Annotated in this window: 53 protein-coding genes (1 of these 53 cut by a window edge); 19 read left to right on the top strand and 34 right to left on the bottom strand. The window is 62.6% G+C overall.

All coding sequences use genetic code 11. The annotated features are described in order from the left end of the window. Positions 1-11 precede the first annotated feature (11 nt). The 3 genes from IM701_RS05175 to IM701_RS05165 form a co-directional block, all read right to left on the bottom strand. The gene (locus IM701_RS05175) at positions 12-707 is read right to left on the bottom strand and encodes a Crp/Fnr family transcriptional regulator (RefSeq protein ID WP_039335157.1); all 696 of its coding nucleotides are present in this window, start codon (positions 705-707) and stop codon (positions 12-14) included. A gap of 254 nt (positions 708-961) precedes the next feature. Continuing rightward, on the bottom strand, positions 962-1450 hold the full coding sequence (locus tag IM701_RS05170; protein WP_039335159.1) for a flavin reductase family protein: 489 nt from the start codon (positions 1448-1450) through the stop codon (positions 962-964). Between the two features lie 58 nt (positions 1451-1508). After that, positions 1509-2420 carry a CmcJ/NvfI family oxidoreductase gene (locus IM701_RS05165; protein ID WP_039335161.1) on the bottom strand — a complete coding sequence of 304 codons (912 nt, stop codon included), beginning with the start codon at positions 2418-2420 and terminating at the stop codon, positions 1509-1511. 256 nt (positions 2421-2676) lie between these two features. Here IM701_RS05165 and IM701_RS05160 point away from each other — a divergent pair, with 256 nt between their 5' ends. Both IM701_RS05160 and IM701_RS05155 read left to right on the top strand, forming a co-directional pair. Then, complete coding sequence (locus IM701_RS05160) at positions 2677-4449, top strand: DEAD/DEAH box helicase (RefSeq protein WP_062343669.1); 1773 nt, start codon at positions 2677-2679, stop codon at positions 4447-4449. Positions 4450-4513: 64 nt separating this feature from the next. Beyond that, positions 4514-4786 (top strand): hypothetical protein, encoded by a 273-nt coding sequence (locus IM701_RS05155; protein ID WP_193827992.1) that lies wholly within the window; start codon positions 4514-4516, stop codon positions 4784-4786. A gap of 6 nt (positions 4787-4792) precedes the next feature. Here IM701_RS05155 and lepA read toward each other — a convergent pair whose 3' ends face one another. Further along, on the bottom strand, positions 4793-6610 hold the full coding sequence (gene lepA / locus IM701_RS05150) for a translation elongation factor 4 (RefSeq protein ID WP_039335165.1): 1818 nt from the start codon (positions 6608-6610) through the stop codon (positions 4793-4795). A 296-nt stretch (positions 6611-6906) separates the two neighbouring features. Here lepA and IM701_RS05145 point away from each other — a divergent pair, with 296 nt between their 5' ends. Further along, complete coding sequence (locus tag IM701_RS05145; protein ID WP_370584351.1) at positions 6907-8355, top strand: porin; 1449 nt, start codon at positions 6907-6909, stop codon at positions 8353-8355. A 214-nt stretch (positions 8356-8569) separates the two neighbouring features. Then, entirely contained in the window at positions 8570-8944 is a 375-nt protein-coding gene (locus IM701_RS05140) for a glycine zipper 2TM domain-containing protein (protein WP_039335167.1), read from the top strand. A 49-nt stretch (positions 8945-8993) separates the two neighbouring features. On the opposite strand, the gene IM701_RS05135 is transcribed toward IM701_RS05140, so the two are convergent. Beyond that, complete coding sequence (locus IM701_RS05135; RefSeq protein ID WP_193827991.1) at positions 8994-11042, bottom strand: S46 family peptidase; 2049 nt, start codon at positions 11040-11042, stop codon at positions 8994-8996. Between the two features lie 137 nt (positions 11043-11179). Between IM701_RS05135 and IM701_RS05130 the strand changes: the two genes are divergently transcribed. Next, positions 11180-12454, top strand: a complete 1275-nt coding sequence (locus IM701_RS05130) for a cyclopropane-fatty-acyl-phospholipid synthase family protein (RefSeq protein ID WP_193827990.1) — start codon at positions 11180-11182, stop codon at positions 12452-12454. Positions 12455-12507: 53 nt separating this feature from the next. Here the strand turns inward: IM701_RS05130 and IM701_RS05125 are convergent, their stop codons facing one another. Beyond that, on the bottom strand, positions 12508-13536 hold the full coding sequence (locus IM701_RS05125) for an acyltransferase (protein WP_193827989.1): 1029 nt from the start codon (positions 13534-13536) through the stop codon (positions 12508-12510). Between the two features lie 276 nt (positions 13537-13812). Between IM701_RS05125 and IM701_RS05120 the strand changes: the two genes are divergently transcribed. From IM701_RS05120 to IM701_RS05105, 4 genes are all read left to right on the top strand, one after another. Then, a complete protein-coding gene (locus IM701_RS05120) occupies positions 13813-15156 on the top strand; it encodes an aldehyde dehydrogenase family protein (RefSeq protein WP_193827988.1) in 1344 nt (447 codons plus the stop codon). Between the two features lie 100 nt (positions 15157-15256). After that, a complete protein-coding gene (locus IM701_RS05115) occupies positions 15257-16210 on the top strand; it encodes an MBL fold metallo-hydrolase (RefSeq protein WP_193827987.1) in 954 nt (317 codons plus the stop codon). Positions 16211-16300: 90 nt separating this feature from the next. After that, the gene (locus IM701_RS05110; RefSeq protein ID WP_193827986.1) at positions 16301-17515 is read left to right on the top strand and encodes an argininosuccinate synthase; all 1215 of its coding nucleotides are present in this window, start codon (positions 16301-16303) and stop codon (positions 17513-17515) included. 1030 nt (positions 17516-18545) lie between these two features. Then, on the top strand, positions 18546-19151 hold the full coding sequence (locus IM701_RS05105) for a hypothetical protein (protein WP_156451982.1): 606 nt from the start codon (positions 18546-18548) through the stop codon (positions 19149-19151). 41 nt (positions 19152-19192) lie between these two features. Here the strand turns inward: IM701_RS05105 and IM701_RS05100 are convergent, their stop codons facing one another. The 6 genes from IM701_RS05100 to IM701_RS05075 all read right to left on the bottom strand — a co-directional run bounded on the left by IM701_RS05100 (position 19193) and on the right by IM701_RS05075 (position 25835). Next, the gene (locus tag IM701_RS05100; protein ID WP_193827985.1) at positions 19193-19624 is read right to left on the bottom strand and encodes a CHRD domain-containing protein; all 432 of its coding nucleotides are present in this window, start codon (positions 19622-19624) and stop codon (positions 19193-19195) included. Positions 19625-19749: 125 nt separating this feature from the next. Then, on the bottom strand, positions 19750-20418 hold the full coding sequence (locus IM701_RS05095) for a TadE/TadG family type IV pilus assembly protein (RefSeq protein ID WP_193827984.1): 669 nt from the start codon (positions 20416-20418) through the stop codon (positions 19750-19752). Next, the gene (locus tag IM701_RS05090) at positions 20412-20996 is read right to left on the bottom strand and encodes a TadE/TadG family type IV pilus assembly protein (protein WP_193827983.1); all 585 of its coding nucleotides are present in this window, start codon (positions 20994-20996) and stop codon (positions 20412-20414) included. The genes IM701_RS05095 and IM701_RS05090 overlap by 7 nt, the downstream gene beginning before the upstream one ends. After that, complete coding sequence (locus tag IM701_RS05085; protein ID WP_193827982.1) at positions 20993-22942, bottom strand: TadE/TadG family type IV pilus assembly protein; 1950 nt, start codon at positions 22940-22942, stop codon at positions 20993-20995. The genes IM701_RS05090 and IM701_RS05085 overlap by 4 nt, the downstream gene beginning before the upstream one ends. A gap of 141 nt (positions 22943-23083) precedes the next feature. Beyond that, positions 23084-24301 (bottom strand): CaiB/BaiF CoA-transferase family protein, encoded by a 1218-nt coding sequence (locus IM701_RS05080; protein WP_230487806.1) that lies wholly within the window; start codon positions 24299-24301, stop codon positions 23084-23086. Further along, on the bottom strand, positions 24288-25835 hold the full coding sequence (locus IM701_RS05075) for an acetyl-CoA acetyltransferase (RefSeq protein ID WP_193827981.1): 1548 nt from the start codon (positions 25833-25835) through the stop codon (positions 24288-24290). Before IM701_RS05075 ends, IM701_RS05080 begins: the two co-directional genes overlap by 14 nt. A gap of 79 nt (positions 25836-25914) precedes the next feature. Here IM701_RS05075 and IM701_RS05070 point away from each other — a divergent pair, with 79 nt between their 5' ends. Then, positions 25915-26904, top strand: coding sequence for a LysR family transcriptional regulator (locus IM701_RS05070; protein WP_193827980.1), 990 nt, complete (start codon positions 25915-25917; stop codon positions 26902-26904). Here IM701_RS05070 and IM701_RS05065 read toward each other — a convergent pair. Next, entirely contained in the window at positions 26886-27935 is a 1050-nt protein-coding gene (locus tag IM701_RS05065) for an AraC family transcriptional regulator ligand-binding domain-containing protein (protein ID WP_052242470.1), read from the bottom strand. The genes IM701_RS05070 and IM701_RS05065 overlap by 19 nt on opposite strands. A gap of 149 nt (positions 27936-28084) precedes the next feature. Between IM701_RS05065 and IM701_RS05060 the strand changes: the two genes are divergently transcribed. From IM701_RS05060 to IM701_RS05045, 4 genes are all read left to right on the top strand, one after another. Further along, positions 28085-30508 (top strand): TonB-dependent receptor, encoded by a 2424-nt coding sequence (locus IM701_RS05060; protein ID WP_230487805.1) that lies wholly within the window; start codon positions 28085-28087, stop codon positions 30506-30508. Positions 30509-30627: 119 nt separating this feature from the next. Next, positions 30628-31365 (top strand): SDR family NAD(P)-dependent oxidoreductase, encoded by a 738-nt coding sequence (locus tag IM701_RS05055; protein ID WP_193827979.1) that lies wholly within the window; start codon positions 30628-30630, stop codon positions 31363-31365. A gap of 11 nt (positions 31366-31376) precedes the next feature. Further along, positions 31377-32603 (top strand): acyl-CoA dehydrogenase family protein, encoded by a 1227-nt coding sequence (locus IM701_RS05050; RefSeq protein WP_193827978.1) that lies wholly within the window; start codon positions 31377-31379, stop codon positions 32601-32603. A gap of 13 nt (positions 32604-32616) precedes the next feature. After that, entirely contained in the window at positions 32617-33657 is a 1041-nt protein-coding gene (locus IM701_RS05045) for an alcohol dehydrogenase family protein (RefSeq protein WP_193827977.1), read from the top strand. A gap of 10 nt (positions 33658-33667) precedes the next feature. Here the strand turns inward: IM701_RS05045 and IM701_RS05040 are convergent, their stop codons facing one another. Further along, on the bottom strand, positions 33668-34804 hold the full coding sequence (locus IM701_RS05040; RefSeq protein WP_193827976.1) for an aminotransferase class I/II-fold pyridoxal phosphate-dependent enzyme: 1137 nt from the start codon (positions 34802-34804) through the stop codon (positions 33668-33670). Between the two features lie 66 nt (positions 34805-34870). Between IM701_RS05040 and IM701_RS05035 the strand changes: the two genes are divergently transcribed. Both IM701_RS05035 and IM701_RS05030 read left to right on the top strand, forming a co-directional pair. Then, positions 34871-35251 (top strand): winged helix-turn-helix domain-containing protein, encoded by a 381-nt coding sequence (locus tag IM701_RS05035; RefSeq protein ID WP_062343667.1) that lies wholly within the window; start codon positions 34871-34873, stop codon positions 35249-35251. Further along, entirely contained in the window at positions 35248-35721 is a 474-nt protein-coding gene (locus IM701_RS05030; protein ID WP_156135792.1) for a hypothetical protein, read from the top strand. The genes IM701_RS05035 and IM701_RS05030 overlap by 4 nt, the downstream gene beginning before the upstream one ends. A 7-nt stretch (positions 35722-35728) precedes the next feature. Here the strand turns inward: IM701_RS05030 and IM701_RS05025 are convergent, their stop codons facing one another. The 17 genes from IM701_RS05025 to IM701_RS04945 all read right to left on the bottom strand — a co-directional run bounded on the left by IM701_RS05025 (position 35729) and on the right by IM701_RS04945 (position 50534). Continuing rightward, positions 35729-37015, bottom strand: a complete 1287-nt coding sequence (locus IM701_RS05025) for an amidohydrolase family protein (RefSeq protein ID WP_193827975.1) — start codon at positions 37013-37015, stop codon at positions 35729-35731. 84 nt (positions 37016-37099) lie between these two features. After that, positions 37100-37573, bottom strand: coding sequence for a hypothetical protein (locus IM701_RS05020; RefSeq protein ID WP_039335193.1), 474 nt, complete (start codon positions 37571-37573; stop codon positions 37100-37102). Positions 37574-37596: 23 nt separating this feature from the next. After that, positions 37597-37890: a hypothetical protein gene (locus IM701_RS05015; RefSeq protein WP_193827974.1), complete on the bottom strand. Its 294-nt coding sequence runs from the start codon at positions 37888-37890 to the stop codon at positions 37597-37599. Positions 37891-37960: 70 nt separating this feature from the next. Then, complete coding sequence (locus IM701_RS05010; protein WP_052242485.1) at positions 37961-38758, bottom strand: NUDIX domain-containing protein; 798 nt, start codon at positions 38756-38758, stop codon at positions 37961-37963. Positions 38759-39267: 509 nt separating this feature from the next. Then, positions 39268-40299, bottom strand: coding sequence for an IS110 family transposase (locus tag IM701_RS05005; RefSeq protein ID WP_062345709.1), 1032 nt, complete (start codon positions 40297-40299; stop codon positions 39268-39270). Positions 40300-40426: 127 nt separating this feature from the next. Further along, positions 40427-40750 (bottom strand): Grx4 family monothiol glutaredoxin, encoded by a 324-nt coding sequence (grxD, locus tag IM701_RS05000; protein WP_039335195.1) that lies wholly within the window; start codon positions 40748-40750, stop codon positions 40427-40429. 24 nt (positions 40751-40774) lie between these two features. After that, a complete protein-coding gene (locus tag IM701_RS04995; RefSeq protein ID WP_039335197.1) occupies positions 40775-41008 on the bottom strand; it encodes a BolA family protein in 234 nt (77 codons plus the stop codon). Continuing rightward, positions 41008-41331 (bottom strand): DUF1476 domain-containing protein, encoded by a 324-nt coding sequence (locus IM701_RS04990; RefSeq protein ID WP_039335200.1) that lies wholly within the window; start codon positions 41329-41331, stop codon positions 41008-41010. Before IM701_RS04990 ends, IM701_RS04995 begins: the two co-directional genes overlap by 1 nt. Before the next feature lie 104 nt (positions 41332-41435). After that, positions 41436-41984, bottom strand: a complete 549-nt coding sequence (locus tag IM701_RS04985) for a hypothetical protein (RefSeq protein ID WP_193827973.1) — start codon at positions 41982-41984, stop codon at positions 41436-41438. Between the two features lie 121 nt (positions 41985-42105). Continuing rightward, on the bottom strand, positions 42106-42699 hold the full coding sequence (locus tag IM701_RS04980; RefSeq protein WP_039335203.1) for a hypothetical protein: 594 nt from the start codon (positions 42697-42699) through the stop codon (positions 42106-42108). Positions 42700-42829: 130 nt separating this feature from the next. Beyond that, a complete protein-coding gene (locus IM701_RS04975; RefSeq protein ID WP_193827972.1) occupies positions 42830-45061 on the bottom strand; it encodes a prolyl oligopeptidase family protein in 2232 nt (743 codons plus the stop codon). A gap of 65 nt (positions 45062-45126) precedes the next feature. Further along, positions 45127-47256 (bottom strand): prolyl oligopeptidase family protein, encoded by a 2130-nt coding sequence (locus IM701_RS04970; RefSeq protein ID WP_193827971.1) that lies wholly within the window; start codon positions 47254-47256, stop codon positions 45127-45129. Positions 47257-47389: 133 nt separating this feature from the next. Then, positions 47390-47815 carry a 50S ribosomal protein L17 gene (rplQ, locus tag IM701_RS04965; protein ID WP_039335208.1) on the bottom strand — a complete coding sequence of 142 codons (426 nt, stop codon included), beginning with the start codon at positions 47813-47815 and terminating at the stop codon, positions 47390-47392. Between the two features lie 118 nt (positions 47816-47933). Continuing rightward, positions 47934-48998 carry a DNA-directed RNA polymerase subunit alpha gene (locus IM701_RS04960; RefSeq protein ID WP_039335210.1) on the bottom strand — a complete coding sequence of 355 codons (1065 nt, stop codon included), beginning with the start codon at positions 48996-48998 and terminating at the stop codon, positions 47934-47936. A 121-nt stretch (positions 48999-49119) separates the two neighbouring features. Beyond that, a complete protein-coding gene (gene rpsK / locus IM701_RS04955; protein WP_008065643.1) occupies positions 49120-49509 on the bottom strand; it encodes a 30S ribosomal protein S11 in 390 nt (129 codons plus the stop codon). A gap of 49 nt (positions 49510-49558) precedes the next feature. Further along, the gene (gene rpsM, locus IM701_RS04950; protein WP_039335281.1) at positions 49559-49927 is read right to left on the bottom strand and encodes a 30S ribosomal protein S13; all 369 of its coding nucleotides are present in this window, start codon (positions 49925-49927) and stop codon (positions 49559-49561) included. A gap of 292 nt (positions 49928-50219) precedes the next feature. After that, positions 50220-50534 (bottom strand): DapH/DapD/GlmU-related protein, encoded by a 315-nt coding sequence (locus IM701_RS04945; RefSeq protein WP_052242474.1) that lies wholly within the window; start codon positions 50532-50534, stop codon positions 50220-50222. A gap of 156 nt (positions 50535-50690) precedes the next feature. Between IM701_RS04945 and IM701_RS22170 the strand changes: the two genes are divergently transcribed. The 3 genes from IM701_RS22170 (at position 50691) to IM701_RS04930 (ending at position 52553) form a co-directional block, all read left to right on the top strand. Next, the gene (locus IM701_RS22170) at positions 50691-51236 is read left to right on the top strand and encodes a DapH/DapD/GlmU-related protein (RefSeq protein WP_052242476.1); all 546 of its coding nucleotides are present in this window, start codon (positions 50691-50693) and stop codon (positions 51234-51236) included. 79 nt (positions 51237-51315) lie between these two features. Then, entirely contained in the window at positions 51316-51723 is a 408-nt protein-coding gene (locus IM701_RS04935) for a DoxX family protein (RefSeq protein WP_193827970.1), read from the top strand. Positions 51724-51818: 95 nt separating this feature from the next. After that, positions 51819-52553: a transglutaminase family protein gene (locus IM701_RS04930; RefSeq protein ID WP_230487804.1), complete on the top strand. Its 735-nt coding sequence runs from the start codon at positions 51819-51821 to the stop codon at positions 52551-52553. A gap of 335 nt (positions 52554-52888) precedes the next feature. Here IM701_RS04930 and IM701_RS04925 read toward each other — a convergent pair whose 3' ends face one another. From IM701_RS04925 to IM701_RS04915, 3 genes are all read right to left on the bottom strand, one after another. Then, entirely contained in the window at positions 52889-54253 is a 1365-nt protein-coding gene (locus IM701_RS04925) for a PIN domain-containing protein (protein WP_193827969.1), read from the bottom strand. 146 nt (positions 54254-54399) lie between these two features. After that, complete coding sequence (locus tag IM701_RS04920; protein WP_193828348.1) at positions 54400-56487, bottom strand: bifunctional (p)ppGpp synthetase/guanosine-3',5'-bis(diphosphate) 3'-pyrophosphohydrolase; 2088 nt, start codon at positions 56485-56487, stop codon at positions 54400-54402. Positions 56488-56561: 74 nt separating this feature from the next. Further along, positions 56562-56913: the 3' portion of an N-acetyltransferase gene (locus tag IM701_RS04915; protein WP_193828347.1), read on the bottom strand. The gene runs 185 nt beyond the window's last position; the window shows 352 of its 537 coding nt (coding positions 186-537); the start codon falls outside the window, past its right edge — the gene reads right to left on this strand; its stop codon occupies positions 56562-56564.

Below are 56913 nucleotides of genomic sequence, written 5' to 3'. Positions count from 1 at the left end.
TGGAGCCGGCTTCAACCGGCCAGCGAGACCAACGCCTGCCGGTTCAGTATCTCCACCTCGCGACGCGAAGGCAGTTCGATCACGCCTTCATTCTTGAGCTTGGTGAACTGACGGCTGACCGTTTCGATCGTCAGTCCCAGAACGTCGGCAACTTGCTGGCGGGAAAACGGCAGTGAAAAACGGCGTGCAGGGCCGAAAGCGGGAGTGCATCCCGTTTCCGCCAGGCGATCGGACATTTCCAGCAGGAATGTCGCGATCTTTTCCGATGCGTTCTTGCGCCCGAGGAGCATCATCCACGAACGCGTGCGGTCGAGTTCCGCAAGAGTGCGCTCCAGCAGCTTGTGCTCAAGCTCGGGATGTTCGCGGGCGAAGCGGTCAAAATCGTTGCGCGAGAACACGCAGACACGCGCATCCGTCAGCGCGACCACGCTGGCGCTGCTGGTCTGTCCGAAGGGACGGCCGATGAAATCCGATGGATAGGCAACGCCGACGATCTGCTCGCGCCCGTCCTCCGTGCTGGTGGTCAGCTTGAGGACGCCTTCGATCACATTGGCGACGAGCAGCGAATCATCGTCTTCCCAGATCAGCGGTTCGCCCGCCGTCACCACTCTGCGTCGACCGATCTGATTGAGCGCTTCAATCTCACGGTTGTCGAGTCCGGCGCAAATGGCACGATTGCGGACGACACAGGTATCACAGGAAGACATGGCGCTTCGTTATCATTCCGAACCATTTCCGGCAATTGGCGAAAAGGATCGGTCTTCGGGCTCTCCGAAGCACGAAAAAATTGGGCGGTCCGTTTCTGCCGGGCCGCCCGAGTTGGGGAGAAATCGCCGAAGCGGGGCGGAGGCCGGTGGGGTGCATCCACCCCGCTTCGTCGAAGTCATGACTATCCGCGCGCGCCCGAGCCCGCGTTGACGGAAGTCAAAAACACCAACAATTTTTAGGATTGCTGCAGAATTCAGAGCGCGGGAAGCTGCGTCACGTCGTGATACTGGCCCCGGAAGAACAGCAGCGGTGTGCCGTCTTCGCGACGGTCCAGCGCCTCGACTGCGCCAACCACCAGAAAGTGATCGCCGATGTCCTCGACCCGCTCGACCGTGCAGTCGATCCAGGCAATCGCGTCCTCGAGAAGCGGCATGCCGGACGGCGTGTGATCGTGCGCAAGCTCGGCAAACTTGTCCTCAGCCTTCGCTGCAAAGCGCTTGCACAGCTCCAACTGGTCAGCGCCCAGCACATTCACGCAAAACCGGCCCGTCTCCGCGATCTTGGGCCATGTGCTCGATCGCTTGTCCGGGAAAAATCCCACAAGCGGCGGATCGAGCGAGATCGAACTGAACGAGCCCACGACCAGACCGTGCCGCGTTCCATCCGGCTCGACCGAAGTGATGACGCAGACACCTGTCGGCCAGGTACCGAGGACGTTACGGAAATGGCGGGGATCGATCATGCGCGCCTGCCTGTCGCCATTTCGCGCGGGCGTCAACCGTCCCTGAAGGTCTGGCGGGCTATTCGAAGTACGCGATACAGCGCACTTCGATGCTTTCCCGGATCTTCGCATCGGGCAGGCTGGTATCGTGAAACGCGGTGTGCGGGCAGCGCCAGGTGACCGAGTGATCGCTGTCCTGAAATTTGAACAGCAGCACGTCGTCTGCCTGCATGTTCGAGAAGTACCACCAGCGGTGGCGCTCGCGATGGCGGAAGATCGTCGCGGCGATCATCTGGTCCTCCCCTTCGACAGGAGCGGTCAGGGCGTCGCCGGTCGGGAATTCATCGACCACGAACAGGGTGTTCGAGGCGGTTTCCTCATCACTCACCGTGCGTCCGTCGCATACTGCCAGCGGCCAGTCCTGCGGCCCGGGCGAAAACGTCCGCCACAGCGAAAAGCAGATATAGCGCTTGTACCCCGGACCATCGGCAAACCGATCGGCATAGACCCGCGCGGCGGCGCGTTGCCCGGTAATCTCGTTATAATCGACGTGCGCTTCGCCTGCCGGTGGCTGGATTCCGCCGGAGTGCTGATAACCCTCGACCTTCTGTTTCGCCCTGGCCGACAGATCAGCCGACGTCCGGATCATCCACCCTTGAGCAGCGGTTCGGCTTGCCCCGGAAAGGCGCGTCACCAGGTTCTCGACTTCAGCCAGATAGGCGGCGTCGACCGCGGGCTTATCGTGGAAATCGGCAATGGCAGAGCGATGCTTGCCGAGCACGAAGCCATGCGTGTCGAGCGTGAAGTGATCGCGGATGGTCATCCCGTCGCGCACTTCGCAAGCGTAATCGAAATAGTCGCCGGTGTTCATCTCGGCGCCCTGCGAGACATAACGCCGCGTGACGTAGTCCCCCTCGCCCAGATACCGGATCAGCGCGGGAGCGCGGCGGACAGATTCCTCGATCGGCTCAAGCTGCGCAGTGACGTTCATCTGCCTCTCCCAAGGCCTTGTTTCTGATCCGGCCGACCTTCACATATGTTAGCCTGCCTAATCAAGTGGTGCCTTGAAAAGAAATGCAAGCCAAACGCGTAAAAGGCGTGTAGGGGCCGCCGCACAGGTATCGCCGTGCACTGTGTGGGAACGGGCTGAGGCGATTCGTGCCGGGGAAGTACCCCGGCCACCCAGCCGATATTGGCCCAACACATATGCGAATGTCGCTTCGGCGGCAGGAATGGCGATTTTGACGATGACTTTTGCACACCTCCCCAGCCCGCTCGCGCAGGCACTCGAAGCGCATGGCTATACGGCGCTTACGCCCGTCCAGGCTGCCGTTACCGAACCCGAAGCTTCGGGGCGCGACCTTGTCGTGTCGGCGCAGACGGGCTCGGGCAAGACCGTGGCTTTCGGCCTTGCCATGGCGCCGGAACTGATCGGCGACGAAAGCGCCCTCCCCTTCGCCACCGCGCCGCTGGCCCTGGTCGTGGCGCCAACCCGCGAACTCGCTCTGCAGGTCAGCCGCGAACTGCAGTGGCTCTATGCGCCGACCCACGCGCGCATCGCCACCTGCGTCGGCGGCATGGACCCTTCTCGCGAACGCCGCACGCTGCAGGGCGGAGCGCATATCGTCGTCGGCACGCCGGGCCGCCTGCGTGACCACCTCGAACGCGGCGCGCTCGACCTCTCCGCGCTCGCCTGCGTCGTGCTCGACGAAGCCGACGAGATGCTCGACATGGGCTTCCGCGAAGACCTCGAGGAACTGCTTGACGCAACGCCGGAAAACCGCCGCACGCTGCTGTTCTCGGCGACGATGCCAAAGCCGATCGAGGCATTGGCAAAGCGCTACCAGAAGAACTCGCTGCGCATCTCCACCGTTGGCGAAAATCGTGGCCATGGCGATATCGCCTACCGCGCCGTCGCCGTTGCTCCTGCCGAGATCGAAGCCGCCGTGGTCAATCTTCTGCGCTTCCACGAGGCCGAAACCGCGATGCTGTTCTGCGCCACGCGCGACAACGTCCGCCGCCTCCATGCCACGCTGGTTGAACGCGGCTTCACCGCCGTCGCCCTTTCGGGCGAGCACAGCCAGTCCGAGCGCAACAACGCGCTGCAGGCCCTTCGCGACCGCCGCGCTCGCGTTTGCGTTGCCACCGACGTGGCCGCGCGCGGCATCGACCTGCCTTCGCTGAGCCTCGTCATTCACGTCGAGATTCCGCGCGATGCCGAAACGCTGCAGCATCGTTCGGGCCGGACCGGTCGCGCGGGCAAGAAGGGCACGGCCGTGCTCATCGTGCCGTTCCCGCGCCGCCGCCGCGTCGAGATGATGCTGCGCGGGGCCAAGATCAATGCCGAGTGGGCCGAAGTGCCGACGCCGGAAGCGATCCGCGCGCAGGACCGCGAACGCCTGCTCGAGACGATCCTCGCACCAGTGGAGCCGGACGAGGCCGATCTCGATATCGCCCGCACCCTGCTCGAACAGCGCAGCGCCGAGGAGCTGGCCGCAGCGCTGGTTCGCGCGCATCGCGCCGCCCTGCCCCAGCCCGAAGAGCTGCTCTCCGGCACCGACGAAGGTCGCAAGCAGGCCGCGCACCGCCCCGGCTTTGACGATGTGGTGTGGTTCCGCATGGACGTGGGCCGTCGCCAGAACGCTGATCCGCGCTGGATCCTGCCGACGCTGTGCCGTCGCGGTCACGTCTCGCGCCAGGAGATCGGCGCGATCCGCATCGCGCCGAACGATACCTGGTTCCAGGTCCCTCGCGCCATTGCCGACCGCTTCGCCGATGCCGTGCGCCGCACCGCCGATCCCAAGGGCGAGGACGAGAACGGCATCCACATCGAAGCCGCGCCAGATGGTCCGCGCGAAATGGCGCGCGACAATCGCCGCGGCGCCAATGACGGCCCGCGCAAGTTCCAGCGCAACGACGACCGTCGCGGCGACGACCATCGCGGCCCGCGCCGCCCTCACCCGGCCGGCCAGCGTCCGCAAGGCAAGCCGCATCGCAAGGGCCCTGCGCAGCCTCGCTGATCAACCTCGTGGAACGGAATCGCCTGCTCCGGCTTGGACATGATGTTCGAGCCGGAGTTTTCACATGTCCCTGATGCCCAAGCCTGCCACCTTCCGCCTGATCGGGGCGCTGGCCCTGCCCTTTGCACTGATGCTCGGTGCGTGCGACGCGGCGGATACGCCGACACAGCCCATGGACGCCAAGGATATTCCTGAGAACCAGGGCATGGGCGGCGCCTATGACGGAAACCCGACGGGGACTCCGTCAGGCACCGGCGCGGACACGCCTGTGAACGCACCAGCCGAGGACCGCTCCTCGGCTGACGGCACAACGCCAATGCAGTCGCAACCGCAGTAAGGCGGTTTATTCCTCGCCCATCCGCAGGGCGGCGATAAAGGCTTCCTGCGGGATCGAGACGTTGCCGTACTCGCGCATGCGGGCCTTGCCCTTCTTCTGCTTTTCCAGAAGCTTCTTCTTGCGGGTGATGTCGCCGCCATAGCACTTGGCGGTAACGTCCTTGCGCATCGCCGCGATCGTCTCGCGGGCAACAACCTTGCCGCCGATGGCTGCCTGCACCGGGATCTTGAACAGGTGGCGCGGGATCAGGTCCTTGAGGCGCTCGCACATGTGGCGTCCGCGCGCCTCGGCCGCGCTGCGGTGGACAATCATCGACAGCGCATCGACTGGCTCGTTGTTGACGAGAATGCTCATCTTGACAAGATCGCCCTCGCGCAAGCCGATCTGCTCGTAGTCGAACGAGGCATAGCCACGGCTGATCGACTTGAGGCGGTCGTAGAAATCGAACACGACTTCGTTCAACGGCAGTTCGTAGGTCACCTGCGCACGCCCGCCGACATAAGTCAGCCCGGTCTGCACGCCGCGCCGGTCCTGGCACAGCTTGAGCACCGAGCCGAGGTACTCGTCCGGCGTGTAGATGGTGCCCTTGATCCACGGTTCGTCGATCTGTTCGATGCGGCTTGGATCGGGATAGTCGGCCGGATTGTGCAGCAGGATCTCGCGCGCATCATCGTTGCGGCTGGCGCGCAGCTGGATGCGGTAAACCACTGAAGGCGCAGTGGTAATCAGGTCAAGATCGTACTCGCGGCTGAGACGCTCCTGAATGATCTCGAGGTGCAGCAATCCCAGGAAGCCGCAACGGAAACCGAAGCCCAATGCTGCGCTCGATTCCATCTCGAAGCTGAACGATGCGTCGTTCAAGCGCAGCTTGGCGATGCTTTCGCGCAGCTTTTCGAACTCTGCAGCATCGACCGGGAAGATGCCGCAGAACACGACCGGCTGCACTTCCTTGAAGCCCGGCAGTGCTTCCTTGGCGCCCTGCTTTACCGTGGTGATCGTGTCACCCACGCGGGCCTGCGCCACTTCCTTGATCTGCGCGGTGATGAAACCGATTTCGCCCGGACCCAGTTCGTCGAGCGTCTCGATCTTTGGCCGCATGCAGCCGACGCGGTCGATCAGGTGTTCGGTCCCCCCGGCCATGAACTTGACCTGCAGGCCCTTCCTGATCACGCCATCGATCACGCGAACGAGGATGACGACGCCGAGGTACGGGTCGTACCACGAGTCCACCAGCATGGCCTTGAGCGGTGCGCTGCGATCGCCCTTCGGCGGGGGAATGCGCTCGACCACGGAGTCCAGCACTTCCTCGATGCCGATGCCCGACTTGGCGCTGGTCATCACGGCGTTGCTGGCGTCGAGGCCGATCACGTCCTCGATCTCGGCCTTGACCTTTTCGGGCTCGGCGGCGGGCAAGTCGATCTTGTTGATCACCGGCACGATCTCGTGATCGTGCTCGATCGACTGATAGACGTTGGCCAGCGTCTGCGCTTCCACGCCCTGCGCCGCGTCCACGACCAGCAGCGCGCCTTCACAGGCGGCAAGGCTGCGGCTGACTTCATAGGCAAAGTCGACGTGGCCCGGCGTGTCCATCAGGTTGAGCTGATAGGTCTTTCCGTCCTTGGCCTTGTAATCAAGGCGCACGGTCTGCGCCTTGATCGTGATGCCGCGCTCCTTCTCGATATCCATGTTGTCGAGCACCTGCTCAGACATCTCACGCTCGGAAAGGCCCCCGGTGTACTGGATCAGACGATCCGCCAGCGTCGACTTGCCGTGGTCGATATGGGCGATGATGGAGAAATTGCGGATCAGCGAAAGGTCGGTCATGTCGGTCTTTGAATGAAAGCGGTGCGGTGCGCACCGGAGCGCCGTTAGCAGGTGTGATCCAGCGAGTCACGATGGCCCGAGTCTGCATCGGTGAAAGCCCCGAGACGCGATTCTTTTCAGATGTGCGTCAGTTTCTCGACATCGGACACAAAGCCGAAATATTATTTTTCCATTGAAATTCATATGGATAAATCGAATTATACGAAACGGAATCTGCCATCGCGTCAACTGGCTGTCACAAACTCGTCATTTTCAGCGCCTAGCGGCTCCGGCAACACAGCGAACGGAGAAGCAAAGTGTCGGCAAGCAAGGCGTTCAAGGCGGCGTTGGCAGCAACCGTCTTCCTGTCTGCGCCGCAGATCGCGGCAGCGGCGGAAGATCAGGACGCAAAGATCGCCGATCTTCAGCGCCAGGTCGATGAACTGAAGGCCATTGTCAAGGCGATGCAGGCGGCCCAGGCGGCTCCGCAGATCGCGGCCGCGCCGGCCACCACCACGCCTCTTGCCCCGGCAGCGCCCGTACCGACCAATCCTGCTGCCACGGCGCCGACGGCCACGCCCGTTGCCTTGGCCAGCGCCGCACCGGTCGAGAAAAAGAAGAAGGCCTGGCACGAGAAGCTGATGATCCGGGGCTACACCCAGATGCGCCTCAACGAGATCGTCAGCGGGCCGAAGAACGCGCCTGCAGGAGTATCAAGGCTGCGCTCGGTGCAGGACAGCGGGATCAGCGAGAACGGGAACTTCACGCTGCGCCGTGCTCGCCTTGTCGTGCAGGGTGAAATCTCCGACCGCGTCTCGCTCTACATGCAAGGCGATATGGCGGCTGCGGTCAGCAACCAGTCGGCAAATGAATCGCGCCAGCATTTCTTCCAGATGCGCGATGCCTATGCAGACGTGTTCCTCGACAAGGCCAAGACATTGAAGGTGCGTCTCGGCCAGTCGAAGGTGCCTTATGGCTGGGAGAACCTCCAGAGCTCCTCGAACCGTGTGCCGCTGGATCGTACCGATGCGATCAACGCCCCCGTTCCCGGCGAACGCGATCTTGGCGCCGTCCTCTATTACACCCCGCCGAAGATCCAGAAGATCTGGGACGAGCTTACCCAGGATGGCCAGAAGCTGTTCGGCAATTACGGCGCCTTCGCCATTGCCGCGTACAACGGCCAGGGCATCAACAAGGTTGAACGCAACGGCGGTCTGATGACGGTCGCCATGGCGACGGTGCCGTTCCGGCTCGACGGCATCGGCCTTGATGGCCAGGTCGCGGAATTCGGCGTAACCGCAATGCGCAACCAGTTCCGACCCGAAGTCCGCACGGGCGGCGTCTCGACGATCTCCTATGACGACAACCACGTGAACTTCCACGGCATGATCTATCCCAAGCCCTTTGGCATCCAGGCCGAATGGACCTTCGGGACCGCACCGCAATGGGACCGCACGCTTGGCGCCATCCGTTCGCAGCGGGCGTCCGGCGGCTATGTCATGGCCATGTACCGCATGCCGGAAACCCCGATCGGCCAGCTCATTCCCTTTGCGCGCTGGCAGAAGTATCGCGGCGGCTGGAAGAGCGCGATCAACGCGCCACGGCTCGAAACGGACGAGTACGAGGTGGGCGTCGAGTGGCTCCCGTTGAAGGAACTGGAAGTCACGCTCAACTATGCCAACGTCTCGCGTACCGAAGCAGACGAGAGACGGACCGGGCAGGCCAAGGGCGATGTCATCCGCGCGCAGGTGCAGTGGAACTATTGATCATGTGGGCCTGAATGGTGCCGGTCGGTCCGGCACCGCGAAAATGCCTGTCCTTGGGCGTCCGCTTATCGCAGGCAAGAGGCGGATCGTCGCTTGCCGCGGTGATGCCGTGCCTGTTCATCCGACGTTGTGGATCGTGTCGCAAGGATCGCCGTTGTCGCAGCAAATCGGATCAACCGAACTGCAAGCATCGTTTCGACTACGGGAGCATCCCATGAGAAAGACCATTCTGGCCGCAACCCTGGCAGCCATCGCTCTTCCCGCCGCACCGGCGCTGGCAGATCCCCCGCACTGGGCTCCCGCCCACGGTCACCGGGCAAAGCATGACCGCATCTATGACAGCCGTGGCCGCTACCTTGAGCCGCGTCGCATCAGCAGCCGCGATACCGTGTGGCGCGGTCGTGACGGACGCTACTACTGCCGTCGCAACAACGGCACGACTGGGCTGATCATCGGCGCTGCAGGCGGCGCGCTGCTGGGCCGCACCATTGATACGCGAGGCGATCGCGCTCTGGGTACGATCCTCGGCGCAGCGGGCGGCGCACTGCTCGGGCGCGAGATCGAACGGAGTGGTGGTCGCTGCCGTTAAGCGAATTCAGCTACAAGCATCAGGGCGGCTCGCAAGGGCCGCCCTTTTGCTATTTGCGCGCCAGTTCCTTGACCAGCGCGGGCGCAGGGTAGATCACGTCCAACGCATGCTGGATCGCTGCGGTGCTGACGACGACGGTTCGGTTGACTTCACCTTGATAGCCGTAGTTGCCACCGATCGAATGGATATTACCGTCGAACGCCGCGCCGATCACGCTGCCGTCGCGGTCGATTACCGGCGATCCCGAATTGCCACCGATGATGTCGTTGGTCGTGACGAAATCGAACGGCAAGGACTTGTCGATCTTCGCCTCGTTCGCCGCAAATGCACTGGCCAGTTCGAACGGTTCGGCACCGGTCGCCCGGTCGAAGGCACCTCCGATGGTGGTGACGGGCGCAACGTCCTGCCCGCGCTCCTTCCAGCCCTCGACCTTCCCATAGCTGATGCGCAGCGTGAACGTGGCGTCGGGATAGACACTGTTGCCATAGGCCATGAACCGCGCATCGGCGAGCCGGGCTCCTGCTTCGGCCAGAGGTCCGGCATAGCGTTCGTCCACCAGCTTCTTCAGTTCCCGCTCTCGGGCGTCGATCTTGCGGGCATAGACGATCATCGGGTCGGATGACGCCTCGATAGCCGTGCGACCGCCTTCCCACAGCGCCTTGCGAACCGCCGGATCGGCCAGCGTCGTCCCGCCAACCAGTCGCTCGGCCAAAGCCTCCGGCGACTCCTTACCCAGCAACAGCCGGGTGTCAGCATCGTCGGCACCAAGATACTCGCGCGCCTTCGACAGGCTCCATGCCAGTTCCAGCTGCTCCATCCACGGATAGACCGGTGCATCGTCGAGCAGCGTCTTGGCCGTGAGTTCGAGGCTGGAATCGCGGAATTCCGGCAGGCGCTCGGCATTGGGCTTTTCCCGCTCTGCCGCGCCCTGCACCAGCTTCATGGCCTGATCCATCAATGCGGAGTGCGGCACGATGAAGCGCCACGGCACATAGATGTCGCGATAGGACTGGACTGCCTTCGCCGTGTCCGCCCAGGGATCGCCGATCCCCGGTTTGCCCTTGGTCTTCGCCTTCAGGTCCGCCTCGGCATCGCCAAGCATCTTGAGGAATGCCGGATCGTTCAACGCCTTCTGCCGCCCGATATAGACCTTGAGGCTGTTCTCGATCCCGAACAGTTCGTCAGCGCCCTCGCGCTTCTGCTGCGGGCTCTTGTCCATTGCCGCAATAAGGCGCCCGCGCAGTTCGGACAGGATGGTCGTTGTCAGCGGAAGTCCGACTTCGCGCTGGAAGGCAATCTGGTCAGTGGTGAAAAGCCTCTGCGTTGCCCCCGGGTTGCCCACCACGAACGTCGCTTCGCCTACCTTCGGCCCGCGAGAGTTCCATGAGAGATGGGCAGGAGTTGGAACCGGTTTGCCATTCTCGTAGGCCCGCAGGAACGCGGCATCGAGCGCATAGCGCGGGTAGTTGAAGTTGTCCGGATCGCCCCCGAAGAACGCCGCCTGAAACTGTGGCGCCCAGGCCAGGCGCACGTCGGAATACTTGCGATAGGTATAGAGCTTGTACTGGCCGCCGCCGAACAGCGTTACAACCTCGCATCGCGTGGTCTTGCCGTCCTTGCACCCGTCTTTCTCGATCCGTGCAACTTCGGCATCGCGCGCCTTGACTAGCGCTTCGCCGGTGGAATTGCTGATCGCCGCCTTGACCCGTGCGGTCACGTCGGAAATTGCGGTCACGACCTCGGCCTGCTGGCCGGGGCACTTGAGTTCGTCTTCACGCCGGGCGGGCACGAAGCCGTCCTTCAGAAGATCACGCTGGTCGGTCGAGTTGTCCTGCGCGCATTCGACGACGCAATGGTGGTTCGTAAGGATCAGCCCTTCGGACGAGACGAAGCTGGCCGAACAGCCGCCGGTCAGGCGCACTGCTGCTGCCTGCACGCGGGCCAGCCACTTCGCATCGGGTGCCCACCCGTAGTCCTTCTGCATCCTGGCCGTCGGGAATGCATCGAAAGTCCACATGCCCTCGTCAGCCAGAGCCTGCGCAGAATGGAATGACAACGACAGCAGCGCGGCGGAAGCGGCAAGACGGAATTTGGCCATGGCACCCGGTCCTGAAAGTTACAATTGCAATCGCATTAACCATCGCATGACATGAACGGATTTTAAAGTGACAATGTTACATGCAATCTTCGTCAATAAACCCTTGCGACAGGATCGGCTTCGCATAACCTGTGGGCATGTGGCTGCTAGACCAGATGCTCAAGAGGCTGATCCGCAAGGGTAAGCTTGTCGTAATCGATCATGATGGCAAGGAGTACGCCTACGGCGAGCCAACCGCTCCGCCCCTGAAGATCCGTTTCACGGACAAGGGCGCGGCCATGCATGTCGCCAAGGACCCGCGAGTCGGCGCGGGCGAGGCGTACATGGACGGACGCATGGTCATCGAACCGCCGCACGATGTGCGCGATTTCGTCCTGTTCGTCATGGGCAATGCCAGCAGCGCCGGCGGGATTGACCGCAAGGGCCCGGTCCGCAAGGCGCTTTCCAAGGTCGTCTCGCGCATCGACCAGATCAACCAGCGGGCGCAGGCCTCGAAGAACGTCGTTCACCACTACGACCTGACCCGCCAGTTTTACGAGCTGTTTCTCGACGAGGACCGGCAATACACCATGGCCTACTTCCGCGATCCTCAGAACACGCTGGAGCGCGCTCAGGTCGACAAGAAGGCGCTGATCGCCTCCAAGCTCCGGCTGGTGCCGGGGCAGAGTTCAGGGATGCGCGTGCTGGACATCGGCTGCGGCTGGGGCGGTCTTGCGCTCTATCTCAACCGCCACTTCGGCTGCGAAGTGCTTGGCGTAAGCCTTGCGCCCGATCAGGTGAAATTCGCGCAGGAGCGCGCCGAAGAGGCTGGCGTCGCCGACAAGGTCAAGTTCCAGCTGATCGACTATCGCGATGTGCAAGGCCAGTTCGACCGCATCACCAGCGTCGGCATGATCGAGCACGTCGGCGCACCCAACTTTGGCGAATACTTCGCGAAGACGAACGAGCTGCTCGATCCCGATGGGATCATGCTGACCCACACGATCGGCCGCAAGGGCACGCCCGGCACGACCGACAAGTGGACGCGCAAGTACATCTTCCCCGGCGGCTACATCCCGGCGATGAGCGAACTGGTCTCGGCGCTGGAGAGGACCGGCTGGGAAGTGGGCGACATCGAAGTCCTGCGCTACCACTATGCCTACACGCTCGCCGAATGGTACCGTCGCGCCACGATGCACCGGGACGAAATCGTCGCTCTATATGACGAGCGCCTGTTCCGCATGTGGCAGTTCTACCTTGCCGGTGCCGAACAGAGTTTCCGGCACGGCAGCATGGTCAACTTCCACATCCAGAGCGTGAAGCGTCGCAGCGCCCTGCCCATGACCCGCGACTACATGCAGCAGGAATGGGCGCGGCTGTCAGCTCTGGACGAGGCGCCGGAGTGGCATCTGGAGCGCAAGGCGGCGGAGTGACTTTTCGGCCCCTTACGTAGCCATGGGATAATGGCGCCGCCCGCAGGATCGGCTCACACCGATGGGGCGGTGCCTGCGCGTCCCCTCGCAACCCTTGCTCCGGCCGCAATACCAGGCTTTTCGATTGCCGCGTACGTGGCCAGTGAGCCGAGATAGGTAAGGACGATCGTGCCCACCGCGATGGCAACTTGCGCCAGCATGCCAGCAAGCCCGAAAGCGGCACAGAGATAGGCGATGCCATAGAGCGGTATCATGTGAAGCAGATAAATCGAGTACGAGATATCGCCCATGTGACTTGGAATTCGGGCACCAAGCAGCCGTGCTGGCAGGTGAAACACACTCCTGGTCGGCTGGCGCGAAGAGAAAACCACGGCAGCCCAGAGCAAAAGCGGGATGAGCTGCGCAAACCCGTCGACGGCAATGGCTCCGAGCGCGCAGAACAAACCGATGACAGCAGAGGCCCGGGACGCGCCGGGCTTGGTGGAGACGTGCGTGGCAATGCCAATCGCAAACAGGAGGATCTTCGCACCGAGGAAAGCGCCCGTAAACAGCGGGGCGAGCGCAAGAAGGCCTCCTACAATTGCGGCAGCGACCAGCCACCGCTGCCTTAACATGGCGCCAACGAGAAAGGGGGCCAAAAGGTAGAATTGCCATTCGAGCGAAATGCTCCAGGCCTGCCCCACGATCGTATAGGCCGGGTTGTCGGCAAAAGAGAGCGGGACCAGTCCCTGCAGCAGCGGTATGTGGATGAACAGGTGGGATGGCAGTGCCTTGATAGCTTGCTCCGCCAGGGCCATGCGATTGAGATTGGCATCCGTGGGCGGAAGACTGGCCCAAGCCTCGGCCTGAACCCCGAGAAGCAGTGTCGATATCGCCAGAACCGGAAGATACAGCGGGAAAAGACGAAACGCCCGCCGGACGATATACGCCGGATAGGCTTCATCCTTGCGATCAATGAGCATGGCGATCACAAAGCCGGACAGGAGAATGAAGACATCGACCGCCAGCGTGTTGCGATCGATCAGCGGCAGCTTCCATGCCAGGGCGAGAGAAACGTGCCCCGCCACCACCCACCACGCCATGATCCCGCGCAGTCCATGGAAGGACTGAATTCTGCTGGTTTCGCCACTTTTGCCCATATCGGGGAGGTGTCGCACTCGAGACGGCGTGTCAACAGAGGCTTGAACCGGGCGCCCCCCTTCTTGGGCCTGCGCAGTGCGCGTACCGTCTCGGCTCCCACTTTCACTGCGTGGAAAGAAGGTGCCCACGACATGCTTGATCTTGGCGTTCGGCGATTGCCACCCGGCGACTAACTTGTTAGCCACACTAACGAACAAATCTCAGCAGGGTGCCTTTTGATGACCGCTCCTACCGCCGCCGACCTTTCCGCCGACATCCAGCGCGTGTTCGCGCTCCAGCAAGCGCATATGTGGGAAGCCAAGGCCTCGAGCGCCGATGTGCGCAAGGAAAAGCTCGCGCGCCTTAAGGCTGCGGTCGAAGCCCATGCCGACGACATCGTGGCAGCCGTGCTGGAGGACACCCGCAAGCCGGTGGGTGAAATCCGCGTTACCGAAGTGCTCAACGTCACCGCCAACATCCAGCGCAACATCGACAATCTCGATGAGTGGATGAAGCCGACGGAAGTCCAGACCTCACTCAACCCGGCAGACCGCGCCCAGATCGCCTATGAAGCGCGGGGCGTCTGCCTCATCCTCGGGCCGTGGAACTTCCCGCTCGGTCTTGCGCTCGGGCCGGTCGCCGCTGCGATTGCGGCGGGCAACACCTGCATCGTCAAGCTTACCGACCTGTGCCCTGCCACCGCGAAGATCGCTGCGGTGATCATCAAGGAGGCCTTCGACGAGAAGGACGTCGCCCTGTTCGAAGGCGATGTTTCCGTGGCAACTGCGCTGCTGGACCTGCCCTTCCACCACATCTTCTTCACCGGAAGCCCGCGCGTCGGCAAGATCGTGATGGCGGCAGCGGCCAAGCACCTTACCAGCGTGACGCTGGAGCTTGGCGGCAAGTCTCCGGTGATCGTCGACGACAGCGCCGATATCGGCCAGATTGCGGCACAACTTGCCGCCGCCAAGCAGTTCAACGGCGGACAGGCCTGCATCAGCCCTGACTACGTGTTCGTGAAGGAAGACAAGAAGGCCGCGCTGGTCGAAGGCTTCCGCGCCAACGTCGAGAAGAACCTCTATGACGAAAGCGGCACGCTGAAGAAGGACAGTATCGCTCAGGTCGTCAACAAGGCAAACTTCGACCGGGTGAAGGCGATGTTCGACGACGCCGTTGCCAAGGGCGCAACCGTCGCCGTGGGCGGCACCTTCGACGCGGATGACCTCACCGTTCACCCAACGATGCTGACCGACGTCACCCCGCAGATGACGATCCTGCAGGACGAGATCTTTGCCCCGGTCATTCCAGTGATGACCTACGACACTCTCGACCAGGCCATCGGCTACATCGAGGCCCGCGACAAGCCGCTGGCGCTCTACGTCTACAGCAAGGACGAGGACAACATCGAGAAGGTCCTCGCCCGCACCTCTTCAGGCGGCGTCACCGTGAACGGGGTGTTCTCGCACTACCTTGAGAACAACCTGCCGTTCGGCGGCGTCAACACCAGCGGCATGGGCAGCTATCACGGCTATTTCGGCTTCAAGTGCTTCAGCCACGAACGGGCGATCTACCGGCACATGTAAAGCGCACTCTGCGTCGTTCGGCTTATTCCTGATCTCCCGGTGGCTTCCTAGCCTGTCTGAAACAGGCACGAGGGACGACATGGCGATCAGGAGAGCACTTGTGGCAATCGGGCTCTTGCTCGCGACCGTGACGACTGTTCAAGCGGGCGAAGTCCGCGTCCTGCCAATCAACGATCACCTCATCGCCTTCTATGACGGTCGTCCGGAAGAGAAAGGCGTCGATCTGTCGAAGGCGACCTGGGCGGACCATGGCGCGAACTTTGTCGGCGTCGCTACCTTTGCCGTGTTCGACGGCGCCGAGGCGCTGGTCTACGACACCTACCCGAGCATCGAGGAGGCGCAGCAGGTGCGCGCCTGGCTTGAAAAGCGCGGCGTGAAGCACTTCATCGTCGTCAACAGCCACTGGCATCTCGATCACGTCGGCGGCAATGCGCTTTATGCGGACAGCACGGTGATCGCGACGGAGAAGGCCCGGGCACAGCTGATCCGGCACAAGGCGCAGATCGAGGATGGCACCTTGCAAGGCCCGCCAGCCATATCGCCGTTGAAGGTGCCCGAAGTTGGCATCACTGAACCGACAATGGTCAGTGTCGGGCGCTATACGGTTGAACTGCGCCCGGTGAACATCCACTCATCCGACGGCCTCGTCGCGTGGCTCCCGCAGGACAGGCTCCTGTTGGCGGGGGACACGCTTGAAGATACCCTGACCTTCATTGCCGAACCGGAAAGCCTTGCGGAACAGTACCGCAACCTCGGCGCGATGAAAGAATGGGCGCCGGTGGGCATCCTGCCCAACCATGGCGATCCGGCGATCATCGCCAAAGGCGGCTATCACACCGACCTGATCGACATGACCCGCAACTACATTCGGAGCATGGCCGAACACGCGCACGACAAGGATTTTGCCAACCAGCCGATCGAGCGGTTCATCCCGGCCGAACTGAAGGCAGGCACTGTCAGCCTGTGGTGGGCCTATCGCGAGGCGCACCACGAGAACCTGCAGAAACTGGCAAGCTACTACAAGGACAGGCCCCTGCCCGCCTTTGCGCCCTGATCGTCAGGCAGCCACATCCCGGCAAACCTTGCACCCCCGCCCCCTCCCTGTTAGGCGCGCGGCGCGTATTTCACGGGAGTCGTAGCGCTCATGTCCGATATCAAGAAGGTCGTCCTCGCCTATTCCGGTGGCCTCGACACCTCCGTCATCCTCAAGTGGCTGCAGGTCACCTACAACTGCGAAGTGGTGACCTTCACCGCCGACCTCGGCCAGGGCGAGGAGCTGGAGCCTGCGCGCGCCAAGGCCAAGCTGATGGGCGTGCCCGACCATCACATCTACATCGACGATCTGCGCGAGGAATTCGTGCGCGATTTCGTCTTCCCGATGATGCGCGCCAATGCCCGTTACGAGGGCGACTATCTGCTCGGAACCTCGATCGCCCGCCCGCTGATTTCCAAGCGCCTGATCGAGATCGCGCGCGAGACCGGCGCTGATGCCGTCGCCCATGGCGCGACCGGCAAGGGCAATGACCAGGTCCGCTTCGAACTCTCGGCCTATGCGCTTGAACCCGGCATCAAGGTCATCGCACCGTGGCGCGAATGGGACCTCACCAGCCGCACCGCGCTGATCGCCTGGGCCGAGGCGCACCAGATCCCGGTGCCCAAGGACAAGCGCGGCGAGAGCCCGTTCTCGACCGACGCCAACCTCCTCCACACCTCCTCCGAGGGCAAGGTGCTGGAAGATCCGTGGGAAGAGACCCCGGACTACGTCTACTCGCGCACGGTCAATCCCGAGGACGCGCCGGACGCGCCCGAGTACATCACCATCGACTTCGAGAAGGGCGATGGCGTTGCCCTCAATGGTCAGGCGATGTCTCCCGCCACGCTGCTTGCCGCGCTCAACGACCTTGGCCGCAAGCATGGCATCGGCCGGCTGGACCTTGTCGAGAACCGCTTCGTCGGCATGAAGAGCCGCGGCATGTATGAAACGCCGGGCGGCGAGATCTATGCCCGCGCCCATCGCGGGATCGAAAGCATCACGCTCGATCGCGGTGCCGCGCACCTCAAGGACGAGCTCATGCCCAAGTACGCAGAGCTCATCTACAACGGCTTCTGGTTCTCGCCGGAGCGCGAGATGCTGCAAGCCGCGATTGACCATTCGCAGGCCCGCGTGAACGGCACCGTCCGCCTCAAGCTCTACAAGGGCAGCGCCTCGGTCGTCGGCCGCAAGTCGCCCGACAGCCTCTATTCCGAACGCCACGTGACGTTCGAGGACGATGCCGGTGCCTATGATCAGAAGGATGCGGCCGGCTTCATCAAGCTGAACGCCCTTCGCCTGCGTCTCTTGGCGCAGCAGGGACGGTAATTGCTGCGCTTCGGCGCTGCACAATAACTATCCACCGAAAGGTGCGGGGGTTGTGGATAACTCCCGCACTTTTTGCTTGCGCGACTCGGGCAACAGGCGCAGCTTTTGATTGTCGAGAGCGCACCAACCCCAAAGTTCAGGGCCCAAACCTCTGAATTTTCAGGACTAAGTGCGCAACGATACGAACACGGATAGTTTGCAGCGTAACCAACCGGCAGGCACCTTCGGGCTGATCTGCGGATGCGCGAAACTGCGGCCTTCGTGATCGGAAACGGAATGCGGAACGGCATCGTTTTCCACGGTACAGCGCGCGGGCAGGCTTCGGTCTCCATCTAGCGCGATGCGGCGAAGACAAGGATGGCGAGCAGCATTTCACCCCGGCGAACGGCGGCGTTCGTCCGGCCAGGTGAAAGCCAGGTCGGGAGCGAGCTACCAGACAAAGGGGAAACGCCCACGGACGGCTTTTTCCGGACCGCTTGAAAGAGCACCCGGAACAGTCGCGGTAAACCGGAGCGACGGAGGAGTGCCTGGCACTCGACCGGCGCGGATAGGCGGAAGGACAGATAGCGGCGCGACCTTGTGCGAAAGCACGGATCGGCAGCAGCCCAGGGGCTACGCGCCCCGGACGGCATCCAACCACACGCCCACCACGCGCAAAGCGCGCTCCGACGAGCAAAGCCACGAGGCGCATGGACGTCAGCAATGACGAGCCAGCGCGGAACGGCGGAAGCAAGACGCGACAAAACAAGCCAGAGCGGACGTAGAGTGGGGGCCGGCAGCAATGCTGGCCCCCATTTGCTGTTTGGGAAACGCTCACAACGTCCGCTCGTCCTGAGCCTGTCGAATGACGCCTCGCGCTGGATGCTTCGACAAGCTCAGCATGAGCGGACTTCTGCGGATGGTTGGCTGTCGCACTTCAGCATTTCGTGAAAAATGCTGCAGTGCTGGATACGATGCCATTGCGGACATCTATCCTGAACCATAAAGTTTGGAAATGAGTCCACCGCTTCCGACTGCTAGCCACGCAAGATTGGCGACGACGATCGAAGATTTGTATCGGGTGTTCTCTGCCGAGACTCCTTCGGCCATTGAAGGCTGTCCTTGTTGTATCAACACTCGCAGTGTCGATGTGCTACTCGCCACGCCGCTGCGGGAACTACGCGGGGATCAACTATGGCGATACATCTCAGGCGCTTATCTGACATTGGGAGGCGACCGAGATTTTCGTTACCTGATGCCTCGCATATTCGAGTTGGCGGCGCTTAGCTCTTCTGAAATTCCGGACACGGAAATCGTGCTCAGCAAGCTCGCTCGCGCGCAGTGGGACAATTGGCTGGAGGATGAGAGAGATGCGGTTCGACGCTTTATCGATGCGTGGTTTGCGGTCGCAAGCGAACAAGATCTTCTTCATGTAAGAGATGGTTGGATCGGCAACCGAACCGAGAGCCTGTTGTGCGGCTTAGCGTACGCACGACTACCGATTGCCCAGTGGCTCAATCGATTGACCGAACCTACCACCGCACCGTTATTAGACGACCTTCTTCAGCGACATCCTCAAAACCTTTCGGCGTTTTGGCGGGACGTTCCAGACGGTTTCGCGCAATTATCAGCGTTTCTTGCGGAACGGCCGGCGTGACGGCGAGAATCCACGCTAATCCCGCCGCTTAAGCGTCTGGATCACTTCACCTCAAGCTGCCCCCGCACCGCGCCCTTCGGGAAATCCGCCGTATGGACGTTGACGTAATAGGCGCCCGGCGCGGCGATGATCTTCTTCAGCAGTTCGGGTTCCATCGCGATGCAATTGTCGCTGTCTTTGCCGGTGACCTCGATCGTGGCAACCGGCTTGCCGTCGCTTCCGGCGTTGCCTTCATGGACGTGGGCCATGGTCGGTTTTTCGGTTTTCTCGACCCACAGGGTGAAGCAGAAATCACCGGTCTCGTCGTCGCCATCGGCCTTGAAGCCGCCAATGCCATCAGGGTCGCCGCCCGCCGTCTCGGCTGCGCCGCCGAGCGTGGCGACAAGCGTTACTGGCTTGGCCATGGCTGGTCCGGTCGCGCCAGTGACAAGAGCAGCCATTCCGGCAATCGCTGCAATATCCGCATGCTTCATCGAGGTCTCTCCTGTTCAGCCCGCTCGCCATCGACTCAGCATGGCTTCAGGGCACCTTCAGGAGACTACACCCTCCCACCGCTTGCGGAAATTCATTGCGCGCAAGCCGTCAGTCCACGCTCCGGTCAGCCACAAGGATACGCTCCGCCTGTGCCGGTAACCCCCGGCGCGAGGTTGCGGTTGTCGCGGATGAGAAATGCCCCCTCCTTGCGCATAACGGGATTGTCGACAAACAGATCACCCATAAGCCCCTGGTGCTGATAGTAGACTTCGACAAACATCACCGCGCTGTTGGCCGACGCGGTGATCTTGGTCGGTCCACTTCCCATTCCGGCCAGCGCCGTACCGTTCAGCCCGTTTCGCGTGCTGTCATTGCCATAAGCGGATTGCCGCGAGAGCTGTCCGTAGCAGCGCTGCCAGCGAATGTACTGCTTGCCCGTCGCTGCGTCGCGTTCAAGGCTCGAGAGAATGATCCTGCCTCGGGTTGCGAATTCAAGCCCTGCCGCCTGCTCCTGCGCGCCACGCATGACCTCGTTGATGTCGGCCTCGCTCACTGTCGGCGTGACCACGCTGTTGTCAGTCTGCCCGATGCGCGAAGCGTTGTCCGCAAGCGAGAGCGCTATCTCGCTGATCTTCATGTCGACAGAGTTCATGTAGGCCACTTCAAGCCCGTAGAGCGCAATCGACAGGATGAACGGCGTGATGATCGCAAATTCGACAACCGAAACGCCTGAGCGATCCCGGGCGAGGCCCTTGGCGCAATGGCCAAATCTGGCGGCAAATGTCTTCAGCATACGCGCGGTGTAGATCCGTAACTGCCGTCCTGCAGAGCGAAAGGCTGGTTGCGTTTCACTGCCGTTGCGGAAATCTCGCGGCGGCTCCAGTCAAGCGGCAGGAGAGGAACGGCAAAAACGGGATCGTATTGCACCCGCACCGTGTAGACGATCACATCGTTAGCGCCGCCATTGCCGGACCGCCCCAGGTCTTCGTCCCACGATCCGTTGCCGTTCTCGTCCGTATACCCCTCGCCCGGTGAGCACGCCCCATCGCCGTTCTTGTCGTCTAGCGGCTCTCCCTTGTTGGTGCGAGCAAAGTCATAATAGCTCTTGCGGGTGGAAGTCACCTGCGCACCGGGCACGATCGGGCGCATGGCGCTGACGACCTTGGCGTCGGCGACGGAAGTGTCGCCAGTCTCCAACGTGGAATCACGTGCTGCCTTCTCGACCGCGCCGTCGAGAACGCCTTTGGCGTAAACCATCTGGCCCAGGTCAAGGCAGCCCACCAGCGCCAGCAGGAACGCCGGGACCACGATTGCAAATTCGATGGTGGTAACGCCGGCGTCCTCGCCGCGCAGGGTACGAAGGTTCTTCATTGGTACACCCGCAATTCGCCCACGTTCTTCGCGATTTCCTGGAAGGCACTGTTCAGCTGTGTAGCGTTGGTGGCCAGAAACGAGCTGTTGCTCGATGCGCAATAGGTCAGATCGGAAGTGAGGCTCGAAGCAAAGGCGATCACCCACACGCGGAACCCCTTGTCCTTGGCGTTGTCGCATAGGGCGCGGAAGCGCAGCGTGTGGCGCGCAGCCTGGTTGCTCGAGCCATCGTCGGTTATCCGGCGATCATGCCATTCTATGCCATAGCTCGACTGGATCGTGGTGCTTGGCTCCATCTGCCCGTCGGTCATGAAGATGATGTGGCGCGAAACCTTGCCACCGTTGGTCGGCGCGATGTTCACGGTGTCGGCCCATGGTCCCTGCGGCGAACTCAACCGCAGCCCCCACAGCATGCCCAGATCGTGGTAGGTCGAACCGGCAGCAGCAAGGGCATCGGCATAGCTGTAGAACGCCGACTGGTTCATGGTGGACAGCAGTTGCGCCTGATGGGGGCAATAGGACGAGGCCTTGCTCCCTTGCGAGGTCTGCACGGCATCGGTGAGATATGTTGTGCCCCATACCGTCGTCGTTCGATAGTAGGCCAGTTCAGGCCACATCGGACCCCACTTGGTTTCAGGATTGCCATCCGGAACTAGATCGACGTCAAGGTCCAGCGCCGTCGAAGGCGACATGCCCGTGACGCTGGAGTAGCTGATGCTGCTCGTGGCATCGCTTTCGCGCTCCTCGATGCAGCCTCCCCAGGTGTAGCTGGCTGCTGTCCCGTTGCTGCCGTTGGGTTTGCTTACCGCCGTGAATGTCTTGTAAACGCTGGTATCGACGTTGCTGACTTGCCGGTAAGCCCAGTTCGAGAATTCCTGCCGGGTGCGCGTCTCGTAGATCGGATCCGAAGTGGCATAATTGCGCGTGATGAAGTTGCGTGTTGTATAATAGTAGAACACGCGCCAGCGGTTGCTGCTCTGTAGCTGGCAGACATATGTGGTCTTGCGCTGAGGTTGGGTGGTTGTGGTGGTGACGACCTGCTGCCCCGCCCCATTCGTCGTCGTGCTGGACGAACTTGTCGCGCTGCCGTTGTTGGCCCAGGCAACATCGGCAGGGCGCGCGTTGTTGCAGGTGGCCTGCGAATTGTAATTGGTCGAACTGTGCTGCGATGTGCTGCCGATCGTCTCGGTGGAGTAGGTCTGCTCGCTGGTATTGACCGCTGCAGACCAGCCGGTGAAGACCTGCTCGGTAATCGTGTTGAATACCGGCTCGCGCGTCTGGATCGGCCACGTGTCGGCCAGATATGCCGGGTTGAGATTGTAGATCAGGCGCCCGACGTTTACCGACGAGCTGTAGGGAACAAACGAATAGCGAATTCGCGCGTTGGAGCCTTGCGTGGCCGTGGCAACCGTATCGTAGAAGTTCTTCATTGCCACGCGCAGCGCCTGAATGCGGGTCTGGCTGGTGCCGGAAAGCGTGTTGCCCATGGAGCCGGTGGTATCGAGCACCATGGTAATGTCGCTGTTGCCCACACCCATCGTGGCGCTGCAGGCCACGCTGACAGGGATCGTGTCCACGCCGAGCAGATTCATTACTGCCGTCTGGACCGTCGTCGCAGCCGTTCCCGAGATCAGATTGCCGCCATTGGTCGACGCCGTGGTAAACGTCGTCCCGGTCGCGCCAAGCTCACCTTCCACGAAGTTGGTATTGAAGTAGGCATTCGCCTGGTTCCGGGCGGCAGCGTCATAGCCATTGGTCGTAACGGCGCGGCGGCCAGCAAGCGTGCCGGCATCACTGGCCGACTGCAACCGGTTGCGCGCCTTGTAGACGCGGTTGATATCAAGCCCGCCGCCGATCAACGCGACGATGACCGGCACGCTGGCAGCGGCGATCGGCAGCACGCTGCCGACATTGCTCGCAAAAAGCCTTTCGATGAACCTTGCCATGCCGTCCCGCTTGCCCCTGCCATTTCTGACATTGGCTAAAACGGCGCTCGACGGTTTCCAGAACCTTACCTTTATCGGGAATTCATAGGAGCTTTAGTCGGATTTAATCCGTAGTTTTATCAATAGAAACAAACAGATATCTTAACCATCTTTTGTGCCTGAAAAGGCCTGCCATCCGTAAGCTCTGATCTCTTCACTATCGGCGCCAGCCAAGGGAGGGAAAGAGACAGATTTACCATTTTCGGAAACCTCGAAGCGTACAGGCGGGGCCTGCTCGAAATAGGCGCCCTCAACCGGGTGCTCGCGTCGGCGGAAGAAGCCTGTCTCCTGAAGATGGGGATCAGTCATCACGTCTGCCAGATCGCGTACGGCTTGCGCAGGGATCTGGGCAGCATGACACCGCGCCAGTATCTCCGCAGTCGGCAAGGCCGGCGTGAAACGCGCTATCGCCTGGTACAATTCCGGCTGCGCCTTGAGCCGAAGCTGCGGCGTCGAGAGATGCTCCTGATCGAGGAAGTCCGGCTGCCCCAGCAGCGTGAAGATGCGTATCCACGCATCGTCGGTATAGGCAACGATGCTGATCCAGCCATCGGCTGTCGGGAAAGGCTGGCGATCGGGATCGACCTGCCGTGGGTATCCTGCGGGTCCATTGGGCGGATCGAATGTCAGGCCACCAAGGTGTTCAAGCAGCATGAAGCTTGAAAACACCTCGAACATCGGCACTTCAACCCGTTGTCCTTCGCCCGTCCGCTGCTTGTGCACGATGGCAGCCATTGCGGCATAGGCGGCATGCAGTCCTGCCACCTTGTCAGCGATCAGCGACGGAAGATAGCGCGGGCGCGGGTTGCCGTCGACGCGAGGCAACAGCGTGGCGGTGCCGGTGGCCGCCTGGATCACGTCATCGTAGGCCTGCAGGTCTGCATAAGGACCATCCTGGCCAAAGCCGACGCAGTGGACATAGATCAAACCGGGATTGATGGCCTTGAGCGCCTCGTAATCCAGCCCGATCCGCGCGAGCGCCTTGCCTCGCACGTTCACCACGAACACGTCTGCATCGCGCAGCAGGTCGAGCATCACGGCCCGGTCGCCCTGGTCCTTCAGGTCGAGCGCAACGGACTTCTTGCCACGGTTGAGCGCCATCCACGCCGGTGCCATGCCCGGCGTGACAGCCGCTCTTGCCGACCAGCGAAACGCATCGCCAATGCCTGGCGCTTCGACCTTGATCACGTCCGCACCCAGATCCGCCATGATCTGCGTGGCGTATGGGCCGAAGACCACGGTTGTCAGGTCGACAACGCGGATGCCCTCGAGGAGAACCGGATTTTCCGCCACCTGCCCTGTCCCTTCAGTCGAACGCAAAGCTGTTTGCCTTTTCACCCGTCGTAATGACCACGGGTCTGCCAAGCGGATCGCGCTCCAGCATCGCTGCAACGGTGGTGGCATCGCGTGTGGTGGCAACGAAGCGTCCGCCAGTGTCGAGTTCACCGATCACGATGGCCTGCTCCGGCACGCCTTTGGCGAAGGTCACCGTATATGTGCCGATGCGGCCGTTCCCTTGCGGCGCAAGCGCCATGGCGGCCTTGGGGACTGCATCGAGTTCAGCTTGCAGTTCCGCACTCAGGCACCCCGGCCATTCACGCGGGCCGGTGGACAGCACCGCTGCGCCGTACTTGGACTGGAAGCCGCCGTTCATGCCTACCAGGCCCTTGGCTCCAGGCTTGCCTCGCAAGATTTCGACCATGCTTGCCAACGCATGCGTGGAGTAGTTGTTGCCGGCTCCGCCGAAGTAGGGAAGACCGCCAGTAACCGTCAAACTACGCGGGTCATCTGCAGCAAGGCCAAGGCCGTCGATCGCGGCATTGAACACCGGGACGGGGAAGCAGGAATAAAAATCGAAAGCGGCGATTGCATCAGCTGTCACGTTCGCCTGCGACAAGGCGGCGGCAATGGCGGCATTTGCAGCGGGATAGGCCCCGATATCCGGCCGCTCCAGCAGTTCCCGCTCGTTGGCCAGGGCAGCCCCGTGAAGATATATCCACCTGGTCTCAGGCACCCCCGCCGCGCGGGCGGCCTTGATTGACATCAGCACGAGCGCTGCCGCCTGATTGACCTGGTCGCGGGAGACGAGCTTAAGCGGATAGGGATCGCAGATCATCCGATTGCGCTCGCCGGGAGTGGCGATTTCCTGCGCGCTCATCGGCTTGACCGCGGCTGCGCTGTAACGGTTTCCTGCCGCAACTTTCGTCAACGGCGCGAACAGTTTCCCCATCTCGTCGGCATAGGCCTTGCGCGATAGGCCAAGACGGGCTCTCCGGGCATTCTCGCACAATGCGTAAGCCGTTACCGGCGCGCGAATGCCATGGGCAATGCTGGCTGCCGAAAGGGTGCCCTCAAAGCCCCTGCCCTTGTCGATCCACTCGACGCCGGTGGCATCGGGATCATCGCTCTCGGCCCAATCCCGCGTCTCGCCCTTGGCCACGAGATGGCGCACGGTCGAGATCGCCTCGCTGCCGAACATCAAGGCTGCCGACACGGCACCTGTCGCGATGCGGTTCCCAAGATCGGCCAGCAAGGCCAGCGGAGACTGTCCTCCCACCTTCTCGAGGATGGCGACTTCCGGCTTGATGCCCAGCCTTCGCGCAACTGCCAGTGGCAGCTTGTCCGCTCGCCCGAACGGGACTTGCATCGCTCCGGATTCCTCGAACGTCCTGATCGAACCGAGGGCCTGCACCTGCGCTGCAACTGCCGCACCTGCCTGCGTGTCGGCAAGAGCCTCCCGGGCGGCCGCAGCGGCCAGATCGGCAAACGACAGGCCGACATATCCAGGATTGTCGACCCGTTCGACGAACTGGCCGACACCGACAATGACCGGGGTATTCTCCGACAGGGGCATGGCATCCTTTCGCTTTTTCCCGCCTAGCTAAAAGCGCCGGACCGCACCGTCCAATCGATTTAATCTTTCGATTTATAGGGTGTTCGAATATATCGAGTTCATGCAGCCCGATGTCGATCTGAAAGCTATCCGGTGCTTCCTGGCTCTTGCGCAGGAATTGAGCTTCGGCCGTGCGGCGAAGCGCATGAACCTGACGCAGCCCAGCCTTTCGGCACAGATCCGCAAGCTCGAGGAACAGATCGGCCAGCGCCTGTTCGACCGGACTACGCGCGCGGTCCAGCTATCGCCCGTTGGCACGGCACTGCTCGACCAGGCCGGTACCTTCGTCGCCCAAGCCGATGCCTTCGCCGCCCAACTTGCCGCTTGGCGGGATCGCCCTGATCGCCGGATCGTCCTCGGCGCGCCAATCTATACGTTCGAACTGCCTCAGCACGGAGCGCTGCTATCGGCGATCGCGCGCGAGCTTCCGAACATATCGCTGCGGGTGGACAACGATTTTGCCTATTCGCTTTGCGAGGGGCTGATCAAGGGCACCGTCGATCTCGCCATGGTGGTTGCCGCCGTCGTGCCTCACGACAAGTATTTGGCCGACATGGCCCGCCAGCAATGCGGCGAACTTGAAATTCCGGATGGTTTGCCTCGCCTGACTCTCAGCCGCGAACCGATCGGCCTGGCCATTCCGCAAGAGCACCCTCTCGCCCGGTTCGACGTCGTGCCGCAGGCAGCTTTGTCCGGATCGGTCATCGCGATGCTCGCCCCGCTGCACGGCAAGAGCCTGTATCAACCGATATCGACGTGGCTTGCGGCTGCCGGGGCAACGGGCTTCCTCCCGCCCGAAGCACACGCCTTTGCGCTGGAACGATATTGCCGCGAATATCGCATTCCGGCGATCTCCATCGCGCAATTTCGCCCGAAGGATCACGGAAACGTCGTTTATCGCCCCGTCGCGGGCCTTTCCATCCTCACCGAACTGGCGGTGCTGCGAAGCAACCGTCAAATGCGCGCGGCAAGCGAGATGCAGCTCTGGAAAATTGCAGAATCCCTTGTGCCTCAGGCATTTGCCGACTGACCATCAGGTGCCTTGCGCGGGCGCGTTTGCGCCATAAGGGCTCGCGCGCCGGTGGACATATGCTGACGCAGGAAGCGGCTTGCCGCGCTGGCGTCGGTATAGCCCAGGCGATGCGAAAGTTCGGTCAGGTTGGGTCGTCGCGCGGTGCGGAAGTATTCGTCGGCAGTATGCTTTCGCACTTGTTCGAGAATCACTGCGAAGCTCGTGCCCCTTTCGGCAAGGCGGCGCTGGAGGCTCTGCGGAGAAAGGCCGGCAAGCCCGGCAACATGCGGCAGGTTTGCCCGCCGCTCCGTCAGGTTGGTGGCGATGAAGTAGCGCACCTGCTGCATGAGATCGCCCGGCCATTGGCTATCGGCCTGGGCCAACTGCTTTTCAAGGTAGCGAACCATGTTGGGATTGGCCCGCTGCGAAGGCCGATGCAGATCCGACTTGCGGAAGACCAGCGCACAGCGATCCGACCCGAACTCGATCGGACAACGAAACACCGCCTGATGATACCGCCAACTCTGCGGCGCGGGATGATCCAGCTCCAGCCTGATCGGCGTCCATTCCTCACCAAGGAGCATCCGCGTGATGCGTAACTGGAGTGTCAGCGTGGCCTGCAGGAATTGCGAGCCGCCAAACCGCGCAGGCACCATGAGAACATGGCGCAAGGCCGCCTCATGCCCGGTAATATCCGTGCTCGAACGCATCGCCGCACTTTCGAGGTGCATGTAGCGTCGCGTTATCCGTGTCGCCTCGTCAAGCGTGGTGCAATGATCCCAAAGCAGGCTGATCGGGCCGAAGCCGCGCACATTGCACCACATGGAGAAGGCCACGCCAAGATCATCGCGGCCGGATGCGATCGCGGCAGCCTGCAGAACGTCTACGTGCGCACTTGCCGGCAGCCATTCCGCCTCGTTCGCCTGTTCCACGTGGGCAAAGACGTCGGGAGGGCAAAGGCTCCTCAGATCAAGCCCAGACACTTCCGCGAAGTGGGCGAACTGGCGCATGGCGCTGGCATGAGCGAGACCGCTTTCCGATTCCATCATGATGCAATCTGACAATACTGTGCCGCGATCCGTCAAGATCAATTAAACGATTAAACGCACAATGCCGCTGCAGTCAGCTTCTGTCCAGTCCGGGACAGCGTCTGGAACACCAATTACAGCCGCCACAAGGCGGCGCAAGGGAGGCAGCCTTGAAAGCATTGTACTTTCGTAACGCAGCACTGGCCGCAATCGCCGCTTCGGTCACGGTGCCGAACCTGGCGCACGCCCAGCAGGCCGAAGAGCAATCTGCCCCCGGCCTTGCCGAGATCATCGTAACGGCACAGCGCAGGACCGAGAATCTTCAGGACGTGCCGATCGCGATAACTGCGGCCAACGCCGAAACACTCGCCCAGGCGCGCGTCGAGAACGTCGCGAACATCCAGGCCATCAGCCCCTCGATCAGCTTCCGCGTCACCAACATCGCAACCTCGAGCGCGAACCTCATCATCCGTGGTCTGGGCACGACCGGAAACAGCCGCTCGTTCGAAGGCTCGGTCGGCGTCTTCATCGATGGGGTCTATCGCACCCGCGCGGCAGCGGCGCTGCAGAACTTCCTCGACATCGACAACCTTCAGGTGCTGCGCGGCCCGCAGGGGACCCTGTTCGGCAAGAACACCACCGCCGGCGCCCTGTTGCTCGCCTCGGCATCACCCTCGCTCAACGACGTCAATGGCGCCGTTGAAGTGACCTACGGAAATTACGACACCCTGATTGCCCGCGGCGCCGTCAATGCTCCACTCTCGGACAAGGTTGCATTCCGCATCGCCGGGCTCGCCTCGTCGGCCGATGGCTTCTTCACCGACAGCACCACCGGCCAGAGCCTCAACGACAACAAGACCCGAGCGGTCAAGGCGCAGCTGCTGTTCGAGCCGAGCGAGAACCTCACCGTCCGCCTGATTGGCGACTACTCGCACAGCCAGGGCAACTGCTGCTACGCCACCTCGGCCTTCATCGACGGTCCCACCCAGCCGATCATCGATCTGCTGACGCTCTACCAGCCAGCCAGCAGCCAGCAGTTCCTTGGCGTGCTTGCCGGCCTGATCCCGGCCTCGTCGATGACGCCGACCGGTCGCAAGCTTCCTGCCCGCGATCCCTCGAAGTTCGAGCAGACCCTGAATGGCAATGGCCAGCAGGAGATCGAGGATTACGGCGGAACCATGCTGATCGACGCACAGGTCGGCGAAGGCACGCTGAAGTCGGTCACGGCAGTGCGCCAGTTCACCGTCGACCAGCGCGATCTCGACCCCGATTTCTCGGGCGCCGACATCTTCCGCTACAATGAAAGCTTCTCCAGCCGCTTCATCTCGCAGGAACTGACCTACAACACGAAGATTCCGGCGCTCAACGCCGAGGCAGTCTTCGGACTGTTCTTCTCGGACGAGAAGCTCAAGATGGGTCGCAGCCTGCCATGGGCCAACCAGGCGCAGTTCTACTGGGATGCGATCTTCGCTAGCCTCGGCGTCGCCCCGGGCACTGCATACGCTGCCCCCGGTACATGGACCACCGAGCGCATGGGCGGCACGGCCAAGTCCTACGCAGGCTTCGTCCACCTCGATTTCGCGGTGAATGACAAGTTCAACGTCATTGCCGGCGTGCGCTACTCGATCGAGAAGAAGCGCGGCTTCTTCAACAACGCCTTCTATCGCCCGATCCCGACGGATGTATTCACCCTGCTCGGTATCGCCCCATCGCCGGCATACGACGCCACGACGACCAACAAGGCGCTCTCGGGCACCCTCGGCGTCCAGTACCGTCCGACTGACGACATCATGCTCTATGCGACGTACAACCGCGGCTTCAAGGCGGGCGGCGTCAACATGGACGTCAATGCGGCAGGCACGCTGATCAACAACGCCGCTGTCTACAATGCCCTGCCTGCCGCAATCCGCATCGGCTTCTTCGGCAATGCGCCAGCACAGGCACCGCTGAACCCGCGCTACAAGCCGGAGAAGGTCAACGCCTTCGAAGTTGGCGGCAAGTTCCAGTACCTCGATGGACGGGCCCGCACCAACATCGCGTTCTTCTACTATGACCTGTCCGACCTCCAGATTGCGCAGTTCATCGGGCTGCGCTTCACAGTGCTCAATGCCAAGTCGGCGAAGGACTACGGTCTCGAGATCGAGAACCTGTTCCAGATCACCAACAGCCTGACGCTCGGCCTCGATGGTACGTGGATCCCGCATGCCCAGTACGGGAAGGATAGCAACATCGACCCGGTCCTGTCGGACTCGCGTTTCCGCTTCAGCCCGAAGTTCTCTGGCAACGCCACGCTGAACCTCGATCAGCCGATCAACGACAACCTCAGTGTGCTGGCTCGCGTGCAGGCACAGTATCAGAGCCGCCAGCTGATCAGCACCGCGACTACGGCTGAACAGGGACCGGTCACCCTGGTCAACGCCAACCTCGGGTTCAAGCTGCCGAAGACCGGCCTGCTGATCGAAGGCTGGGTGCAGAACCTGTTCGACAAGACCTGGTTCACCCAGTCATTCCCCACCCCGCTCCAGACCGGCGATCAGAACGCCTATCCCGGAGCGCCTCGCACCTACGGCATCCGCGTCCGCGCCTCGTTCTGACGTTGCAGGAATGGATGCAAAGACCCTCGCTTTCGGAAGACAGCGAGGGTCTTTTGCGTGGCCACCGGACCGTTAAGCTGATTGCACAGAGTCGCCTGCAGCGGCCGAAAGGGAGAGCGATGATCGACGATACAGACTTCACCGGCAGGCATGTCCTTGTCGTTGGCGGCTCCAGCGGCATTGGCAACGGCATCGCACAAGCCTTTCGTGCACGCGGCGCCGCAGTCCACGTCTGGGGAACCCGGCATGGCGCAGAAGACTATGATCCTGCCGATGGGTCTGATCTCTCCGGTCTCGGTTACACCTGCGTCGATGTCGGCAATCCCGATGCCATCGCGGCGGCCCCTTTTCCTTACTCCAGCCTCGACGTACTCGTCCTCTGCCAGGGCACGGTGGTCTACAAGCGCGGCGAGTTTGCGCGGGAGGGCTGGGACAAGGTCATGGCCGTCAATCTCGACAGCGTAATGCACTGTTCGATGAAGTTCCGCGCGCGGCTTGGCGAAAGCAACGGCTCGATCATCGTCGTCAGCTCGATCTCGGGTCTCAAGGCCAATATCGGCAACCCGGCCTATGCCGCGTCCAAGGCCGGCGCGATCAGCCTGACCAAGACACTGGGGCAGGCGCTCGCTGCCGAGGGCATCCGCGTCAATGGCCTCGCCCCCGGTCTGGTCGATACAAAGCTGACCAAGGTCACCACCGCCCACCCGCAGCGCCTCGAAGGGGCCCTTGCCAGCATTCCGCAGCGCCGGATGGGCACTCCTGCCGACATGGCAGGTGCCGCAATCTTCCTCGCCTCCCCGCTTGCCTCTTACGTCACCGGCCACACCCTCGTGGTCGACGGCGGCCTCTCGCTCTGAAAGATTGCCGGATGCACTTCGAACATACCGACAAGGTCAAGGATCTTCTTGCCCGCCTCGAAGCCTTCATGGACGAACACGTCTATCCGGCCGAGCAGGACTATTACGACTTCGTCCATGACCAGCAGAATCTCTGGGCCGAATGGCCGGGGATGGAACCGCTCAAGGAAAAGGCCCGCGCGGCCGGCCTGTGGAACCTGTTCCTTCCTCACGAATATGGTGCGTGGTCGCCCGGCCTCACCAACCTTGAATATGCGCCTCTGGCCGAAGTCATGGGCCGCGTGCCGTGGTCCAGCCAGGTGTTCAACTGCTCGGCGCCCGATACCGGTAACATGGAAGTCCTCGCCAAGTTCGGCAGTCCCGAACAGCAGGAGCGCTGGCTGCGCCCGCTCCTCGAAGGCACGATCCGTTCCGCCTATGTGATGACCGAACCGCAGGTGGCCTCGTCGGACGCTACCAACCTTGAACTCTCGATCATTCCCGATGGCGATGACTACGTGATCAACGGGCGCAAGTGGTGGATTTCCAATGCCATGCACCCCCGCTGCGAACTCATGATCGTCATGGGCAAGACCTTCTTCGACGGACCGCGCCACAGCCAGCACTCGCAGATCCTCGTTCCGCGCAATACGCCGGGAGTCACCGTGGTCCGCCACCTCAAGGTCTTCGGCTCGCACAATTCACCGGGCGGCGAGGTCGAGCTGCGCTTTGACAACGTCCGCGTGCCCCGCGCAAACATGGTCCTCGGCGAAGGACGCGGCTTCGAGATCGCCCAAGGTCGCCTCGGGCCGGGCCGCATCCATCACTGCATGCGCTCGATCGGCCAGGCTCAGCGCGCGCTCGAATGGATGGCCCGCCGCGCCGACAGCCGTGTGGCCTTCGGCAGGAAGCTGGCCGACCAGTCGAGCGTGCGGCAGGACGTCGCCCGCTCGTTCTGCCAAGTGGAGATGGCGCGGCTGCTCACGCTCAAGGCTGCCGACGCGATGGATCGCAAGGGCAACAAGGAAGCGCGAGACCTGATCGCCGCGATCAAGGTCGTCGCTCCCTCGATGGCGCAGCAGGTCGCTGACCGCGCGATCCAGGTCCACGGCGGCATGGGCGTCAGCGAGGACGGCCCGTTGGCCTATTTCTTCACGCTCAATCGCTACGTTCGCCTCACCGACGGGCCGGAGGAAGTCCACATGAGCCAGCTGGGTAAGCTCAAGATCGCCGAATACGTCGCCTCGAACGCCCGCTGAAGGACCCGCTGTCATGAAAGCCCTTCGCTACTACGGTGCCCGCGACATCCGCCATGAAAGCATGGACGATCCGCTGCCGCAGTCTGACCGGGACGCAATCGTCAAGGTCGATGCCTGCTCGATCTGTGGCTCCGACCTCCACATCTACCACGGCCACGGCTTCTCCGAAGACGTCGGCTTCTGTGTCGGCCACGAAGCCGTGGGTGAAGTGGTCGAGGTGGGCCGCGGCGTCCATCGCCTGAAGGTCGGCCAGAAGGTGATGATTCCGGCAGCGGTCGGCTGCGGCGCCTGCCGCTCATGCCTCGCAGGCGTCGTCAACACTTGCGAGAACAACGGATCGGGCTGCTACGGCCTTTCGGCAAAACTCCAGGGCTCACAGGCCGAAGCGGTGCGCGTGCCTGCCGCCGATGCCAATGCCGTTGCGATCCCGGACGGGATCAGCACCGATCAGGCACTGATGATGACCGATGCCCTCGCCACCGCATGGTTCGGGGCGCGGCAGGCTGACATCCACCCCGGCTCGTCAGTGGGCGTGATCGGCCTCGGCCCGATTGGCCTGATGGTGGTGGAAAGCGCCTTCGTCATGGGTGCGCATGTCGTCTACGCGATCGATCCGGTGCCCGAGCGCCGCGCAATTGCCGAAAGCCTCGGCGCAATTGTCCTGCACCCGGACGAGGCCGCTGCGCGGATAAAGGAGGACACGCACGGCAAGCGGCTGGACTGCGTTGTCGAAGTCGTGGGCGCCGATGCCACGGTGGACATGGCGCTGCGCCTGGTGCGCGTGCGCGGCACTGTCTCGGTGATCGGCGTCCAGCAGTCGCGACGCTTCCCCTTCCCGCTTGAACGCGCTTTTGCTGGCGGTCTTACCTTCCGCGTCGGCACCTGCTCCGTGCCCGAGGAACTGCCGGCGCTGTTCCCGCTGGTCGCCTCGGGCCGCCTCAAGCCAGAACGCTACATCAGCCACCGCTTGCCGCTGTCGCAGGGCGCCGAAGCCTACCGCCTGTTCGAAGCGCGCGAGGCAGGTGCGCTCAAGATGGTGCTGACGCCGGATTAGGGTCAGGACCCTAGCCGTTGCGTCGTGCCGCGAACCAGGGCCCGATCCGGCGCATCGCCTCTTCCACCAGAGGCGTCGAAACCGCGAAGCTGAAGCGGATGAAGCGTTTGCCGTTGACCGGATCGAAGTCGATCCCCGGCGCGGTCGCAACGCCCGTATCGCGCAACAGCTCCTCGCACAGCGCCAGGCTGTTGTCGGTGAACTCGCTGGCATCGGCATAGATGTAGAACGCGCCATCGGGCGGGGCGATGCGCCCAAGCCCCATGAGAGGCAGTGCCTCCAGCAGGATCGCGCGGTTCCGCGCATATGTCGCGACATGCCCGTCAAGCTCGTCGCGACACTCGAAGGCCATGAGACCGGCCTTCTGCGCCAGCACCGGCGGCGTCAGGAACAGGCTGCCCATTCGCGCCCGCGCCGCGTCGATGAGCGAGGCCGGCACGACCAGCCAGCCGAGCCGCCACCCGGCCATGCTGAAGTATTTCGAGAACGAATTGACGATCACTGCGTCGGGCAGATGCTCGAGCATCGACGCCGCCTTCGCGCCGTAGCTCAGCCCGTGGTAGATTTCGTCGGAGATGACCTTGATACCCTTCCGGCGACAGACCTCTGCGATCGCGGCCAGTTCTGCCGGCTCTATGATCGTCCCCGTCGGATTGGCCGGGCTCGCCACGATCAGCCCATCGGGCACCGGATCAAGCGCTTCGACAGCGGCAGCGGTGACCTGAAACCGCTCTGCCGGGCCGCAATCCATCTCGACCGGCTCGAGGTACATGGCTTTCAACGAATTGCGGTAGGCAACATAGCCCGGCCGGGCCAGAGCAATGCGCGCACCCGGCCGGAACAGGCACGACAACGCCATGACGAAAGCCGGCGAAGCACCGCACGTCAGGATCACCTGCTCGCGCTCCACCGTCACGCCATAGTTCTCGGCATAGCTCAGGGCGATGCGGTCCTTCAGGGCCACGCTTTCCCAATAGCCCATCGCCTCGCTGTCCAGCACCGCGTGCGCCAGCGCAATCGCCTTGGCCGGAGCGCCGGTCGACGGCTGGCCGAACTCCATGTGGATGACACTGGCGCCCGCTGCCTCCATATCGTGCGCGATGCGGGAAACGGCGATGGCGTGAAACGGTTCGACTTCGGCGATCATGGCAGCGTGCTAGTTGCCGCCGAAACAAGTTGCAACCCTGCCGGCCGCGCCGATAACCTGCCGCCGATGCAGCGCCTCAAACTGAAGATCCAGCTCTACTGCGGCAACGAGATCGCGATGGGTCCCGGCAAGGCCGACCTGCTTGATGCGATTGACCGCGAAGGCTCCATTTCCGGCGCCGCGCGCGCCATGGACATGAGCTACCGCCGCGCGTGGCTGCTGGTCGATGCCATGAATCGCTGCTGGCGCGAACCTCTGGTCCAAACCTCTCCCGGCAGCGCAAAAGGCGGCGGAGCCAGGCTGACTGCATTGGGCATTGCCGTTCTGCACCACTACCGGGCGCTGCAAGAACGCCTGCAAGGAAGCTCCGAATGCGCAGCTTATCTGGCCCTCGCAGAGGCGCTCCTGGCGGAACCGAAGGCAAGCCGCAAAGGTGACAGGACTTGAAATCGCACACGAATTGCCGCTGCGCAGAGCTCGGCAACCTGGCAGTCATTGGCATGGGCTCTGAGCCAGACGAGGAAGTGCTAGGTTCGCTTGATCTTGTTAGCGAACACGGAGGCCTGCAATGGTGGCTCTACATGTCCCGGTGCAACCAATGCCAACAGTTCTGGATGATCGCGCAAGAAGAAAGGGTTCATGACAATTTCTGCCTGAAGCGCATTGATGCCGAGGATGCAGCACGGATCGTCACGGATGCTATCTGGCCTGAAGACTTTCTTGAGTTTGGCGCGGTGCTACGACTGGAACGTGAATGCGGACAGGTTGCACACTTCCTGGATCCGAACTGCCACGCATTGGTGGCCACCGCTCACGAGCTGAAACGTGAACGACCGGACATCACATCGGACGAAATTGGCTACTTGCTCGCCATAAGGCCATCACATGCCGCCAGATTGCTGGCCCAGAAGCCTTGATAACTACCTAGCGCCCCACCGGCCCCTTCCACAGCACGCCGTCCTTCATCACCAGCGATACCTTGCGGATCGCGGCAATGTCGGTGAGCGGATTACCCTCGACCGCCACCAGATCGGCCAGCATTCCCGTCTTCACGCTGCCCAGCCGGTCACCGATGCCAAACATCTTCGCGTTGCCCGATGTCGCTGCGATTGCCACTTCGGCGGGCGTCATGCCCCCCTTCACCATCAGTTCGGCTTCCCGCGCGTTGTCGCCATGGGCGTAAACGCCGACGTCTCCGCCCATGCAGATGGCGACACCGGCCTTGCGCGCCTTGGCGAGGGCCTCGAACCCCTCCTGCACGCCCTTGGGCACCGGCGCCTCACCATTCCATCCGCGATAGCGTGCAATCGCATCGCCTGCGGCAAGCGTCGGACAGAAGCCCACGCCCTTGGCCTTCATCGCCGCGAACACGTCAGGCGTCCCTTCGTCGCCATGCTCGATCGTGTCGACACCGGCTGCGACGGCACGACGCATCCCCTCTGCCGTGCTGGCATGGGCGACAACCTGCCGTCCGGCACCGTGCGCAGCCTCCACCACAGCTTTCAGTTCCGCTTCCGTAAAGGTTGGCCTGCTCGGTTCGCCAGGCCCCCAGCGATAATCGGCATAGACCTTCACCAGGTCCGCCCCGGCGCCGATCTGCCGCCGCACGGCATTGATCAGGTCTGGCCCGCCAGCCTCCTCCGCACCAAGCGGCACCGTCACCCCCGGCTCGAACCCTCTGGGACCATAGGCCCCCGGCGCAACGATGGCGCGCGTAGCTACCAGCATGCGTGGCCCGGGCACGATTCCCTGCTCGATCGCCTGCTTTAATCCGACATCGGCATAGCCAGCGCCTTCGGTGCCGAGATCGCGCACCGTGGTGAAGCCCGCCAGCAAGGTCACCCGCGCGTGAACCGTGGCGCGCGCCGTACGCAGCGCCAGAGACTCATGCAGGACCTGATCGTCCCACGGCGTTTCGTTGTAGGGGTGCAGGAACAGGTGCGAGTGCCCCTCGATCATGCCCGGCATCAAGGTGGTGCCTGGCAGCGCAATGACCGAAGCCTCGACTGGCGCGACAATGTCAGGACCGACCGCTTCTATGCGGTTGCCCCTTACCAGAACCGCCCAGCCCTTGCGCAGCACTCCGGTCTCACCGTCGAATACGGCGTCAGGCCGCAACAGGGTCAGCGCCTCGGAACGCTCGCCGGCAAACGAAGGAGCCGCAACGGTCAGCGTCAGGGCAGCAGCAAGAACCTGTAGGACAATCCGCATTCGCCATCCTTTCGAATGGCGCCATCATACCTGCGCAACAAGAAGCGGCAACAATCTGCGCCGTCCTTTTTCCTCAATCCGGGTTCAGGCCGCTTCCTCGTGCCGCAGTTCTGCAAGCTGCGCGTCGGTCCGAGGCAAAATACCCATGCCATTTATGGTCCGACGATCGAGATGCTGGAGCTGTATGTCAGGACTTTGGCGGGTAAGATCGCGTAAGTGTTGCACACGGATCACGGCCATCACGCAACCCAGCGTCGCGATCGAAACGCCCAGGCGCCACATGGCGAATTGCCCGCTCTGCACGGTCGACAGGAATTCGGCAAAGCACTGCCATACGGTTGCAGCGCCAAGCAGCTCGGTCGCGCGTTGGCGTGGCGCCGCCAATAGCAGGGAGCACGCGAGGAAGAACGAGCCGACACCGGCCGTCGTCACGCTGAGCTGGTCCGTCACATAACCGAAGCCGAGCGCAACCGCGCTGGCTACTGCGACAACACGGGCGGTGCGGGAAATCTGACCAGGGGTCAGCATGTCGAGTGGGCTACGCATGCGCAGGATCATTGCCCAAGCCTCTCAACAATTCGTTACGGCACGAAAGGTCCAGAAATGATCTCAATAAATCCAAAAATTACAGTCCATAGCAGGACCGACAACGCCAGCGGCAGCCCGAGACGAACCCAGCCCGAGGCACTTTCCGTTGGCGAATCACCCTCCGCCTGCCCGAATCGCCCGGCCATCAGTTCTTCCTGTAACTGATGGACGGGTGAACGAACCGGGGCGTCCTCCTGCCGTGCAGGACGGGGCAGCGCGATGTTTGGCGCGACGCTCTCGGCTACACCTGAAGGCAGTTTGGCAGACAGTACCGGCGATCCCGACATGGTGGCTCCTCGGCATCACTCTGCCATGAGGTCACCAACGACAGCTCACCACAAACCTAGGGATTTACGCTTAGCCCCGTTGCGCCATTTCGAGCGGTTCGCCACGGACCGGGTAACCCAACCCGTCCGGGATCATCAGCCAGCGACGCCCCTCCCGCTCTTCCACAAACGGACTGATCGTGCCGATCGGTGTCGTCTCGGCATGATTGCGCGCTTCGTCGAAATTGCCGAACAACGCCAGGCGTTCAAGATTCCGTCGCGTCGGAAAGATGACCTTGATCTTGCCTTCTTCGGCAAGATCGAGCGCTTCGCGCGCACTTGCCCAGAAGAGGTGCCGGTTCTCGGTGGCATCAACCTCGATATCGACCGCCCCGGTGCCCAGATCGGCGAGATAGAAGCGGGTGTCGAAAATTCTTTCAGTCCTGTGTTTCGGCCACCAGCGAGCGAAGGGCACCAGCCGATCAATCTCAAGCTCCCAGCCAAACTCTGCCAGTACCGGCGCAAGATCACCGCCCGAGATCAGCATGCGTCGCGCTTCGGCCGCAAGCCTGCCATCGACCTCGCCCGAAATTCCAACCACCAGGCCGGTCTCTTCCAGGGTTTCGCGGACAGCAGCCACTCGCGCCGCCAGATCGCCTAGGTCTCCCCCAGCGCTCTGCCCCAGGCTTTCCGCCAGCGAAAAGTCCGACGGATCGATCTTGCCGCCTGGAAAGACGGTGGCGCCCCCTGCAAACTTCAGGCTGGCATTGCGCTCCACCATGAGAATCTGTGGCGCGCCACCGGCAGGAGCATGCCGAAAGATGATGACGGTTGCCGCCGGAGTGGTCTTGCTCAGCCAGTTTTCGGGCTCGATATCATGCGTTTCCATCCTGGCGATCATGTCCCGCCCGAGCGCGCTTGCCAAGTCTCGAGAAAGTGTCGGATCACTTTACATTCGCCGCTTCAGCCTGATGGTTTCAGGTGCGGACAATCCCGAAAAACAGGCCTTTTCCGCAAACTGGCACGAAGAATGCTTAGGTCATAATGTCCCGAAGAGTAGCTTCTTCTCGAGGCGGAGCCAGTCCCCCCGGTCTCTATGGCTCCGCCTCTCCCGGGACCTCCCTCAAACAGGCAGACCACAAAAAACGTATGGCCCGCCCCGTCTGCAAGGGGGATTTTGAAGTGTTCTGATCAGTCTGCGTCAACGTATGCGGTCTCATGGGTGACCCCATGGCCAAGATGGACATCCGCACGTCTGGAGCCACAATAAAGACGCCGGCAACGAGTGCCATTTTTTTGGCCGGGCTTTCCAGACGCCGATCGACTGTCAGGCCATCTTCACGATCCTTCCTGCAAACATCGTTGGCCTATGCACGAAGATGCGTGCGGCCGATCCGGTTATGCCGCGACTGGGTAGCCGCGTTCGAACGTCGCGTCCTTGCGCAAGGCCGCCCATGCGATCCGCGCCAGCTTGTTGGCCAGCGCGACGACGATAGCATTGCGGTGGACTCCTCGCTCGATCATTCCTGTCAACCAGCGCCCCAACGGGGTCTCGCTTCGCGCCAGCGACGGCAATGCTGCTCGGGCACCGTGGATGAGCAAAGTGCGCAAGTAGGTGTTGCCTCGCTTGGAGATGCCGAGCAGCCGCGGCTTGCCGCCGGTAGTATGCTGACGGGGCACCAGACCGAGCCAGGCACCCAGGTCTCGGGCTTTGGCAAAGCTGCTGGCATCGCCCACGGCTGCAATCAGGGCAGTTGCGTTCAGCACCCCGACGCCGGGGATGGATGTGAGCCGCCGGGCAGCCGCGTCATTGCGCGCCAGCTCGACAAACTCGCCGTTCAGCGTTTCCACCCTGGTATCGAGTTCGCGCCATTCGGCACGCAGTTCGGCCACCAACTGGCGCAGACGCGGTGACAAGGTCGTATCCTCATCGGCCAGCAGGGCATCGATGCCGAGTTCCAGCTTGCGCCGCCCAACCGGGAAAATGGTCCCGCGCTCCAGCAGGATCGCCCGCAACTGGTTGGTCAGGCTCCTGCGCTCAGCCACCAGGCGCGAGCGAACCCGGTGGAGCGTCTGGATGTCCAACTGCTCCTGGGTCTTGAGTTCGACGAAGCGCATCGTTGGACGCGAGGCGGCCTCGGCGATCCCCTCGGCGTCGCGGTCATCGTTCTTCTGTGCTTTGACATACGGCCGTACGTACTCCGGCGACATCAGCCGGATCTCATGTCCGTGCGCGGCGAACAGGCGCCCCAGATAATGGGCACCGCAACATGCCTCCATCGCGACCACGCACACAGGAAGCTTGGCAACGTAGTCGACCAGCGTCTGGCGGCGCATCGACCTGCGTACGACGACAGCTCCCGCCGCATCCACGCCCACCACACTGCAGGCATTCTTGCCCAAATCAACGCCAAGGATCACAATAGACATCGGTCCGCTCCTTTCCTCTTCAAGCACCAGCATCATATCCGATGCCGGGGAAAAGGGGCGGGCCATCCCATAAAGACGCGACCGGCATTGCCGACCGCGCCTCATGAAATGCTGAACTCTTGGTGGATCATGCGGCCTTGACGCCCGAATCTTCCATCAGCTGCTGCAATTCGCCAGCCTGGAACATCTCCATCATGATGTCCGATCCGCCCACGAACTCGCCCTTGACGTAGAGCTGCGGGATCGTCGGCCAGTCAGAGTAGGATTTGATGCCGCTGCGGATTTCCATGTCCTGCAGCACGTCAACCGAGGCGTATTCGACGCCCAGATGCTCGAGGATGGCAATGGCCTTGCTGGAAAAGCCGCACTGCGGGAACAGCGGCGTTCCCTTCATGAACAGGACGACGTCGTTGCCGTTGACGATTTCGGAGATGCGCTGCTCGGTCGACATGGTGGATGAGTTTCCTTTCCGTCCTCAGTTGGGAACGGCAGTGGTCAGTTGCAAGGCATGGAGCTCGCCGCCCATGCGCCCGCCAAGCGCATCATATACCAGCTTGTGCTGCTTGACACGGCTCAGGCCGGCAAAGGCGGCAGACGTGACACGGGCGGCATAGTGATCGCCGTCGCCCGCAAGGTCCGTGATCTCGACCTCGGCGTCCGGCAAAGCCGCACGGATCATCGCCTCGATCTCGGCCGCAGGCATTGCCATCAGGCTTCGCCCATCAGTTGGCGGCGGGCGTCGACCTGCTTGGCTTCCATCGCCGCGCGGATTTCCGCTTCGTCGGTTTCGATGCCGGCCGAAACCAGATCGCCAAGCAGCTTGCGGATCACGTCCTCGTCACCGGCTTCCTCGAAATCGGCCTGCACGACCGACTTGGCATAAGCCTCGGTTTCGGCCGCATCGAGGCCCATGCGCTCAGCCGCCCAGGTGCCCAGCAGACGGTTGCGGCGGGCGTGGACGCGGAACATCATTTCCTCGTCACGGGCGAACTTGGCCTCAAAAGCCTTCTCGCGATCGTCGAACGTGGTCATCGGCCGGATATCCTTCGTAAAAGGGTTTCTCCAGCCGATAATCAGCGAGCGCGTTCCCTGCAAGGCATCACGAAAAGAAACACTGGGGCTCAGGCAGCGCGGAGTCAGATCCGCCCGCGGCGAATGTCGAGCAGCACGCCGCCTTCGCGGCTCACGTGGCAGGAGAAGCTGTCACCATTGCGAAGCGTGCCCGACACCCGATAGCCATCGCCATTGCGCGTGGCGTCGTAGACCTCGTCCACCTCGCCCTTACGCTCGGCTTCGGTGACGCAGGAGTCGACCGCGTCGTTCAACCCGCGCGAACCCACGCCTGCCCGGCTGTCGTCCCGCCAGTCATCGGGCTGCCCGTCCCGCTGAACGTCTCGCGGGTCGTTGCGCCGATCATCTTCGGGGCGATAACGATAGCCATCATCCTCCCCGGAATTGCGCTTCTTCTCGGCCTTGCTCGCAGCGGTCGCGATTGCCGCAATGCCGCCGATGATCAGCAGCCCGGCCAGCACATCGCCGCCGTCGACGCCGCCGCGATCGCGGTGCCATCCGCGCCCGCCCCAGCCGCCGCGATCCCAGCGTCCATGCGCCTCGGCAGCAACCGGCAGTGCGGTCGTCGCCAGCGCAGCCAGCGCCATCGCAATCCTGGAAAAACGTCCCACCATGATCATCCCTTCACAACCGACCGCCTGCCCCGATCCATGGGCCAGCAGTCGGTGCCCGTCATTCTTGCAAGGCTAGGCGGCCCAGGCTTTCCGATGCCTGAACCGCCTGCCTTATCATGCTTCAGAGGCCGCGAATGCCGCTGTAGTCGAGGTCGACGACTCGGCCCCGTTCAAACTTGCACTTGAACGAACCGCTGTCGTAGCCGCGCAGGGAATTGTTCCAGCCCCGATAGTCGCCACCCCAGCCGTTGCCGTAGTAGCGGTCGCCATCGCGCCAATCGCGACCGCGCGTGTTCACGGCGATGCGGCCGCGAACCTCATAGCCCCACCGCGTGTTCCGCACCTCGCGGACGTCGGTCACGTCGGCCCGGCCATAGCTGTAGCGGGCGGCGTTGCGCTCTGCCGTGCGCACACACTGTTCGATCGCCTGGCGCGGGTTGCCACGGCCGTAGTAGCCATCGCGATAGCGCCCGTCGTTCCAGCCATCACGGCCCCGCCAGTCGTCGCCATAACCGTAGCGGTCATAGTCGCGGTTATTGTTGTTGCTTGCTGCAGCGGCGATCGCGGCAATGCCGCCGATCACCAGCGCACCTGCAATGATGTCGCCCCCGTCGATGCCGCCGCGATGGTCTCGGGCAACTGCGGGAGAGGCCGAAGACACCGCGACCGCAGCGGCGGCAGCAGTTCCGACCAGGGCCTTGGGCAAAGTCTTCATGGCTCAGATCCTTCAAAACGGCGGGCCTTTCCCGCCACGCATGAAGGATTGCCTGATTCGCCGTGATGGGACGCTGAACCACGCCGACAGCGATTGTTCATCAAAACAGCCCCTAAGATGAACGGGCCTGCTACCGTACTGCTTCGCTGTCCAGCCCCGTCCAGTAGGCCAGGAACGCCAGCACATCGGCGCCCGCACCGATCACTTTCTCCACCGGTTTGCCCGCCCCGTGCCCCGCGCGCGCCTCCACGCGCAACAGGCGCGGCCGCTCGCCGATCTCCGCGGCCTGCAGCGCAGCCACGTACTTGAAGCTGTGCGCCGGCACCACGCGGTCGTCATTGTCCGCAGTGGTTACAAGGATTGCGGGATAGGCGCTGCCCCCGTTTATGTTGTGATAGGGTGAATAGCTGCGCAGCGTGTGCCAGTCTTCCTCCCGGTCAGGACGGCCATAATCATCCACCCAGAACCGGCCGGAGGTGAAGCGGTCAAACCGCAGCATGTCCATGACGCCCACGTCGGGATTGGCCGCAGCGAACAGATCGGGCCGCTGGTTCACGACCGCTCCCACCAGCAGCCCGCCATTGGATGCGCCCTGGATCGCAAGACCGCCCTTGGCCGCGATCCCCTCCTTCACGAGGTATTCGCCCGCAGCGATAAAATCGTCGAAGCTGTTCTGCTTCTTCTGGCGCCGTCCGGCCTCGTACCAGGAGCGCCCAAGCTCGCCGCCACCCCGGACGCTGGCCAGCGCGAACGCCCCGCCCGCCTCTAGCCAAGCCATGCGCACCGGCGAATAGCCCGGCGTCAGCGCAATGTCGAAACCGCCATAGCCATAAAGAAGGGTCGGCAAAGGCTTGCCTGCCGCCGCCAGCGCCTTCTTGCGAACGACATAGAGCGGCACCATCGTCCCGTCCTTCGAAGGGTACTGACGCTGCTCGACCAGATAGTCAGCGGGATCGAACGCCATTCTCGGCACCGCAAACGGCGTTACCGTTCCCCTCTGCAGGTCCATGCGGTAGATCGCCGGCGGCAGGTTGAAGCTGGTAAACTGGTAGAATGTCTCCGGGTCGCCGGGTCGTCCGCCAAACCCGCTGGCCGTGCCGATCCCGTTCAGCGTTATCGCCTTGCCCGGCTTGCCCTTGCGATCGGTCATCACCGCCACCGTCTGGCCGTCCTTGAGATACGACAACAGGAAGCGGTCGCCGATCATCCGCGCCCCTTCCAGCGTATTGCCGCGCTCGGGCACGACCACCGCCCAGCCCTTCTTCGGGTGGGCCAGATCGATGCTGACCAGATGGTAATTGGCAGCGCTCCGGTCGGTCAGGAACCACAAGCGATCGCCGATGCCCGCCACCAGCTTCCAGTGATCTGCAATCTCGGGCACCAGCGGCTGAGCTTTCCATTCGCCCGACCTGCGCCCGTCGAGCTGGATCAGATGAACTGCATTGCGCTTGTCGGTGCTGACTTCGCTCACCACCACGGCCCAGCGCCCGTCGCTCGTCACCAGTGCCTTGTGGCTCCATGCGGGGTTCTCTGGCGTTGCGTGGACCAATTCATCGTGATCCTGCGCGGTGCCGACGCGGTGAAACCACACCGCTTTGTTGAAGCGCGGCGCCCGGGGATCATCGCCCGCCCGGGGTGCCGGAAAGCGCGAATAGAGGAAGCCCTCGTCGCCAACCCAGGCGATCTCCGTATCATTGGCCCACGCGATACGCTCGTCAAAGATGCGGCCGCTCGCGACATCCACCACGCGCAAGGTGCGCCAGTCGCTGCCCGCCTCCTGCTCGGCAAAGGCGACATACTTGCCGGATGGTGATGGCTCCCATTGGGCCAGCGCCAAGGACCCGTCCGCACTCCAGCCATTGGGATCGATCAGCAGGCGCTGCTTGCCCTCGACCCCCTTGCGCACCCACAATGCCGACTGGTTCTGCAAGCCTGCATTGCGCGTGTAGAAATAGCTTCGTCCAGCCTTGCGCGGCAGGCCATAGCGCTCGAAATCGAACAAGGCTCGGATACGACCGGCAAAGCGCTCACGGGCGGGTAGCCTCGCCAGATAATCCCCGCTCAAGGCATTCTGCTCTGCCACCCAGGAAGCGACCGCGCCATCCGTTCGCGGATCGGCTTCAAGCCAACGGAAAGGATCGGCAACGCGCTGCCCGAAAACCTGCTCGACCAGCGGATCGGCCCGGGTCGATGGATAAGCCGTCTTCGGAAGGACAAGCCTGGCATTACTACTGCTGGGATTGGAACCTCCAGAGGCCTCCGGAAAGGCCACCTCGGAACTGTCCGCAACTGCAGGGCCTGCAGGCAGCACCGCCGCCAACAGAAGTGCGCCGCCCAACAGGCCGCGCGCAGACCTTGCCATCTCCCGCATCATCGTTGGCCAAGGCATAGCACAGCGCAACGATATGCGGGAGATGCCCTTCTTCCTCAGTCCGTGGCTTTTAACCCCGTCCAGTGCGCCAGAAACGCGTAAACGTCAGCCGTTTCCTCGATCAACTTCGAGATCGGCTTGCCCGACCCGTGTCCGGCGCGAGTCTCGATGCGGATCAGTTGCGGCTTCGGTCCAAGGCCGGCTGCCTGAAGCGCTGCCGCATACTTGAAGCTGTGCCCCGGCACCACGCGGTCGTCAGTGTCAGCCGTCGTCACCAGCACTGCCGGGTAGGGCGTGCCAGCCTTCACGTTGTGGTAGGGCGAATAGGCCCGCAGCACGCGCCAGTCTGCCTCGACATCAGGTCGGCCGTAATCGTCGGTCCAGTAACGCCCGGCGGTAAAGCGGTCGAAGCGCAACATGTCCATGACGCCCACCGCCGGATGCGCCGCCGCGAACAGGTCGGGCCGCTGGTTCACCACTGCGCCCACCAGCAGCCCGCCGTTTGAGCCGCCTTCCACCGCAAGCCCCGTCTTGGGGGTCACGCCATTGGCAATCAGCCATTCGCCTGCCGAAATGAAATCGTCGAACACATTCTGCTTGCGTGCCCGCCGCCCGGCATCGTGCCAGGCATCGCCATATTCGCCGCCGCCACGCAGGTTCGCCACGGCATAGGCCCCGCCGCTCGCCAGCCACGCCATGCGTGCTGCCGAGTAGGCTGGCGGCAAGGAAATGTTGAAGCCGCCGTAGCCATAGAGGATCGTCGGCACCGGCCCCCTTGCGTCCTTGCGCCGGACCACGAACATCGGGATCCTTGCGCCGTCCTTCGATGGATAGAACACTTGCTCGACCTTGTAGTCCTCGGGCGCGAAGTTCAGCGGCACCTTCTGCCATGGCGCCACTTTCCCGCTGACCGTATCGAAGCTGTAGACGGTTCCGGGGGTGGTGAAGCTGGTAAAGCCGAAGAATCCGGCCCGGTCCCCCGGCTTGCCGCTGAACCCGGTGATCGATCCGATCCCCGGCAGCGCCATCTCTCCGGCAGGAGTCCCGTCAAGGGCGTAGACCTCGATCAGCGATTTCACGTCCTTCAGGTAATTGAGGTAGAGTTTGCCCCCGACGATCGAGGCCCCGTCGAGGTTCGCATCGCTTTGCTCGACCACCGTGGTCCAGACCGGCTCTGCCCCCGAAAGGTCGACCTTCATTACCTTCTTGAGCGGCGCGTCCTTGCTGGTCACGAACCACAGCGTGTCGCCTGTCGCGTCAAAGCAGTCCCACTGGGCGGTCATGTCGGGAACCAACGGGCGCAACTTCCAGTCAGCCTTGCCGATTGGCGCCACGAACACGGCCGAAAGGGGGTCGGTGCCTTCATGGCTGGTCACCACCAGCCAGCGCCCCTCGCCCTTGACCTGCGCCACATGTCCCCACTTCGGCTTGTCAGGGGTGGCAAAAACGGGCCTATCCTCAGCCTGCGGTGTACCCAGCTTGTGATACCAAACGGTCTGGTTGTAATTCAGCGCCTGGAACGCCTCGCCCTCTTTGGGTGCCTCAAAGCGTGAATAGAGCACGCCGTCATTGCCGACCCATGCAATATCGCTGAACTTCACCCATTTGATCTCGTCCGCAAGGGCCTTACCGTCGCCCGCGCCAACGAACTTCATCGTCCGCCAGTCCGATCCACCATCCTGCACGGTGTAGGCGAGCGTTGCCCCGTCCGGCGAAGGCTCCCAGGCGTCGAGCGCAGTCGCCCCATCCTTCGCCCAGCCATTGGGATCCAGCAGAACGCGCCCCTCAGGCGAGGCGGCATCCCGCACGACCAATTGCGCCTGGTTCATCAGTCCCGAATTGTAGGTGTGAAACAGTCGGCCTCCTTCCTCGCGGGGAACGCCCCAGCGCGGATAGTCGAACAGCCCCTTGAGCTTCTTCTCGAACCCGGCCCGCTCCGGCAGGGCCTTGAGATAGCTATCGGTAAACCTGCTCTGGCCGTCGACCCACGCCGCAACCTTGCTGTCAACACGAACGTCTGCTTCCAGCCAGCGATAGGGATCGGCAACCTGTTCGCCGAATAGGGTCTCGACCACCGCCCCCCGGTCAGTCTCAGGGTAGTTCAAGGCTGTATCTCCGGCAAAGGCAGGTGCAGACAGGCTGACAGCCGCCACCGCAGTGGCGAACAGAATTTGGCGCATGGGCATGGGGGAGCTTTCCGGTGAATCATTCGGTTGCAGCCGAAACTAGCCAGCTTCCCGTCACGCACAAGCCCCGCGCACGAAAAACGGGCGGAGCCAGCGGCCCCGCCCGTCAATCTCGTCCGAAACGAAGCGCGAATTATGCGGCTTCGTATTCGTCTTCATCAGCCGTCATCACCGGGCCCGAGTCCTGGCCCTTGGCCGAGGTGTCACGGTCGACCAGTTCGATCACGGCGATCGGTGCAGCGTCCGAAGCGCGGAAACCGGCCTTGATGATGCGGGTGTAGCCACCGTTGCGATCGGCATAACGCTCGGCCAGAACGGTGAACAGCTTCTGCAGCTGGGCATCGTCAAGCAGACGGGCGTGGGCGAGACGGCGGTTCGAAAGGCCACCCTTCTTGCCGAGCGTGATCAGCTTTTCGATGTAGGGGCGCAGTTCGCGCGCCTTCGGCGTCGTCGTGGTGATCTGCTCGTGCTTTATCAGAGCCGCTGCCATGTTGCGCAGCATCGCGATGCGGTGGGCAGAGGTACGACCCAGCTTACGCTGGCCAAGTTTATGACGCATGGTATTTCCCTTCCGTTCGTAGGGGGGCCGTACGAGGTACCCCGATCCAGGCGGCAATTAGGGCTGCCGCCAAGTCACCCTTGAAAACAGGGCGCCCCGAAGGACGCCCCGAATTTCCTTAGCCGAGAAGCTCTTGCTCGAGCTTCTTGGCCATCTCTTCGATGTTCTCAGGCGGCCAGCCCGGGATGTCCATGCCGAGGCGCAGGCCCATCGACGAAAGGACTTCCTTGATCTCGTTGAGCGACTTGCGGCCGAAGTTCGGCGTGCGCAGCATCTCGGCTTCGGTCTTCTGGACCAGGTCGCCAATGTAGATGATGTTGTCGTTCTTGAGGCAGTTGGCCGAACGCACCGACAGCTCGAGCTCGTCGACCTTCTTGAGAAGGTAGCGGTTGAGCTGGTTGGCATCGCTCTCTTCCGGTGCATGGGCAGCGACGCCACCGGCAACCGAAGGAACGTGGCCGACCGGCACCTGGTCGTCGAAGTGCACGAACAGCGCGAGCTGGTCCTGAAGAATGCGCGCAGCATAGGCCACGGCGTCTTCCGGGGTGATCGTGCCATCGGTTTCGACCGTCAGATTGAGCTTGTCGTAGTCAAGCTCCTGACCGATACGGGCGTTGTCGACCTTGTACGAAACCTGGCGGACCGGCGAGTACAGCGAGTCGACCGGGATCAGGCCGATCGGCGCGTCAACCGGACGGTTCGACACGGCGGGGACATAGCCCTTGCCGGTATCGACGGTCAGTTCCATGTTGAACGTCGCGCCTTCGTCGAGATTGCAGATCACGAGGTCCTTGTTCATGACCTCGATGTCGCCGGTGACGGCGATGTCGCCTGCCTTCACTTCGCCCGGACCAGTGGCCGAGAGCTGCAGACGCTTGGGGCCTTCGCCCTGCATCTTGAGGGCGATCTGCTTCACGTTGAGCACGATGTCGGTCACGTCTTCGCGGACGCCGGCGAGCGACGAGAATTCGTGAAGAACGTTCTCGATCTTGATCGAGGTGACCGCCGCGCCCTGAAGCGAGGAGAGCAGCACGCGACGCAGCGCGTTGCCGAGGGTGAGACCAAAGCCACGCTCAAGCGGTTCGGCGACGAATGTCGCGCGGCGCTTGGCGTCGTTGCCCGGCTTGATCTCGAGATTGTTGGGCTTCTTCAGTTCCTGCCAGTTCTTGATGTTGACAGTCATGGAATTCCCCTGGGGTTTGTGCGGGCTTTTGCCGGTTGCCGGGATGCTTAATTCCCGGCTCCGGTCGAGATATTGGGTGAAAGGGGCGCCGGTACCTGCGCCCCATCCACCATAGGCAGGATCAGACGCGACGACGCTTCGACGGACGAACGCCGTTGTGCGGGATCGGGGTCACGTCACGGATCGCCGTGATGGTGAAGCCGACCGCCTGGAGGGCGCGAAGGGCGCTCTCGCGGCCCGAACCGGGACCCTTGACTTCGACTTCGAGGGTGCGGACGCCGTGTTCCGCAGCCTTCTTGCCGGCATCGTCAGCAGCGACCTGCGCTGCGTACGGGGTCGACTTGCGGCTACCCTTGAAGCCCATCATGCCGGCCGACGACCACGAAATGGCGTTGCCCTGAGCATCGGTGATGGTGATCATGGTGTTGTTGAAGCTGGCGTTTACGTGCGCAACACCACTGGTGATGTTCTTGCGCTCGCGGCGCTTAATGCGCTGAGGTTCGCGTGCCATGGTAAATATCCTCGAGAAACTTTGGACGGAAGAAGGATCTGTTCAGATCTTACTTCTTCTTGCCGGCGATCGGCTTGGCCTTGCCCTTGCGGGTGCGGGCGTTGGTGTGAGTGCGCTGACCGCGGACCGGCAGGCCCTTGCGGTGACGCAGACCACGATAGCACGCGAGGTCCATGAGGCGCTTGATGTTCATCGCCACTTCGCGGCGAAGATCGCCTTCCACGGTGTGCTCGGCGTCGATCGTTTCGCGGATCTGAAGGATCTCTGCGTCCGAAAGGTCGGCCACGCGGCGGGTGTGTTCAATACCCAGCTTGTCGGCGATCTGCTTGGCCTTGTGTGCGCCAATGCCATGGATGTAGGTCAGCGCGATGATCACGCGCTTGTTGGTGGGGATGTTGACCCCGGCAATACGAGCCACTTGCTTCTCCGTTTGCTCCACAGGCCGCGCGAATCGCTCGCGCCGCCTATCTCATCGCGAAAACTCACTCGGGAAATCCCGGATTTCTGCATGGTTTCAGGACCTTGATCCTGATTGTGCAGACGTTGCCCGGAAATGAGTGAAAGGCGCGATTAGGCGGTTTCGACTGCAACGTCAACCGCTACGCAAGCACAAAAGGCGGACTGCGCGCCGTTCGTGGCACGGTCCTGCTCGAATGTGGAGCAACCTTATCCCAATCGCGCCGCGAGGTCAAAACCCCCGGTGCGCAGCCCTACTGGGTCGGGGCAACGATCCTTGCCGGATGTCCGGAAACACGCGCCCCATCGGGAACGTCGCGCGTCACGACAGCGCCGGCTTCCACCACGCAGCCTTTGCCCACCTTGATGCCCGGCATGACGATGGCCCGCGCGCCAATCGTGGTGCCGCTGCCGATAACGGTGTCGGCGTAGAGACCGCGCGTGAAGTCGTGCGAAAGCAGGATGGCCCATGGCCCGATCACGCACTCATCGCCGATATGGATCCCCGATGGCCAGTTGCGGTCGAGCGACGCTGTCGGGGAGACCCAGGCGCTGGCGGCAATGTTCATCCCCCAGAAGCGGGTCTGGACAAGATGCCGAAGTCTCTGCCTGATGCTCTTTCGGCGTATACCCGCCCCTCTGGTCACGCGTCCGATGCCCCCGCCAGGCCCGCCAGGGGCCAATCGCGCTTTGCATAACGCCCGGGCCGGAGATATCAACTCGCCATGGCCTACCCCCCGATCAGCGGACGCAGTCTCTCGCGCTTCATCCGCGCCCGTGGCCTGGTGATCGGCAGCTACATCGCCTGGCTCCGCCATGTCCGTGGCGTGCGCATGGGCCGGGAGGTCGACCTGTCGCTCAGCACGCGCATGGAAGTGGGCAGGCGTGGCGCCATTTCGATCGGCGATGAAACCGCGATCGCCCTCAACGCCGCAATCTTTACCAGAGGAGAGGACGGCAACGTGCGCCCGGTCTCGATCGGCGCGCGCTGCTTCATCGGCGCAGGGGCTGTCATCCTGCCCGGCGTGACCATCGGGAACGGCGCAATCGTCGCGGTGGGATCGGTCGTCAGGCGCGACGTTCCCGATGACTGCATCGTCTCGGGCAATCCCGCCCGCATCGTGCGGCGGGGCATCGACGCCGGATGGCTCGGCCGCCTGCCGGAAGCCCACATCAACCAGCGCCTGATGTATGCGCGCGAGGCCATCAAGCTCGGGCTCGCAACACGCGGCCCGGCCGCCCTCGAAGCAACGCCTGAAGCCAACGACTGAAAGCCCTTCTCAGACGATTGTCACCGCCCTCGATCCATATTAGACCAGAAGTTCTAATAATACATGGGGAGAGAACTCGATGGCCGCACTGCGTCTTGCACCGCTCGTGAGACTGGCCCTGCTCGTGCCGCTGACCCTGCTGCTTTCGGCATTCCACGGCTTCGTCGGCTGGCACAAGGTCTTCTCCTCCCGCGAGGAACTGATGCGCCATACGGCTTGGACCGTGCATCTGCCGGAATGGCTCGGACGCATCGTCGGGATCACCGAGCTTGCGCTTACCCTCCTGCTGCTGCTGGCACTGTTCCTGCCGGGGTACAGCCGGATCGGCATGATGGCAGCATATGGTTTCATCGCGCTCGAACTGGTCTCGACCGTAACCCATCAACTCGCGCAGGACGGCGCGTCGCTCGTCCAGAACCTGCTGTCGATCTTCACAACGGCGGTCGTCGCATGGCTGTTTGCGCAAAGGGCTGCGGCCGCTAGATAGCGAAGCGTTACGGCGCCGACTGGGCGGCCGTCCCTCCAGCGTCGGATATTGCCATCACAACTCGCCTGCGCATTGCCGCATCGCTCGACTATGCCATGTCCACCGCCGCTCCCGTGCTGATGCAGATCGGCGTTGCGGCAGTTGCGGGACAGCGCCTGCTCGAGACCAGTTGCATCACCACCCCCGCCATTGCCCGCACCGTCGCCGGGCACGATGGTCTGGGCGAGCGCCAATGGCTTGAACCCCGGACGGGGTTCGAGGTATCGTACAACGTCATCGTCGAGATCGACCGCCAGCCCCTGCCGCTGGCCAATCTTGCCGCCGACAGCCTCACTGCCCTGCCCGGCGAAGTGCTCGAATACCTGTTCCCCTCGCGCTACTGCCCGGTCGACACGATGCACGCCGCCGCGGTCGACATGTTCGGCCACCTGACTGGGGGCGCTGCGGTAGAGGCCGTGCGCGACTGGATCGCCACCCACCTCGCCTATGTCCCCGGTGCCAGCCACGGCGGCACCACCGCGCTAGACACCTTCCACGCCCGCGAGGGCGTCTGCCGCGACTACGCCCACCTCCTGATCGCGCTGGTGCGCAGCCTTGGCATCCCGGCCCGAATGGTCAGCGCCTACAGCCCCGACGTCACCCCCCAAGACTTCCACGCCCTCGCCCAGGTCTGGCTGGCCGGAGCCTGGCACCTGGTGGACGCGACCGGCATGGCCGACCCCGCCACAACCGCCATCATCGGTGTAGGCCGCGACGCAGCTGACATCGCCTTCCTCACGATCTTCGGCGGGGCGACGCTGAACGAGCAGGTTGTTGAGGTGAAGTTGTAGGACTGACGGACCCCGCGCTCAACTCTGCCCCGCGTTAAATTCCACCGTCACCCCGGGCCCCGCCCCGGGGGTCCCGCTTCCTTCCCCCGCGCCCTACGCAGAAGAAAAGCCAAGTCCCGGATCAAGTCCGGGACGACGCGAGTTGGAGGTGCAAATTTGCTTAGCGAGCACATGGGCGAAAGCCGAAAGCCAACCAGTCCAAACCAGACCCCTCGTCGCCCCGTGCTTGACACGGGGCTTGGCTCCCCTTGCGGCCTTAGGCTTAGATTTTGGGGATTGATGCACCTGTCCCCGTAACTGTCCCCGTAACTGCCGACAGACGGCTCCCACTAGAATTAAAAAACCGGAAGCTCGGCTTCATCAACGGCGTTGAAGGCATCGCGAACAACTTCAGGCAATATCTGTTGCACTACCGGATCAAGCCAATGCGTCAGCTTCCTTTCGAACATGATGGTACGCCTTTCAGATACGACCTCATGATGCTCCGCGCTGACGTTGACGATCAGTTCTCCCTTCGAAGGAAGTTCTCCGATGGCGCACACCAGAACGCCGAAATGTTCCTCTCTTGCAGGCCGAAAATCAGCACACTCGAAGCTAGCCATTTCGGGAGCCCCTATCGTCGGTCGTTTTATCCAATAGAAACCGGTGGGATTTCGATGGGTTGGCATCGACAGGTGGCGGGGCGCGTCGAAGATGTAACCACCACGTGGCGGTTTCGGCGGGTCTGGGAGAGAAACCGGTCCATATAGCGATTCTGCGTCTTCTCGGTCAGCCAGCAGCTCAATCTCACCAACCGCCCGTAAGACAAGTGTAAGGTTCTTGGCGGAAACGTTGCCGATATTGGCAACTGAACCTGACGGCATTTGCGCGAGGGAATGCCGCTCGATGCGTTCGTGAAGAACCGTGAAATATGTTTCTACCGACGACACGAAAGTCTGATACTCGTCGTGATAGGCGTCGATCCGACTTTGGCTGATATGGTATGGATCGCTGAGAATTGAAATGTTGTTCAGATAGCGTTTCGGTTCGATGTGCGCACGCGGGAACTCCTCCAGCACTCGACCGGTCAGTTTTTTCACCATCACGCTGCCCAAAAATGGCACCGCAGCCGCCTCGATTGTGATGGGCTCGTCTGGTGGCATGATAATCTGCAGGCGCGGGCGCGCGTTTTGGGCAGCTTCCAATTCTCGGTTAAGCTGTGTGATTTTTCGTTGATCGTCTGTTTGTTCCGCAGGCAGCAGCCATTCCTCCGGAGGACATTCAGCGCGGACTCCTGCAATACGGGCGCGGATGCGCGGTCCTGTATCGTGAGATAGCACAATGCCGCAGGCATCCGTCGCGGCGGCGGCAACGAGATAGTCGTCAGCACTGTATGGGTCCAATTCCGAGAAGTCAGACCAGACTGGTTTGCCTCGCCAGATCGCTATTTCGACCTTGGGCGCAGCCTCCCTGATCAGCAGTGTCATATCATTGGTAGCAGCGGCCTCCTCAATCTGGGCGAGCGCCTTGCGGGCGCGATTTCGCCGCCGCTGATTCGCCGATACTTTGTGCTTGTCCAGTTCCGTAATGACTGCGCTGCACACGAAAAGCTTTATCGCCTCAGCCTCGGGGAACAATTTGCGCCAAGCGATCTGGTTAAAATCCTTCATTTGAAGGAAGCAGTTCGTATCGATGAACAGGGCAACATTCTTGTCAGTCATGGAATGATTGTGACCTGACCCGATAGTTAGAGCAAGTCTTCAAGGCCGACAGCGGCCCTTATCCCCCCAAGGATAGGAATTTCGGGAATTTCGGGGACAGGTGCATAAATCCCCAAATTCGTCACGCTCACCGCACATAGCCCCCCTCAAATCCGCTCCGCCTGCGCAACAGCCTCACTCGCCCGCAGCGCCGAGATAATCCGCGTCAGATGCGCCAGATCGCGCACCTCCAGATCAACCTCATAGGTGTGGAACGGGTTCTCCCGCTGCGTCATCTCGAGGTTGACCACGTTGGCGTGGTTCTTGGCGAAGATGCCGGCCATCTCTGCCAGCGTCCCCGGTCGGTTATACAACTCAGCACGCAGGCGGCCGATAGCGCCGTCGGTGCGGGCGTCCCATGACAGGTCGATCCAGTCGGCATCGACGCCGTCGGCGAGCTTCATGCAGTCGATCGCATGGACTTCCACGCCCTTGCCGGGGCGGCGCAACCCGACGATGCGGTCACCCGGCACCGGGTGGCAGCAGTCTGCCAGCTTGAACGCCATGCCCGGCGTCAAACCGCGCACGGCAATGGCGCGCTTCTGGCTCGGCCAGTTCTCTTCCGGAATGTTCGCCGCGCTTCCGGGCACCAGCGCTTCCATCACCTGCCGGTCATCCAGCTTGGCCGAGCCGATGGCGAACATGAAGTCTTCCTCGCTCGCCAGCTTCAACCGCTTGAGCGCATCGTTCAGCGCCTTCTTGCCGATCTTGGTCGGCAGCCGCTCGACGATTTCCTCATAGAGCTTGCGCCCGATGGCGGCGACTTCGGCGCGCTCCTTCTGGCGGACGAAACGGCGGATCGCGGCCCGCGCCTTGCCGGTGACGACAAAGCCCAGCCACGATAGCTGCGGCTCGGACGTGCGGCTCTTGATGATCTCCACCACGTCGCCATTGCCGAGCGGCGTGCGCAGCGGCACATGCCGACCGTTGATCTTCGCGCCCACGGCCTGCGCGCCAAGCTTGGTATGGACGGCGAAGGCAAAGTCGATCGGCGTCGCCCCCTTGGGCAACTGGAACAGCGCCCCCTTCGGCGTGAAGGCAAAGATGCGATCCTGGTAGATCGCCATCTTGGTGTTCTCGAGCAGTTCCTCGGCGTCGTGGCTGGATTCGAGGATTTCGATCAGGTCGCGCAGCCAGCCCACCTGCCCATCGGGCGTGCCGCCCTGCTTGTAGGCCCAATGCGCGGCAAGGCCGAACTCGTTGCGCTCGTGCATCTCGTGCGTCTTGATCTGCACTTCCACGCGCATCGCGTTGGAATAGATCAGCGCCGTGTGCAGCGAACGATAGCCGTTCATCTTCGGCGTCGAGATATAGTCCTTGAACCGCCCCGGGATCATCTGCCATTCGCGGTGCAGGATGCCCAGCGCCTTGTAGCAGTCGTCCTCGTTGTCGGTCAGGACGCGGAAGGCCATGATGTCGGTGATCTGTTCGAACGACACGTGCCGCTCGGCCATCTTGCGCCAGATCGAATAGGGGTGCTTCTCGCGCCCCGAAACCTCGACGCGCAGGCCCGCCTCGGCCAGTGCCTGCTTGATCTCCAGCGCGATGGCATCGACCTGGGCGCCTTCCTCGCTGCGGATCGCCGCCAGCCTGCCGGTGATCGTGGCATAGGCTTCGGGCTCAAGCTGCTCGAAAGCCAGCAGCTGCATCTCGCGCATGTATTCGTACATGCCCACCCGCTCGGCCAGCGGGGCATAGATATCCATGGTCTCGCGCGCGATGCGCCGCCGCTTTTCCTCGCTCTTGATGTAGTGGAGCGTGCGCATGTTGTGCATGCGGTCGGCCAGCTTCACCAGCAGGACGCGCAAGTCCTCGCTCATCGCCAGCAGGAACTTGCGCAGGTTCTCTGCGGCGCGCTCGCTCTCGCTCATCGTCTCGATCTTCGAGAGCTTGGTTACGCCATCGACCAGCCGCGCCACGTCCGGCCCGAACAGGCGCTCGATCTCGTCCACGGTGGCAAGCGTATCCTCCACCGTATCGTGGAGCAGCGCAGTGATGATCGTGTCCTGATCGAGCTTGAGCTCGGTCATCAGGCCGGCCACCTCCACGGGATGCGAGAAGTACGGGTCCCCGCTCGCCCGCTTCTGGGTGCCGTGCTTCTGCACGGTATAGACATAGGCACGGTTGAGCATCGCCTCGTCCGCATCGGGATCATAGGCAAGCACACGTTCGACAAGTTCGTACTGGCGGAGCATCTGTGCCCTAAATGGCGGCATCGGAGCGGTTCCCGCAAGGGGGAAAGCCGCATGAATGCAATCGTATTGGTCGATCAGCCGATGATCGGCTCGGTTCCGGCACTTTCCGGCAACAGTCCTGCGACGCGGGGGTCAGGAAAGATTTCAACGTGCCGTGCATAGGGCGCAAAGCCCTGTCCCATGTAGAACCCCAGGGCGCGTGGATCGTCGAGCGTGCAGGTGTGTACCCACACCCGCTCAACGCCGGGCACCCAGGCCATCTGCAGCGCCCGCCGCATCAACCACTTGCCAAGGCCCTTGCCGGTCGCCCCGGGGATCAGTCCGAAGAACGCTATCTCGCACGTCCCGGCCGCACGGAAGTCCAGCTCCAGCATGCCGACCTCGACCCGCGCCCTGTCCACCACGGCATGGACCTGCACCTGCGGA

The organism is Novosphingobium sp. ES2-1 (assembly GCF_015169775.1).
Lineage (GTDB): Bacteria > Pseudomonadota > Alphaproteobacteria > Sphingomonadales > Sphingomonadaceae > Novosphingobium > Novosphingobium subterraneum.
The sequence above is the reverse complement of the archived record's forward strand: the minus strand, read 5'-3'. Positions and strand labels throughout refer to the sequence as shown.

Coding starts and splice junctions, on each gene's coding strand:
- IM701_RS05175 (WP_039335157.1), bottom strand. CDS start 707: ATGTCTTCCTGTGATACCTGTGTCGTCCGCAATCGTGCCATTTGCGCC.
- IM701_RS05170 (WP_039335159.1), bottom strand. CDS start 1,450: ATGATCGATCCCCGCCATTTCCGTAACGTCCTCGGTACCTGGCCGACA.
- IM701_RS05165 (WP_039335161.1), bottom strand. CDS start 2,420: ATGAACGTCACTGCGCAGCTTGAGCCGATCGAGGAATCTGTCCGCCGC.
- IM701_RS05160 (WP_062343669.1), top strand. CDS start 2,677: ATGACTTTTGCACACCTCCCCAGCCCGCTCGCGCAGGCACTCGAAGCG.
- IM701_RS05155 (WP_193827992.1), top strand. CDS start 4,514: ATGTCCCTGATGCCCAAGCCTGCCACCTTCCGCCTGATCGGGGCGCTG.
- lepA (WP_039335165.1), bottom strand. CDS start 6,610: ATGACCGACCTTTCGCTGATCCGCAATTTCTCCATCATCGCCCATATC.
- IM701_RS05140 (WP_039335167.1), top strand. CDS start 8,570: ATGAGAAAGACCATTCTGGCCGCAACCCTGGCAGCCATCGCTCTTCCC.
- IM701_RS05135 (WP_193827991.1), bottom strand. CDS start 11,042: ATGGCCAAATTCCGTCTTGCCGCTTCCGCCGCGCTGCTGTCGTTGTCA.
- IM701_RS05130 (WP_193827990.1), top strand. CDS start 11,180: ATGTGGCTGCTAGACCAGATGCTCAAGAGGCTGATCCGCAAGGGTAAG.
- IM701_RS05125 (WP_193827989.1), bottom strand. CDS start 13,536: ATGGCGTGGTGGGTGGTGGCGGGGCACGTTTCTCTCGCCCTGGCATGG.
- IM701_RS05120 (WP_193827988.1), top strand. CDS start 13,813: ATGACCGCTCCTACCGCCGCCGACCTTTCCGCCGACATCCAGCGCGTG.
- IM701_RS05110 (WP_193827986.1), top strand. CDS start 16,301: ATGTCCGATATCAAGAAGGTCGTCCTCGCCTATTCCGGTGGCCTCGAC.
- IM701_RS05100 (WP_193827985.1), bottom strand. CDS start 19,624: ATGAAGCATGCGGATATTGCAGCGATTGCCGGAATGGCTGCTCTTGTC.
- IM701_RS05095 (WP_193827984.1), bottom strand. CDS start 20,418: ATGCTGAAGACATTTGCCGCCAGATTTGGCCATTGCGCCAAGGGCCTC.
- IM701_RS05090 (WP_193827983.1), bottom strand. CDS start 20,996: ATGAAGAACCTTCGTACCCTGCGCGGCGAGGACGCCGGCGTTACCACC.
- IM701_RS05085 (WP_193827982.1), bottom strand. CDS start 22,942: ATGGCAAGGTTCATCGAAAGGCTTTTTGCGAGCAATGTCGGCAGCGTG.
- IM701_RS05075 (WP_193827981.1), bottom strand. CDS start 25,835: ATGCCCCTGTCGGAGAATACCCCGGTCATTGTCGGTGTCGGCCAGTTC.
- IM701_RS05065 (WP_052242470.1), bottom strand. CDS start 27,935: ATGATGGAATCGGAAAGCGGTCTCGCTCATGCCAGCGCCATGCGCCAG.
- IM701_RS05055 (WP_193827979.1), top strand. CDS start 30,628: ATGATCGACGATACAGACTTCACCGGCAGGCATGTCCTTGTCGTTGGC.
- IM701_RS05050 (WP_193827978.1), top strand. CDS start 31,377: ATGCACTTCGAACATACCGACAAGGTCAAGGATCTTCTTGCCCGCCTC.
- IM701_RS05045 (WP_193827977.1), top strand. CDS start 32,617: ATGAAAGCCCTTCGCTACTACGGTGCCCGCGACATCCGCCATGAAAGC.
- IM701_RS05040 (WP_193827976.1), bottom strand. CDS start 34,804: ATGATCGCCGAAGTCGAACCGTTTCACGCCATCGCCGTTTCCCGCATC.
- IM701_RS05035 (WP_062343667.1), top strand. CDS start 34,871: ATGCAGCGCCTCAAACTGAAGATCCAGCTCTACTGCGGCAACGAGATC.
- IM701_RS05025 (WP_193827975.1), bottom strand. CDS start 37,015: ATGCGGATTGTCCTACAGGTTCTTGCTGCTGCCCTGACGCTGACCGTT.
- IM701_RS05020 (WP_039335193.1), bottom strand. CDS start 37,573: ATGATCCTGCGCATGCGTAGCCCACTCGACATGCTGACCCCTGGTCAG.
- IM701_RS05015 (WP_193827974.1), bottom strand. CDS start 37,890: ATGTCGGGATCGCCGGTACTGTCTGCCAAACTGCCTTCAGGTGTAGCC.
- IM701_RS05010 (WP_052242485.1), bottom strand. CDS start 38,758: ATGGAAACGCATGATATCGAGCCCGAAAACTGGCTGAGCAAGACCACT.
- IM701_RS05005 (WP_062345709.1), bottom strand. CDS start 40,299: ATGTCTATTGTGATCCTTGGCGTTGATTTGGGCAAGAATGCCTGCAGT.
- grxD (WP_039335195.1), bottom strand. CDS start 40,750: ATGTCGACCGAGCAGCGCATCTCCGAAATCGTCAACGGCAACGACGTC.
- IM701_RS04995 (WP_039335197.1), bottom strand. CDS start 41,008: ATGGCAATGCCTGCGGCCGAGATCGAGGCGATGATCCGTGCGGCTTTG.
- IM701_RS04990 (WP_039335200.1), bottom strand. CDS start 41,331: ATGACCACGTTCGACGATCGCGAGAAGGCTTTTGAGGCCAAGTTCGCC.
- IM701_RS04985 (WP_193827973.1), bottom strand. CDS start 41,984: ATGGTGGGACGTTTTTCCAGGATTGCGATGGCGCTGGCTGCGCTGGCG.
- IM701_RS04980 (WP_039335203.1), bottom strand. CDS start 42,699: ATGAAGACTTTGCCCAAGGCCCTGGTCGGAACTGCTGCCGCCGCTGCG.
- IM701_RS04975 (WP_193827972.1), bottom strand. CDS start 45,061: ATGGCAAGGTCTGCGCGCGGCCTGTTGGGCGGCGCACTTCTGTTGGCG.
- IM701_RS04970 (WP_193827971.1), bottom strand. CDS start 47,256: ATGCCCATGCGCCAAATTCTGTTCGCCACTGCGGTGGCGGCTGTCAGC.
- rplQ (WP_039335208.1), bottom strand. CDS start 47,815: ATGCGTCATAAACTTGGCCAGCGTAAGCTGGGTCGTACCTCTGCCCAC.
- IM701_RS04960 (WP_039335210.1), bottom strand. CDS start 48,998: ATGACTGTCAACATCAAGAACTGGCAGGAACTGAAGAAGCCCAACAAT.
- rpsK (WP_008065643.1), bottom strand. CDS start 49,509: ATGGCACGCGAACCTCAGCGCATTAAGCGCCGCGAGCGCAAGAACATC.
- IM701_RS04945 (WP_052242474.1), bottom strand. CDS start 50,534: ATGAACATTGCCGCCAGCGCCTGGGTCTCCCCGACAGCGTCGCTCGAC.
- IM701_RS22170 (WP_052242476.1), top strand. CDS start 50,691: ATGGCCTACCCCCCGATCAGCGGACGCAGTCTCTCGCGCTTCATCCGC.
- IM701_RS04935 (WP_193827970.1), top strand. CDS start 51,316: ATGGCCGCACTGCGTCTTGCACCGCTCGTGAGACTGGCCCTGCTCGTG.
- IM701_RS04930 (WP_230487804.1), top strand. CDS start 51,819: ATGTCCACCGCCGCTCCCGTGCTGATGCAGATCGGCGTTGCGGCAGTT.
- IM701_RS04925 (WP_193827969.1), bottom strand. CDS start 54,253: ATGACTGACAAGAATGTTGCCCTGTTCATCGATACGAACTGCTTCCTT.
- IM701_RS04920 (WP_193828348.1), bottom strand. CDS start 56,487: ATGCTCCGCCAGTACGAACTTGTCGAACGTGTGCTTGCCTATGATCCC.